Origin of the sequence: Marinibaculum pumilum (assembly GCF_042646425.1) — a bacterium.
Taxonomy (GTDB): Bacteria; Pseudomonadota; Alphaproteobacteria; order Ferrovibrionales; family Ferrovibrionaceae; genus Marinibaculum; species Marinibaculum pumilum.
Window position 1 is genome coordinate 282,678 of the sequence record NZ_JBHRTR010000028.1, and the last position, 55,486, is coordinate 338,163.

Here is a 55,486-nt window from a genome sequence, read left to right on the forward strand (position 1 = left end):
CGAGTTCGCCGCCCGCTGGCCCAACACCTTCTGGACCCTGGGCACCTCCACCGCCTTCGCATCCTCGGTCGCCGACGTGCTGTCGCAGATGCGCGATGCGGGCACCATCGGCTCCAAGGTGGCACTGGTGAACGTTGCCGACGCCTTCGGTATCGAACTCGCCAATGCCGGCCGCGCGGCGCTGGAGGCGGCGAAGTTCGACATCGTCTATGACAGCTCCTACCCGCTGGGCACGCAGGACCTGGCGCCGGTGATCAACGGCGCCAAGGCGGCCGAGCCCGACGCCTTCGTCGCCTTCTCCTACCCGCCGGACACCTTCGCCCTGACCGAGCAGGCGCGGATCTCCGACTTTGCGCCGAAGGCCTTCTATGTCGGCGTGGCGACCGCCTTCCCTGCCTATGCCGGCAAGTTCGGCGCCGCGGCGGAAGGGGTGCTGGGCGCCGGCGGCGTGAATGCCGGCACCGATGCGATGAAGGCCTATCGCGCCCGCCACAAGGAGGTGACGGGGCAGGAGGCCGATTACTGGGCCAGCCCGGTGATGTATGCCAGCCTGCAGATCCTGGAACAGGCGATCGAGCGCGCCGGCACCCTGGACCGTGCCAAGGTGATCGAGCAGCTGAAGAACGGCAGCTTCGACACGGTGATGGGCACCATGACCTTCGACGGTAACGTCAACCGGAAGTTCTGGACCGTCGGCCAGTGGCGGGACGGTGTCTTCCACGGCGTCGCCTCCACCGGCATGGAGGGTGAGATGGCGCCGGTTGCCAAGGAAGGCTGGGAATAGACTGACCGCACCCCCCGGACCGGCACTCCAGGGGACCTGGCGGAGCGCCGGTCCGGCCCGATTCAGGGGGGTACGGCGCCCGCCCCGCCGCATCTGCGGCGGGGCGGGTTCTTTCCGCAGACGGCACAGGAGGCTGAGGCAGCCGCGCCATGGACATAATCGTCACCGGGGTCCTGCTGAGCGGCACCTATGCGCTGATCGCGATCGGCCTGACCCTGCAGTACGGCGTGGCGCGGATCATGAATCTCGCCAATGGCGAGACCCTGGTCGCCGCCTGCTTCGCCGCGTTCTGGCTGTTCGTCACCTTCCAGGTCAGCCCGATCCTGGGACTGGTGGTCATCGCGCCGGCGGCCTTCGCGCTGAACTGGCTGATCTATCGCCTGCTGCTGGCGCCGCTGGTCCGCCGGGCAAAGAGCCGCGGCGCACTGGAGGTCGACGCCATCCTGGCCACCTTCGGCCTGCTGTTCCTGCTGCAGGGACTGATGCTGCTGGGCTTCGGCGGCGAGTATTTCACCTACAGCTTCCTGGCGGAGCCGTTCCGGATCCTGGGCAATCCCTATGGCCTGAACCGGGTGGTCGCCTTCCTGGCGGCCGTCGTGATCGCAGGCGGGCTGTGGCTGTTCCTGGGCTTCACCCGCGCCGGCACTGCGGTGCGCGCGGTGGCGGTGGCGCCGGAGGCGGCCGGGCTGGTGGCGATCGACGTGCCGCGCTTCTCCGCCTTCGCCTTCGCGCTGGGCGGCGCGGTGACGGCGGCCGGCGGCACCCTGCTGTCGACCTTCTACACCTTCAACGCCTCGATGGGCGTGGTCTTCACCATGAAGGCGCTGATCATCGTCATCATGGGCGGGGTCGGCGATGTCCGCGGTGCGGTGCTGGCCGCCCTGATCCTGGGCCTGGCGGAGACCGCGGTGGCCAGCCTGATCGATCCCGGCCTGACCCTGGCGGCGACCTATGCGCTGTTCATCCTGACCCTGCTGTTCCGCCCGCAGGGCCTGTTCGGGCGGGCGCCGTCGTGAGCCCGGTTCCGTCATCCTCCGTCGTGAGCGCGGGCGCTGCCGCAACCTCCCTGCTTCCGTCATCCTCGGGCCTGACCCGAGGATCCCGATTCCGGCGTTGCCGGGGCACCGGCCGGCAGCATCGCGGTCCCGCCACGATCCTCGGGTCAGGCCCGAGGATGACGGATATGGCGGTGGGGGCCGCCCCATGACCGCCGTCGACGATACCCCGCCACCGGCCGCGACGGGCCTGAACGTCACGCCCCGCGAATGGCGCACCGGCGGCATCGCCGCCGCGATCTTCGCCGCCTGTGCCTGCCTGCCGCTGGTGGACCAGGGCTACTGGCTGTCGCTGGGGGTGAACCTGGCGATGTATGCCGCGCTCTGCACAGCCTGGACCCTGTTCTCCGGCCCCACGCACTATGTCTCGCTCGCCACCGCGGCCTTCTTCGGCCTGGGCACCTATGCGGTCGGCGCCGGCATCGAGATCCTGCCCTTCCCGCTGCTGCTGGCGATCGGCGCCGTGCTGGGGGCGGCGCTGGCGGCGCTGGTCGGGCTCGCCACCCTGCGGCTGTCGGGCATGTATTTCGTCATCTTCACCCTGGGCCTGGCGGAGCTCGTGCGGCAGGTGGTGACCTGGTACCAGACCAACTTCACCACCGGGGTCGGGCTATATGTTCTGACCGCCCTGACGGAAATGCATCTGTACTGGATGCTGCTGGCGGTGGCGGCTTCGGTCTACCTGACCGGCTGGCTGGTCAACCGCTCCCGCCTGGGCTTCGCGATGCGGATCATCGGCAATGACGAGCTGGTCGCCGCCCATGTCGGCATCGACACGGCGCGGGCGAAGGTGATCCTGTTCACCATCTCCGGCGCCTTCATCGGGCTGGTGGGCGCTGTCATGGCGCCGCGCTTCGCCTATATCGAGCCGCCCTCGGCCTTCAACCCGATGATCTCCTTCCTGGTGGTGATCATGGCGATGCTGGGCGGCACCAGGCGACTCTGGGGGCCGCTGGTCGGCGTGATCCCCTTCACCCTGCTGTGGGACGTGATCTCCGCGCGCTTTCCGAACCAGACCAGCCTGCTGCTGGGCATCGCCTTCCTGGCGATCGTCTACCTGCTGCCGCAGGGCGTGCTGGGACTTGTGCAGAAGGTGCTGCGGCGCCGGGACGGCGGCGTGTGACGGCGCCGGTGCTGCAGGCGGAAGGCGTGGTGAAGCGCTTCGGCGGCCTGACCGCGGTGAACGCGGTCAGCTTCACGGTGGCCGAACACGAGGTGCTGGGCCTGATCGGCCCGAACGGTTCCGGCAAGACCACGATGATCAACCTGATCTCCGGCGCCCTGACGCCCAGCGCCGGCACGATCCGCCTGCGCGGCCGGCCGCTCTCGGGCCTGCGGCCCGACCGCGTGGCGCAGGCCGGGGTCGGCCGCACCTTCCAGCTGGTGCGCGTCCTGCCCGGCCTGTCGGTGCTGGAGAACGTGATGGCCGGCGGCGTCTTCGGCCATCGTCGTGCCTGGGGCCCGGCGCTGGAGGCGGAGGCCCGCACCCTGCTGCAGCGGGTCGGCCTGGGCGGCCGCGAGGGCGAGGCGCCGGAGCAGCTGACCTATATCGACCAGAAGCGGCTGGAACTGGCGCGCGCGCTGGCCGGCGATCCGGCGCTGCTGCTGCTGGACGAATGGCTGGCCGGCCTGAACCCGACCGAGCTGCAGACCGGCATCGCGCTGATCGCCGGCCTGCGGGACGAGGGGCGCACCATCATCCTGGTGGAGCATGTCATGCACGCGATCCGCAGCCTCTGCGACCGCTGCGTGGTGATGAATTCCGGCAGCCGGATCGCCGAGGGCCCGCCGGCGCAGGTGCTGAGCGAGCCGGAGGTGGTGCGCGCCTACCTGGGGGAAGCAGAGGAGGAGGAAAGGGAAGCCGCCGGCTGACGGCGACCTCCGCCTCGACCCGTGCCGCCGGCGGCGAGGATGCCGCAGGGCCTGCGGAATGGATCCTCGCCTCAAGGGCGAGGATGACGCGGGAGGTGGTGGCCGGCCGCCATCCCCCCTTGCCCGTCGTTCCCGGGCCTGACCCGGGAACCCATTCCGCCAGCGGTGCGGTGCCGCGATGATGGCGGATCCGGCCGTCGGCCTGACCCTGCCGTCAGTTCCGGGCCGCGACCTCCGCCTGGTACTTGACGCCCATATCCTCCACCGCCTTCTGGTGGATCTCGGCCAGTTCGGGCCGCAGCTTCTGCGCCCGCGCCGCGGCGCCCATGGTGGCCGCGTGATGGCCCTGGAAATGCGGCATCACGTCGTTGGCGATCAGCTCGTAGCTGCGGCGGGTGGCCTCCGGGTTGGCCCAGTTGTGCGCCAGCATCAGGTAGGCGCCGAAGCCGCCGTTGGACTGCGCCTGCAGCCGCTCGATCTGCGCCACCACCATGTCCGGGGTGCCGATCGCGCCGAAGCCGGAGTCGTTCACGAAAGCGATCATCTCCTCCAGATTGTCGCCGGGCACCGCCATCTGCGGGAAGGCGGCGACCGCCTGGAAATAGTGGAACCACTGCTCCATGCCATAGGCGACGTCCTTGATCGCCTGCTCCTTGGTCTCCGCGCAATGGACCAGGCCGACGAGCCGCCATTTGGAGCGGTCGACCGTCTTGCCGTGCGCCTTCGCCTCCGCCTCCATCACGTCCCAGTGCAGGGCGAGCGCGTCGAAGCCGGCGGCGGTGGTGGCGCCGATGGAGAGCAGGCCGGTGCCGTGCCGGCCGCCCAGCCGCGGCCCGGCGGGGGAGGCGACGGCGGCGGTGCAGATGTCGAAAAGCGGCTCGGAATAGGGCCGCAGGTGCAGCCGCGCCTCGCGCAGGTCCCAGCGGTCGTTCTTGAAGGTGACCGGGTCCTCGCTGGTCAGCAGCTGCATGATCACGCCGAGGCTCTGCTCCAGCAGGTCGCGGGTCTGCGACTGCGACAGGCCGATCATCGCCGCGTCCGTCGGCAGGGCGCCGGGACCCACGCCGAGCATCGCGCGGCCGCGGGTCAGGTGGTCGAGCATGACGATCCGCTCCGCCACCCAGAGCGGGTTGTGGTAGCTGAGGCTGACCACCCCGGTGCCCAGACGGATGTTCTTCGTGTGCTGTGCCGCCGCGGCGATGAAGATCTCGGGCGAGGCGATCAGCTCCGAGCCGGCGGAATGATGCTCGCCGATCCATGCCTCGTCATAGCCGCAGCGGTCGAGCCACTGCATCAGCTCCAGGTCGCGCTGCATCGCCAGGGTGGGGTTGATTCCCGGCTTGTGGAACGGCGCCAGGAAGATCCCGAAGCGCATGCGCCCGGGCGGGTTCGGATTGGACATTGTTTCCTCCCAATGACTGTCGCACCGCCGGCGCGGGCCGGCCATGCAACCGGGAGTGTAGCCGCCATGGCGGCGGCAGCCAGGGGGGAATCGCCAGACCTGCCCTGCGTGCCGGGCGGGGCGGCTCAGCCGCCGCCGCCCAGCCGGCCCAGCTGGCGCAGGGCGCCGTTCAGCGCGACCGTATCGGCGTCGCCCAGGCAGGCGGCAAGTCGCGCCTCGTGGCCGTCATGGGCGCGGTCGGCGCGCGCCATGAGTTCGGTGCCGGCCGCGGTCAGTTCCAGGGCATAGCTGCGACGGTCCGCCGGGTTGCGCACCGTGGTCAGCAGCCCGCGGGCACGCAGATCGTCCACCAGTCGCACCATGTTGGGGCGCTGGATACCCAGCGCATCGCCGATCTCCTGCTGCTTGCAGCCCGGGCTGGCGCGGACGATGCGCAAGGCCGCGTATTGCGCAGGGCGCAGGTCGAAGGGCGCCAGGGTGGCGATCAGATCCTGCCAGACCGCAGCCTGCGCCTGGCGCAGCAGGAAGCCCAGCTGGCCGCCGATGCCGCTGTTCTCGATCGCGCTGGAACCGTGCATTTCGATATTGACCATAACAGTTATGCAATATAACAATATGCCTGTCATCGATCGGCATGGCAAGGAGCGAAAGCGATGGAAGGCCGGGTGCAGGAACAGGATCGGGCGACGGATGCGGTGCCGCTGGCGCTGGTCGAGGTGGCGGACGGCATCGCCTGGGTGTCGCTGAACCGGCCGGACAAGCGCAATGCGATGAACCCGGCGCTGAATGCCTACATGCACGAGGTGCTCGACGCGGTGGAGGCGGACGAGCGGGTCGGCGTGATGGTGCTGACCGGCGCGGGCGAGGCCTTCTCCGCCGGGATGGACCTGAAGGAATATTTCCGCGAAACCGAGGAGAAGGGGCATCTGGCCGTGCGCCGGGCGCAGCGCGACGCCTATGGCTGGTGGCGGCGCCTGCGCTGGCTGGAGAAGCCGACCATCGCGATGGTCAACGGCTGGTGCTTCGGCGGCGCCTTCTCGCCGCTCTTCGCCTGCGACCTGGCCTTCGCGGCGGAGGATGCGCAGTTCGGCCTGTCGGAGATCAACTGGGGCATCATCCCCGGCGGCAATGTGACCAAGGTGGTGGCCGATCTGCTGGGGCAGCGCGACGCGCTCTACTACATCATGACAGGTGAGACCTTCGACGGTCGCCGCGCCGCCGCTGTCGGCCTGGTGAACGAGTCGGTTCCGGCCGACGCCCTGCGCGGCCGGGTGGCCGAGGTGGCGAAGGTCCTGCTGGAAAAGAATCCCGCCACCCTGAAGGCGGCGAAGGACGCCTTCAAGCGGGTGGTGGAGATGCCCTTCGACACCGCCGAGGACTACCTGGTGGTGCGGCAGGAGAGCCTGGCCTTCCTCGACAAGACCGAGGGGCGCAAGGCGGGCATCCGCCAGTTCATCGACGACAAGAGCTACAAGCCGGGCCTGGCGAGCTACAGGCGCTGATCCCGCCCGGGCACCGGCCAGGCCGCAGGTGCCCGCGGCGGCACTTGGGCCGGCCGGCGAAGTGGCGTAAACCCTTGAGTTGACGGACCCGGCACCTGGATGGTTGCCGGACGCAACGGATTCGGGGCGCGGCCGGTGGTGGACCTGTTCACAGTCCTCGCGATGTGGAGCCTGGCGGCACTGACGATCGCCGGGATCCTTGTCGCCCTGTGGCTCCGCGACCGCAGCATGCCGGCCTATGTCTGGCTGGGGGCGGGGTTTCTCGCCGCCGCGGTCGGTGTGGGACTGATCGCGGCCCGCGGCGCGATCCCGGACTGGCTGTCCATCGGCGTCGGCAATCTGCTCACCGTCGCGGCCATGACCCTTTGGATCCTGGGAGTCTACCGGTTCAATGGCTGGGCCCTGCATCCGCGGGCGTTGCTGCCGATCGCGGTCTACCTGCCCGTTCTCTTCTTCCCGACGGTGCACGACACCCTCTGGCTGCGACAGGTCTTCATCCTGGGCAGCGGCGTTCCCGGGCATCTCATGCTCGCACATGCGTTCTGGCCGCGCGGACCCGAGGCGTCGCGCAGCCGGCGCCCGATGGCGATCATCTTCCTGGTGGTTGCGGCCTGGACGGCGTTGGCCACGGCCGGGGTGGCCTGGTACCGACCGCTCTCGCTCGACGCCTATCCGATCGCCTGGGCCAACGGCTTCATCTCGCTTGTCGTTCTGCTGGTGATGATGGTGTTCGGGGCGAAGATGATCCGCGAGCGCGACGAGGGCCGGTTGCAGCATCTGGCGACCATCGATCCGCTGACCGGCATCCTGAACCGGCGGGGGCTTTTCGCGGGCCTGCCGGCACTGCTGGCCGGAGCGGGCGCCGGCAAGGACCGGCTCGCACTGCTGATGTTCGATCTGGACCATTTCAAGGAGGTCAACGACCGCCACGGCCATCTCGCGGGCGACCGCGTTCTGGCCGCCTTCTGCGGCGTGGCCGAGGGGCAACTGGGGCCGCAGGACCTGTTCGGCCGGCTGGGCGGAGAGGAATTCCTCGCGGTCGCGGCGGTCGACGATCTGGACGCGGCGCAGGCGTTGGCCGACCGGATCCGTGCGGCGCTCGCCCGCACGCCGGTGGAGGCCGACGGCGCCGCGATCCCGGTGACGGTGAGCGTCGGCGTCGCGCTGCTGCCGCCGGCCGCCACCGATGTCACGCAGGCGCTGGCGGAAGCGGACCGGGCGCTCTATGCCGCGAAGGCCGCCGGCCGCGACCGGGTGGCGCTGGCGGCCCGGCCGCGCCCGGTGCTGGCCCGCACCGCGTAGGGCCCGCTCAGCCCTCCAGGATCGCCACCGCGCGGATCCACCCGGCGGAGGCGCCTTTGATCTTGGTCGGGAAGCAGCAGAAAGTGAAGCCGCTGGGCGGCAGCTGCTCCAGGCCGTGCAGCTTCTCGATCTGGTAGTAGGGCCGGACCCGGCCCGCCTTGTGCCCCTCCCAGATGATCGCCGGGTCCTTCGTCTCCGCGAAGCGTTTCGCCGTGAAGGAGAAGGGCGCGTCCCAGGACCAGGCGTCGGTGCCGACCACCTGCACGCCGCGCTCCGTCAGGTACAGGGTCGCCTCCGCCCCCATGCCGCAGCCGGTATTCACATAGTCGCGGTCGGGGTCGCCATAGACCGACCCGGCGGCGGTGTTAACCAGCACGATGTCCTTCGGCTGCAGGTCATGGCCGATGCGGTCCAGTTCGGCCGCCACGTCGGCGGCGGTGGCGACATAGCCGTCGGCGAAGCGCCGGAAGTCCAGCTTCACCCCGGGGCGCATGAACAGGTCCAGCGGCGCCTCGTCGATGCTCGGTGCGGGGCTGCGGCCCTCATCCGTGGTCGAGTGGTAATGCCAGGGCGCATCCATATGGGTGCCGTTGTGGGTCGACAGGGTCAGCCGCTCCACCGCCCAGGCCTCCCCGTCGGGCAGGTCGTCCTGCGCCAGGCCGGGGAAGAAGGGCGCCATCTGGGGAAAGGTCTCGCCATGGGCCATGTACTCGATCTGCGGCTTCAGGATCTCCGGGTCGGAGACGATGTCGGTGCAGATCGGGATCGACAGGTCGATGAACTGGCGGGTCATGCTGGCTTCCTCTCCCAGGATGCGGCTGCAGCAAAGGTGCGCCGCTTGCGGCGAGCATAGCGCCGGCGGGGCCGCGGCGCATTGACAAGCCGCCGCGCGGGCGGGACGATATCGTTGACCTGAACAACGAAAGGCCGTCTTGAAGAAGCGACGATCCGGGCAGCCGGCCGCAACCTCCGCCGCCGCGCCGCCGGCGCGGCATCCGCCCGTCGACGATATCCGGGACCTGCTGACCTTCCGCCTGGCGATGCTGGCGGCGACCGGCGACCGCCTGGGGGCGGACTGGCTGCTGAGGGAACACGGCCTGCGGCTGCAGGAATGGCGGGTGCTGGGGGTGGTGACGGCGATGGCGCCGGTGCGTTTCGGTGCGGTGGCGCGGGCGCTGCTGGTCGACAAGGGGCGCTTGAGCCGCGTGGTGAAGGGGCTGGCCGGGCGCGGCCTGCTGCAGGCGGAAGCCGACGCGGAGGATGGGCGGACCCTGCTGCTGCGGCCGAGCCCGGCGGGCCGCCTGTTGCACGACCGGGTGCTGCAGGGGGCGCTGGAGCGGAACCAGCGGGTGCTGGCGGCGCTGAGCCCGGCAGAGGCGCGCACCCTGTTCGCCCTGCTGGACCGGCTGCAGCCGTTCATGGCGAACCGTGCCGATACGGAGATCGACGGCGCGGGGGAAGACTGACGGCGGCGACCGTCGGCGGAATGCGGGCCGCTTATGCCCGCGCACAAGGGGAGAGAAAGCATGTTCCGGAAAGTCCTGCACCTGGCCTTGGCGGCGCTCTGCGTCGTGGCCTTCGCCACCCTGGCGGCCGGCCCGGCCGCGGCCGAATGGCCGGAAAAGCCGATCCAGATCCTGATCCCCTGGCCGGCGCCGAACGATCCTTCCACCCTGGTCGCCACCGCCATCGCGCCGGTGATGTCGGAGAAGCTGGGCGTGCCGGTCAAGGTGGTGAACAAGCCCGGCGGCGGCGCCGTGCTGGGCGCGGCGGAACTCGCCAATGCCCGCCCCGACGGCTACACCATCGGCCTGATCTCCATCGGCCCGATGATCACCCAGGTGCTGCGCGGCAAGACGCCCTACCAGAACCAGGACCTGCAGCCGCTGGGCCTGGTCTGGTCCAGCCCCTTCACCCTGGCCGCCCGCGCCGACGCGCCCTATTCCAACCTCCAGGAGCTGGCCGAATACGGCAAGGAGCATGACCTGCGCCTGGCCCATTGGGGCCTGGGCGCGGTGCCGACCCTGATCGCCATGAAGGTGGCGCAGCAGGGCGGCTTCGAATGGAAGGAGACCGCCTACCAGAAGCTGAACCCCCTGCTGGTGGTGCAGGGCGATGCCGATGTCATCACCTTCTCCACCCCCGGCCTCACCGACTATGTGGAATCCGGCAAGATGAAGATCCTGGCGGCGATGCTGCCGGGCCGGCTGCCGAAATATCCCGACGTGCCCACGGTCGAGGAGCAGGGCTTCGGCGATGCCTATTCGATCTGGTTCGGCGCCTTCGTGCCGAAGGACACCGACAAGGCGATCGTCGACAAGCTGTCGGCCGCCTTCTTCTCCGCCATGGAGGATCCGAAGGTGCAGGAGGTGATCGCCAATACCGGGGTCGTCGCCCATCCCACCGGCCCGGAGGAGGCGCGTGCGCGCATGGACCGGGAACTGGGGGAGTTCGGCGCCGTGATGAAGGATCTCGGCATCACGAAATAACGGCCGCGGCCGGCAGTCGATGACCGAGCCTTCGCAGGCGGCGGCGCCGGACCCGCAGGCACGGGCCGGCGCCGCGGCTCACGACCCGATGCCCCATGACCTTGTGGCGGTGCTGCTGGGCGCCGTGGCCCTGGCCCTGCTGGCGGCGGCGCCCTGGCTGGTGGATACCGAAGGTCCCGACCCGTTCTACAAGGGCCCGCTGATCTTCCCGCTGATCGCGCTCGGCATCACGGCGGCGGGCGCGGTGCCGGCCGCCTGGCGGCTAGGCCGGCTGATGCTCGCCGGCAGCGGTGCTGCGGACATCTGGCGCATCGACGGTCATGGCTTTCCCTGGCGGGCCGCCGGGTTGTTCGGGGTGATGTGCGCCTTCCCGCTGGCGATCCTGGCGATCGGCCTGCAGGCCGCCACCTTCCTGGCCCTGCTGGCCGGCTTCCGGGTCGCCGGCTGGCGCCGGCCGATCGCCGCGCCGCTGGTCGCGGCCGCCCTGACCCTGCTGCTCCACCTGGCGTTCCGCAGCTTCCTGGACATCTGGTTCCCCGCCACCCTGGTCGGCGACTGGCTGGCCGATCTGTCGCCGGGAAACTGAGCCGATGGACTTCCTGTTCGACGGCTTCGCCGCGGCCTTCGCCGCGCCGAACCTTCTGGCCCTGCTGATCGGCACGATCGTCGGCCTGGTGGTCGGCGTGCTGCCCGGCCTGGGGCCGATGGTCGGCATGGTGGTGCTGCTGCCCTTCACCTTCTCGCTGGAGGCGTCGGTCGCGCTTTCCCTGCTGCTGGGGGTGTTCTGCGGCGGCTATTTCGGCGGCGCGGTGCCGGCGATCCTGCTGCGCACCCCCGGCGTGCCCTCCTCCATCGTCACCAGCTTCGACGGCTTCCCCCTGACCGAGCGGGGGGAGGCGCAGACCGCGCTCTCCGCCGCGCTGGTCGGCAGCCTGGGCGGCGGGCTGATCAGCATCGTCATCCTGGTGGCGATGGCGCCGCTCTTGTCGGGCATCGCCGCCAGCTTCGGGCCGCCGGAATACCTGGCCGCCGCGGTGCTGGGCGTGCTGCTGGTGGTGGTCGCCTTCCGCGACCGGCTGGGCCAGGGGATCCTGCTGCTAGGCCTGGGCCTGTTCCTGTCCACGATCGGCATCGACGGGCCGACCCTCAGCCCGCGCTTCACCTTCGGGTTCTGGGACATGCAGAACGGGCTGGACCTGGTGGCCCTCGTGCTGGGCCTGTTCGGCATCGGCCAGTCGCTGCTGCTGCTGGAGCAGGGCATCCTGAAGACCGACCGGTTGAGTCTCAGCCGCTCCAGCCTCGACTTCTCGAAGATCGCCGGTACCTTCCGCTACTGGAAGACCCTGCTGCGCTCCGGCGTGATCGGCACCTTCATCGGCCTGCTGCCCGGGCCGGGCTCGGTGCTCGCCTCCTTCGTCGCCTATGACGTGGCGAAGCGGCGGTCGCGGCAGCCGGAGGATTTCGGCAAGGGTACGCCAGAAGGCTGCGTGGCGGCGGAGGCGGCGAACAATGCCGTCCCGGCCGGCGCGCTGATCCCGCTCCTGACCCTGGGCATCCCGGGGGAGGCGCTGAGCGCGGTGCTGCTGGGGATCTTCACCCTCAACGGGATCTATCCGGGGCCGCTGCTGCTGGTGAAGGAGCCGGCGCTGATCTCCACCCTCTACTGGTCGATGCTGCTGATCAACCTGGTGGCCTTTGCGGTGCTGGCGGTCTTCCTGCGCCCCTTCGCGCTGATCGTGAGGGTGCCGCCGCCGGTCCTGGCGGTGGCGGTGATCGCGGTCTCCCTGACCGGCATCTATGCGGTGAACACCCGGCTGTTCGACTGCGGCGTGGCACTTGCGGCCGGTGCGCTGGGCTACCTGCTGCTGCGGCTGAAATGGCCCCTGGTCTCGCTGGTGATGGGGATCGTGATGGGGCCGATCATCGAGGACCGGCTGCGCCAGACCCTGAGCCTGGGGGAAGGCAGCCCGCTGATCATGCTGGAAAGGCCGCTGACCCTGGCGATCGTCGCGGTGGCAGTGCTGATCGCCGCTTTGCCCTGGCTGCGCGGGCGGCTGGCGCGCAGACGCGGCGGGGATACCACCGGACGAATGATCGGCTAGACTCCCGACGGGGTTTGAGGAAGCCGATAGGGGGGAGCCGATGTCCGCGCGCCGTCTTGCCGCGACGCTGGTCGTGGCGATCGCCTGCGGCGCCTGCCAGCAGGGCAGTGCGCTGCCGGAGGGACCGTCCGGCTTTGCCGCGCAGCGCAGCCTGGCGCAGCAGCTGGGCGTGGTGCGGATGGCCGGGGTCGGCGACGAACTGGTCACCCTGAGCCGGGAAAGCGGCGAGTCCGACGACGATGGCGACATCATGGGCCGCAGCGGCCGCGGCGGCATGACCGTCCTGACCTATGAAGGCCTGCAGGACGGGGCGGCGGTGCTGCAGCGTCGCGACGTGGTGATCTATGCGCCGGAGGGTCAGCCCCGGACCTTCCTGGACGGCGGCAGCAGCGAGCTGCGCTTCGATCCCGCAGCTTTGCCGCAGACCCTGGTGGTCGACGGCGTCTATGTCCGCCTGATCGAGGCGGACCGCTTCATCCTTCGCTTCCTCCTCAGCCGCAACCGGCTGTAGGGGGGCTCCAGCGGTCCCGTCATCCTCGGCCGCCCTGCCACTCCTGCTTCCCCCGCACTCCTGCTTCGCCGTCATCCTCGGCCTCCGAGCCGAGGATCGCGACGGACCGTTGACGCTGCCGGGCCGCGCGGCGTCGACGCTGGCGCTGGGGTTCTCGGGTCTAGCCCGGGAACGACTGGAGGGGCTGGTGGTGAACGCTGCAAAAAAAGCCGGCCCGCCGCGGGGATCTTGCGGCGGGCCGGCTGCAGTGAAGGCTCGCGATGCGGTAGCTACTCGGCCGCCGCCTCGAACTGGTTCATGGTGTTGTGGGCGCCGCCCGCCTTCAGGGCGCGGTCGCCGGCCACCATCTCCTTGAACGTATCGCCCAGGTCGCTTCCGACCTCGTGCTGGTGCTTCACCGCGCTGACGCCGCGGCGGATCTCCTCGCGCTGGATCGTGTTCACGTAGGCCAGCATCCGGTCCTCGCCGAAATAGCCGCGCGACAGCTCGTCGGTGCCCTTCGCCGTCAGGTGGAAGGTCGGCAGGGTGATCAGGTTGTGGAACACACCGGCCCGGGTGGCGATGTCCGCCTGGAAGCGGCGCAGCCGGTCGTCCGCCTCGCGGCCCAGGTCGGTCGCGTCATAATCGGCCGACATCAGCGCGGCGCCGTCCGGATAATCGCCCTCGGCGATGCGGCCCTCGGCGATCCAGTCGCGGCGCACCTGCTTGCGCAGGTTCAGGGTCCAGTTGAAGGACGGCGAGTTGTTGTAGGTCAGCTTGGCGTTCGGCACGACCTTGCGGATCTCCGCCACCATGCCCGCGATCTCGTCCACGTCCGGGGTCGCGGTCTCGATCCACAGGAGGTCGGCGCCGCCGATGGTCAGGCTCGCAATGCAATCCTCGATCACCCGCTGCCGGCCGGTATCGTCCTGGAAGGCGAACAGGCCGTTGGGCAGGCGCACCGGGCGGACGAAACGGCCGTCGCGCCAGATCGCCATCTCGCCCTCTTCCATCGGCCGGGTGGTGTCGATCTCCTCCACCTTCAGCCACTTGATATAGTCGGCGGCCAGGTCGCCGGGGGCCTGGCTGACCGGGATCTTCTGGGTCAGGCCGGCGCCCAGGCTGTCGGTGCGGGCGACGATCACGCCGTCGTCGACCCCCAGTTCCTCGAACGCCAGGCGGCAGGCGCGCAGCTTCTCGATGAAATCCTCGCGCGGCACGGTGACCTTGCCGTCCTGGTGGCCGCACTGCTTGGCATCGGAGACCTGGTTCTCGATCTGCAGGCAGCAGGCGCCGGCGCGGATCAGCTCCTTCGCCAGCAGGTAGGTCGCATGCTCGTTGCCGAAGCCGGCGTCGATATCGGCGATGATCGGCACCACATGCGTCTCGAAGCCGTCGATGCGGGCGACGATCTCCGCGATCGTCGCCTCGGAGGCGCCGCCGGCGCGCGCCGCCTTCAGTTCCTGGAACAGGTCGTTCAGCGCCACCTCGTCGGCCTGCCGCAGGGAGGTGTAGATCTCCTGGATCAGGTCGGCGACGGCGGTCTTCTCATGCATGCTCTGGTCGGGCAGGTGGCCGAAGCGGTTGCGCAGGCCCGCCACCATCCAGCCGGAGAGGTAGACATAGGCGCCCTTGGTGGTGCCGCGCAGGCGCTTCACCGACTTGATCATCTGCTGCGCGTGGAAGCCCGACCAGCAGCCCAGGGACTGGGTGAAGCGCGACGGGTCCAGGTCGTAGGCCGCCATGTCGGCCCGCATCACGCCGGCCATTTCGCGCGCGATCTCCAGGTGGCTGGCATAGCCGCCCTGGATCTTCAGCTGCACGATATGGTCGATATCCACCCCGCCGGGGGCATGGCCCTGGGGGTAGCGCGCCAGCAGTTCGGCGCGGATCTCGGCATAGCTCTTTCGGGTACGGTCGGTCATCGCTTGGCTCCTCTCGGTCCGCCGGCATCCGCTGCGGGGCGGCGCTGGAATAACGACAACCTTTACAAAATCGACAGACCGGGCAAGGCTGCTTCCGCAGGAAAAAGGTCCTTTTGTCAATGAATTAACCGGATATCACAGCAACAGGTAAATTTTGTAATGCCGCAAGCCGCCGCCAATCGGAAGATCTTCGCCGGCCCCCGGGTGCGCCGCCTGCGCCAGGGCCTGGGCCTCACCCAGGCGGCGATGGCCGGCGACCTGGGCATTTCCGCCAGCTACCTGAACCTGGTGGAGCGCAACCAGCGGCCGCTGACCGCGCAGCTGGTGCTGAAGTTGGCGGAGGCCTACAGCCTCGACCTGCGCGACCTGTCGGGGGAGGGCGAGGCGCGGCTGGCTGCGGAACTGACGGAGGCGCTCGCCGATCCGGTGTTCGGCGGCCATGTCCCGGCGCCGGCGGAGATCATGGAGGCCGCCGCCAGCGTGCCGGCCCTGTCGCAGGCCTTCCTGACCTTGTACCGCGCCTGGCTCCGCGACGCCCGCGGGCCCACCGCCGCTGCGGCGCCGCCCGGCGGCGGGTCGCGCCTGCCGCCGGGGGAGGAGGACGGCTTCCCGATCGACGAGGTGCGCGACTATTTCCACGCCCAGGGCAATTTCATCGCCGAACTGGATGCCGAGGCCGAGGCCCTGCATGCCGCGCTGGAGCCGCCCGACGACCTGGCGGCGGGGCTGCGGGCGCATCTGCGGGACCGCCACGGCCTGCGGGTCAGCGTGCTGCCGGTCCACGCCATGCCCGACGCGCAGCGCCGCTTCGACCGGCACAACCGGCGGCTGTTCCTGTCGGAACTGCTGCCGCAGCCCAGCCGGGTGTTCCAGATGGCGGTCCAGGTGGCGCTGGAGGAGCAGGCGGAGCGGCTGGACCGGCTGATCGCCGAGGCCGGCTTCGCCACCGAGGAGGCCCGCCGGCTGTACCGCATCGGCCTGGCGAACTATTTTGCCGGCGCGGCGATGATGCCCTATGGCGCCTTTCTGACCGCGGCGGAGCGGCTGCGCTACGACATCACCCTGCTGGCGGGCCGCTTCGGCGCCAGCATCGAGCAGGTCGCCCACCGGCTGACCACCCTGCAGCGCGGCGACCGGCGCGGCGTGCCGTTCTTCCTGCTGCGGCTGGACAATGCCGGCAACATCTCCAAGCGCTTCGCTGCCGGCGGCTTCCCCTTCGCCCGCTATGGCGGCACCTGCCCGCGCTGGCGGGTGCATGACGCCTTCGCCATGCCGGGCCAGACCATCGTGCAGCCGGTGGAGATGCCGGACGGGTCGAGCTACCTGACGATCTCCCGCACCGTCGACACGATCCCGGGGCCGCATCCGGAGCCGCCGCGCAAGCTGGCGATCAGCCTGGGCTGCGAGATCAGCCATGCCGCCCGCGTGGTCTATGGCGACGGGCTGGACCTCGACAATCCCTCCGCCGTCACCCCGATCGGCGTCACCTGCCGGATGTGCGAGCGCCCGAACTGCGCCGCCCGCGCTTTCCCGCCGATGACCCGCAAGCTGTCGATCGATGCCAGCCGCAAGAACCTGTCGGCCTTCGAGTTCGGCTGAGCCCGAGGGCCGGGATCAGGCCAGGCTGCCCCCCTGGATCACGGTGCCCTTAAGGATCATGTCGACATGGTGCCCGTCCGACGCCAGCGGCAGGTCGACGCTCTCGAACGGCAGATAGTCCTTGATCACATGCTTCAGCTGACCGGTGGTGGAGACGGGGGCTCGGCTGCGGATGCATTGCGTATAGGTTTCCAGGATCATCGGTATCAGATCCGCGGGATAGACCTCGTCCAGCATCCGTCCGGTGGAATCGCGGCCCAGGGTCTGGGTGACATGCGTGCCGATCAGGCGATAGCGCAGCCGCAGCGGCTCGTGATCGACGGTCAGCAGGCTTATGATCCCCTGAAACGCCATCAGCTCCCGGGCGCCGAAAGCGGCGCGGCCGGGCAGTTCGCCACCGGGGCCGAGCCGCTGCCGCCACAAGGCCATCAGGTCGCGCAGCAGCGGCGATTGCACCGCCTCGGCACCGCCGGTCCGCCGCCATTCGCGACCGGCCGGATCGGCTCCAGCGATTGTCAGTCCGGAGCCGTCCTGCAGCCCGCTCACAGGGCGATGTCCGGGGGCTGGGAAAGCATCACACCATCACCTCGATCACCTTCGGCCCCTCGCTCTCCATCGCTGCCGTGAACGCCTTGGCGAAGCCCTCCAGGTCATCGACCCGGCTGCCGGGCACGCCCAGCGACTGCGCCAGGCCCACCATGTCGATGTCGGGGCGGCCGATCTCGAAGATGTCGCGGGCGCGCTGGCCGGGTGCGCCGGCACCGACGGCGGCGAACTCGCCCAGCAGGATATTGTAGCTGCGGTTGGCGAAGATCACGGTTGTCACGTCGCAATTCTCCCGCGCCTGGGTCCACAGGCTCTGCGCGGTGTACATGAAGCTGCCATCGCCCTCCAGGCAGATCACCTTGCGGTCCGGCGCGGCGATCGCGGCCCCTGTGCCGACCGGGGTGCCGAAGCCGATCGAGCCGCCCAGGTTCGCCAGCCAGTGGTGCGGCCGCGCGGTGCGGGTGGCGGGATAGAAGCCGCGGCCGGTGGTCACCGCCTCGTCGACGACGATGGCGTTTTCCGGCAGCAGCGCCGCCAGCGCGCGGCCCAGCCCCTCCGGCGTGATCGGGCCGGACGGCGCATCCACCGCCTCGTAGGGCTGCAGCACCGCGTCCTCCGCCCTTGCGCCCAGCCGCTCGGCCAGCCGCTGCAGCGCGTCGACGATGTCGAAATCGGCTTCCGCGAACGGCACGATCTCGCAGCCCTCGGGCTGCAGCTGGCTGGGGCTGTCCGGATAGCCGAAGAAGGAGACCGGCGGCTTCGCGCCGACCAGCAGGATGCGGCTGTAGGGGGCGAGCTGCGGCAGCGCCTGTGCCACCACATAGGGCAGGCGGAAGGCACCGACCCGGCCGGCGCCGCGCGGCATGCAGCGCATGAAGGTGGTGGTCATCAGCTTGGCGCCGGTCTTCGCCGCGATCGCGCCGGCCCAGGTCAGCGCCGGGTCTTCCAGCGCCGGCCCGCCCAGCAGCAGCAGGCTGTCCCCGGCGCTCCCCAGCGCGGCGGCGGCGGTTTCGATGGCCGCGTCGTCCAGCTTCGGCGCCGGCGCCACCGGCAGCGCGCGGGCAGCCGCCTGCGCCGGCCCCCAGGAGGCATCGGCCGGCAGGATCAGGGTGGCGATCTGCCCCGGCGCCGTGCGCGCGGCGGCCACCGCCTCCGCGCCATCGGCGGCGACCTGCTCCGGGCCTGCGCTGGTGCGCACCCAGTGGGAGACCGGGCGGGCGATCCCCTCGATGTCGGAGGTCAGCGGCGCATCGTACTGCAGGTGGAAGCTGGCATGCTCGCCGACGATGTTGACGATCGGGCTGCCGGCGCGCCGCGCGTTGTGCAGGTTCGCCAGGCCGTTGCCCAGGCCGGGGCCCAGATGCAGCAGGGTGGCGGCCGGCCGGCCGGCGATGCGGGAATAGCCGTCGGCGGCGCCGGTCACCACACCTTCGAACAGCCCCAGAACGCAGCCCATGCCCGGCAGCTTGTCCAGCGCGGCGCAGAAATGCATCTCCGAGGTGCCGGGATTGGTGAAGCAGGTGTCGATCCCGGAATCGACAAGGGTCGTTACCAGGCTTTCCGCCCCGGTCATCGTGTTCATGCGACTGCTCCTCCCGTTGCACAGGCGCGCATCATGCCTGCGCAAGGGGACGGCGTCAGCCCGCCGCCGACGGCCCGGCGCCGGGCGCCACGAAGCGGACGCTCACACGAAGCGGAAGACGAAGGCCCACCAGGCCAGGCAGATCGCCAGCGCGATCCACAGCGGCGGGCCCAGCAGGGCGAGCCAGATCAGCAGGAGGAAGGCGGAGCCCAGCAGCGAAATGAACAGCCGGTCGCCTCGGGTGGTGTCCAGGCCCAGAAGGCCGCGCCGCGGTCCCCCGCCGGGCATTGCCCATTCCCACGCGGTCATCGCCACCAGGCAGGCGGCGATGAAGAGGAAGAAGGCCGCGGTCGGCCAGGTCCAGGCCATCCAGTCCAGTCCCATGGCGTACCCCCTTTCCGCTGCGTGCCTCAGACCCGGCCGAGGGCGAAGCCCTTGGCGATGTAGTTGCGCACGAAATAGATCACGAAGGCGCCGGGCACGATGGTCAGCACCCCGGCCGCGGCCAGCAGGCCCAGCTCGTAGCCGGAGGTGGAGGCGGTGCGGGTCATCACCGCCGCGATCGGCTTCGCCTCCACCGCCGTCAGGGTCTTCGCCAGCAAGAGTTCCACCCACGAGAACATGAAGCAGAAGAAGGCGGCGACCCCGATGCCCGATGAGATCGTCGGCACGAAAATCTTCAAAAAGAAGCCCCAGAAGGAATGGCCGTCGACATAGGCGGTCTCGTCCAGCTCCTTCGGCACCCCCGACATGAAGCCTTCCAGGATCCAGACCGCCAGCGGAATGTTGAACAGGGTATGGGCCAGCGCCACGGCGAAATAGGTGTCGAACAGCCCGACCGCGGAATAGAGCTGGAAGAAGGGCAGGGCGAAGACCGCCGCCGGCGCCATGCGGTTGGTCAGCAGCCAGAAGAACAGATGCTTGTCGCCCAGGAAGCGGTAGCGGGAAAAGGCATAGGCCGCCGGCAGGGCCACCGCGACCGACAGCACGGTGTTCATCAGCACATAGGCGAGCGAATTGACATAGCCCATGTACCAGGTCGGGTCGGAGAAGATCACCGCATAATTCTCGAAGGTGAACTCCGCCGGCCAGAGCGAGAAACCGCCCAGGATCTCGTTCGTGGTCTTGAACGACATGTTCAGCAGCCAGTAGATCGGCAGCATCAGGAACAGGATGTAGAGCATCGGCACCAGGCGTGCGGCATGGAAGCCGCCCCCGGCCCTGCTGGCGGCCGCGCTCATGTCTGCCCTCCCTCGCTGCGCATCATCAGGGTGTAGAAGATCCAGCTCAGCAGCAGGATGATCAGGAAATAGATCAGCGACATCGCCGCCGCCGGCCCCAGGTCGAACTGTCCCAGCGCGATCTTCACCAGGTCGATCGAGAGCAGGGTGGTGGAATTGCCCGGGCCGCCGCCGGTCAGCACGAAGGGCTCGGTATAGATGTTGAAGCTGTCCATGAAGCGCAGCAGGACCGCGATGGTCAGCACCCGCCGCATCTTCGGCAGCTGGATGTGGCGGAAGATCGCCCAGGCGCCCGCCCCGTCGATCTTCGCCGCCTGGTAGTAGGCGTCGGGGATCGAGACCAGCCCGGCATAGGCCAGCAGCACCACCAGCGAGGTCCAGTGCCAGACATCCATCAGCACCAGGGTGAACCAGGCGGAGAAGGGCTGGCGGGTGAAGTTGTAGTCGAAGCCGAGCTCGTTCAGCCCGCGGCCCAGCAGGCCGATATCGGGCAGGGCGAAGATGTTCCACATCGCCCCCACCACGTTGAACGGGATCAGCAGCGGCAGCGCCATGGTCACCAGGCAGACGGAGACCCAGGGTCCCTTGCGCGGCATCGCCAGCGCGATGGCGACCCCCAGCGGCACCTCGATGACCAGGATCAGGCCGGTGAACAGCAGCTGCCGTCCCAGCGCGTCGTGGAAGCGCTCCGAATTCAGCACATCCTCGAACCACAGCAGGCCCGACCAGAAGAAGGCATTGTCGCCGAAGGTCTCCTGCACCGAATAGTTCACCACGGTCATCAGCGGGATGATCGCGTTGAAGGCCACCAGCAGCAGCACCGGCAGGACGAAGAACCAGGCGGCCTGGTTCGCGGTCTTGGTCATTTCCCGTCCTTCCTGTTCATGGCTCCAGCAGCCAGCCGTCGCGGTAGAGCAGGGTATGGGCGGGGTCGAAGCGCAGGCGCGCCGGGCCGGCGGCGACCGGCTGTTCCTCCGGTGCCAGCAGCTTGATCGCAGGTGCGTTCGCGTCGTCGAGGCGCAGCTCCACGATCCGGAAGCGCCCGGCATCGTCGACCTTGGTGACCGTTGCCGGGATTGCGTCGCCGTCTCCCTGCTCGCCCAGGCTGACGAATTCGGGGCGGATGCCGATTTCGACCGGGCCGTCGGCGGCGCCCGCCCCGGCGTCATGGGCGGTGGCGATCGGCCGGCCGGCGAAATGCGCGCGGCCGTCGCGCAGCTCGCCCGGCAGCAGGTTCATGCCGGGGGAGCCGATGAAATGGCCGACGAAGGTGTGGGTCGGCCGCTCGAACAGCTCCACCGGCGTGCCGACCTGCACCACCTCGCCCGCGTTCATCACCACCACCTGGTCGGCGAAGGTCAGCGCCTCGGTCTGGTCGTGGGTGACGTAGATCATGGTCAGCCGCACCCGCTGGTGCAGCTCCTTCAGGTTCGACCGCAGCTGCCATTTCAGGTGCGGGTCGATCACCGTCAGCGGCTCGTCGAACAGGATCGCGTTGACGTCGGTGCGCACCAGCCCGCGCCCCAGGGAGATCTTCTGCTTGCCGTCGGCGGTCAGGCCCGCGGCACGCTTCTTCAGCCGGTCGGTCAGGTGGATCATCTCCGCGATCTCGCGGACCCGGGCGTCGATCTCCGCCGGCGCCACGCCGCGGTTGCGCAAGGGGAAGGCCAGATTGTCGTAGACGGTCATGGTGTCGTAGACGACCGGGAACTGGAACACCTGCGCAATATGGCGGCGGTCCGGCGGCAGCGCGGTGACATCGGCATCGTCGAACAGGATGCGGCCCTCGCTGGGGCGCAGCAGGCCGGAGATGATGTTCAGCAGGGTGGTCTTGCCGCAGCCCGACGGGCCGAGCAGCGCATAGGCGCCGCCATCCTGCCACTCCAGGTCCAGCCGCTTCAGCGCCCAGTCGGCATCCTCCTTCGGCGCGGCCAGGTAGCTGTGGCCCAGGCCCTGCAGGCTGATCCGCGCCATCAGCGGGGGCTCCGGCGGGTCGGACTCGAGGAACCTCCAACTGCAGCCGTCATCCTCGGGCCTGACCCGAGGATCCCAACGCCGGCGCGGCGGCTGCGCCGGCCAGCCACTGCGCCGTCTTGCCACGATCCTCGGGTCAGGCCCGAGGATGACGGGAACAGGGAGGGTGGGGCAAAGGCCCTGCCACTGCGGATGCCGAACCTGCTCCTCATGCCGCCACCCGCGTACCGTCGGGGGCGAACAGGAGCGCGCGCGACATGTCGGCGTGCAGCTGCGCGACCTGGCCGACCTCGAAGGGGTGGATGCCGTGGCTTTGCGAGATCCAGGTATCGTCGCCCAGGCGGAAATGGACCAGGCTTTCCGATCCCGACAGCTCGGTGACCAGCACCGGCCCGGCGACCGGCACCGGCGTGCCGCCGGCGGGCGCCGGGGTGACATGATGGGGGCGCAGTCCCAGCCGGTAGGGGCCGTCGGGCAGGCCGGCCTGGCCCGGCGGCGCGCCCCAGTCCGTCTGCCCGAAGCGGAAGCGGTCGCCGCTCTTGTCCACCGCGATCACATTGATCGGCGGTTCGGAGAAGACCTGCGCGCTGACCAGATCGCGGGGCTGGCGGTAGACCTCGCCCGTCGGGCCGAACTGGGTCACCCGCCCCTCGAACAGGGTGGCGGTATGGCCGCCGAACAGCAGCGCCTCCACCGGCTCGGTGGTGGCATAGACGACGACGCAGTCGCGGTCGGCGAACAGCCGCGGCAGCTCGTCGCGCAGCTCCTCGCGCAGCTTGAAGTCCAGGTTGGCGAGCGGCTCGTCCAGCAGCACCAGGTCGCTGTCCTTGACCAGGGCGCGGGCGATCGCGGTCCGCTGCTGCTGCCCGCCGGACAGTTCCGCCGGCCGGCGCTGCAGCATCGGGGTCAGGCGCAGGAGTTCCGCCATGCGGCCGACCCGGGCAGCGATCTCCGCCTCCGGCAGGCGCGCGACCTTGAGCGGCGAGGCGATATTCTCCCACACCGTGAAATTCGGGTAGTTGATGAACTGCTGGTAGACCATGGAGACGTTGCGGTCCCTGACCTTGGCACCCGTCACGTCGCGGCCGTCGAACCAGACCCTGCCCTCGCTGGGCCGCTCCAGTCCCGCCATCAGCTGCATCAGGCTGGTCTTTCCGGCCAGGGTGGTGCCCAGCAGGATGTTGAAGCTGCCGCGCTCCAGGCGCAGGTCGGTGGGATGAATATGCGTCTCCGCGCCCACCCGCTTCGAGACGTTCTTCAGTTCCAGGGTCATGGCCGCCTTATGGCTGCCGGTCCTTCCCGGTCCGATCGCGCGGGCCGGAGCCCATGGCCTGCGGCCAGATGGGCGCTCCCGGCGGGCGGGGAAAGGAGGGCAGTCCAGGATCTCGGGGAAGGGGAGGGCGGGACCGCGACTGCAGCCCCGCCCCCTGTCCTGTCGGAGCGCCTTCGGGCTGCTACTCCGTCTTCTGCCAGCTCTTCACCAGTTCTTCGTAGCTGACAGTCTCGCCCTGCGGCTTCTCGTTCTCAAGCTTGGGCTTCGGCGCGCCCGGCTGGCTGAGCCAGTAGGACGCCTCCTTCTCCTCGTTGAGGCGCGGGCCGCAGCCGCCATAGGTGTTGTTGGCCTCGTCCGCGCGCTGCATCCGGGCCATCACCTGGTCCATCTCCCCGGCCAGGCGGTCCATCGCCTCCTGCGGGGTGAAGGCGCCGGAATTGACGTCGCCGATCTGCTGCCACCACAGCTGTGCCAGCTTCGGATAGTCGGGGACGTTGATGCCGGTCGGGGTCCACAGCACCCGCGACGGCGAGCGGTAGAACTCGACCAGGCCGCCCAGCTTCGGCGCCCGCTCGGTGAAGGAGGGGTCGTTGATGTCGGAGTTCCGGATGATGGTCAGGCCGACATGGCTCTTCTTCAGCGAGACGGTCTTGGCGGTGACGAACTGGGCATAGAGCCAGGCCGCCTTGCGGCGTTCCGCCGGGGTGGACTTGAACATGGTCCAGGAGCCGGCGTCCTGGTAGCCGAGCTTCTGGCCTTCCTCCCAGTAGGGCCCGTGCGGCGACGGCGCCATCCGCCACAGCGGGTTGCCCTCGTCGTCGACGGTGTTGTTGCCCTCGCTCTTCGGCGCCACCATGGTCGCGGTGAAGGCGGTGTACCAGAAGATCTGCTGCGCGACATTGCCCTGCGCCAGCGCCGGCAGCGACTGGTAGAAGTCATAGTCCGCGGCACCCGGCGGGGCATATTTGCGCAGCCATTCGTCCCACTTGCGGATGGCGTAGACGGCGGCGGGAGCGTTCGTCGCACCGCCGCGGGTCACCGAGGCGCCGACCGGGTTGCAGGACTCCAGCGGCATGCGGATGCCCCATTCGTCCACCGGGCGGCCGTTCGGCAGGCCCGTGTCGCCGGCGCCGGCCATCGACAGCCAGGCGTCGGTCATGCGCCAGCCCAGGTCGGGCGCGCGCTTGCCATAGTCCATATGGCCGTAGACCCGGACCCCGTCGATCTCCTTCACGTCCTCGGTGAAGAACTCGGCGATATCCTCATAGGCCGACCAGTTCACCGGCACGCCCAGGTCGTAGCCGTACTTGTCCTTGAACCGCTTCTGGAGGTCCGGCCGGTCGAACCAGTCCTTGCGGTACCAGTACAGGTTGGCGAACTGCTGGTCGGGCAGCTGCCAGACCTTGCCGTCGGGCCCGGTGACGAAGGGCAGGCCGATGAAGTCCTCCAGGTCCAGGGTGGGGGAGGTGACGTCCTTGCCTTCGCCCGCCATCCAGTCCGACAGGTTCACCGCGCTCTGCAGGCGGGAATGGGTGCCGATCAGGTCGGAATCGTTGATATAGGCGTCATACAGGTTGCGGTTGGTCTGCATCTGGGTCTGCACCGCCTGCACCACCTCGCCCTCGCCCAGGAGCTGGTGGTTGACCTTGATGCCGGTGATCTCCTCGAATGCCTTGGTCAGGGTCTCGGATTCGTAGGTGTGGGTGGGGATCGTCTCGGAAAGGACGTTGATCTCCATGCCCTTGAACGGTTCGGCGGCCTTGATGAACCATTCCATTTCCTTCATCTGCTCGTCCTTGGAGAGCGTCGAAGGCTGGAACTCCTGATCAATCCACTTCTTGGCCTCGTCCATGCCGGCATGGCCGGGTCCGGCCCATGCAAGCAGTGCTGCAGCGGCGACTGCAGCCGTCAATGTGCGCATCCTCGGCTTCCTCCCTAGGTGTTTCTTGTAGCCGTCCTGAAACTATCGAACGAACCCAAACGAACGTCAATACGAAAGCATTGATTGCCAGATCGGCGAGCAGCGGCAAGAATGTTGCCGGATTCGCACCCTGGGCAGGTGCATTCGAAAGCAAAGGAAAGCAGTACGATGGAGCCTGTTTCGCCGCGCCAGTCGGAGATCGTCGCGCGTGCCCGGCGTGACGGCCGCGTGGCGGTGGACGACCTGGCGGTGCAGTTCGACGTGACGCCGCAGACGATCCGAAAGGACCTGAACGAGCTCTGCGACCGCCGCATCCTGCAGCGGGTGCATGGCGGTGCCGTCTATCCGTCCAGCGTCACCAATGTCGCCTACGATTCCCGCCGCATGCTGGCGGCCGAGGGCAAGCGGCGGATCGGGCTGGCCACCGCGGGCCTGATCCCGGACAACACCTCGCTGATCCTCAACATCGGCACCACGACGGAGCAGGTGGCTGCGGCGCTGCGCCGGCATCGCGGCATCATGGTGATCACCAACAATCTGAACGCGGCGCATATCCTGCGGGAGGCGCCGGCGGTGGAGGTGGTGATCGCCGGCGGCGTCGTGCGGCGCTCCGACGGCGGCGTGGTGGGCGAGGCGACGGTGGATTTCGTGCGCCAGTTCCGGGTCGACTTCGCGGTGATCGGCGTGTCGGCCATCGACGAGGGCGGGGAGCTGCTGGACTACGACTATCGCGAGGTGCGGGTGGCGCAGGAGATCATCCGCCATGCCCGGCAGACGATCCTGGTCGCCGACGCGATGAAGTTCGAACGCCGCGCGCCGGTGCGCATCGCGCATCTGTCCGATATCGACATCTTCGTCACCGACCGGCCGCCGCCGGCGGCGACCGCCGCGCTCTGTGCCGACCAGGGGGTGCAGCTGGTGGTCGCCGACGGCGATGGCGATGACGCGCCCGCGGACGACCCGGACCGCATGACGGCAAACCGGACCGAACCGGCCGCCGAAGGAGCCGTGTGACCGTGTCGGCGGAGATCTTCGACATCTGCGTGATCGGCGGCGGCATCAACGGCTGCGGCATCGCCCGCGACGCCGTAGGCCGCGGCTATTCCGTCTGCCTGGCGGAGATGAACGACCTGGCCAGCGGCACCTCCTCCTGGTCGACGAAGCTGATCCATGGCGGCCTGCGCTACCTGGAGCATTACGAGTTCCGCCTGGTGCGGGAGGCGCTGCGCGAACGCGAGCTGCTCTGGGCGAACGCGCCGCACATCATCCGCCCGCTGCGCTTCGTGCTGCCGCACCATGCCGGGCTGCGGCCGGCCTGGATGCTGCGCCTGGGCCTGTTCCTGTACGACCATCTGGGCGGCCGGAAGCTGCTGCCGCCGGCACGCAGCCTGGACCTGCACCAGGACCCGGCGGGCAAGCCGCTGAAGGCGGACTATGTCCGGGCCTTCGAATATTCCGACTGCTGGGTCGACGATGCCCGTCTGGTGGTGCTGAACGCCCGCGACGCCGCCGACCGCGGCGCAGCGATCCACACCCGCACCGCGGTCACGGCCGCCCGTCGCGACGGCGATTGCTGGCGGATCACCCTGCAGGAAAAGGATACCGGGCGCGAGAGCGAGATCGCCGCCCGGCTGCTGGTCAATGCCGGCGGCCCCTGGGCGGACAGGGTCCTTTCTCTCAGCGACCAGGAAGGGGGCGAGGGCGAGGAAGGCCACCGCATCCGCCTGGTCCAGGGCAGCCATATCGTGGTGCCGCGGCTGTTCGCGCACGACCGCTGCTACATCTTCCAGAACACTGACGGCCGCATCGTCTTCGCCATCCCCTATGAGGGCGACTTCACCCTGATCGGCACCACCGACCGCGACTATGAGGGCGACCCGGGCGATGCCGCGATCACGCCGGAGGAGACCGCCTATCTCTGCGCCGCGGTGAACGACTATTTCCGCACCCCCGTGACCGCCGACCAGATCGTCTGGAGCTATGCCGGCGTGCGCCCGCTCTACGACGACGGCGCCAGCGCGGCGCAAGAGGCAACCCGCGACTATGTCCTGCGCCGCGACGGCGGCGATGGCGGGACCCCCGCGCTGGTCAACATCTTCGGCGGCAAGCTCACCACCTACCGCCGCCTGGGAGAGGCGGTGCTGGACCATGTGGAAGATGTGCTGGGTGCCCGCGGCCCCGCCTGGACCCGGCGCGCGGCCCTGCCCGGCGGCGATTTCCCGGTCACCGGCTTCGACGACCTGGTCGCCCGCCTGTCCGCCGACCACCCCTACCTGGTGCCGACCCATGCCCGCCGTCTGGCCCGCCTCTACGGCACCGCCGCCTGGGACCTGCTGGAAGGCGGCGAGGCTGCCCTGGGCCAGCACTTCGGCGCCGACCTCTACGCGGCGGAGCTGCGCCATCTGGTCGCCCGCGAATGGGCGGCGACAGGCGAGGACGTGCTCTGGCGCCGCACCAAGCTGGGGCTGCGGCTGAGCGAGGCAGAGCAGAATGCGGTGGCGGACGCCGTGGCGGAACTGCGGGCGGCGCTGCCGAACCGGCCCTGAGGGACACTGCCGGGAACCTGACAAGGCAATGTGAAAGCGCTGCCGACGCGAAGGGAAAGTGCTAGCGTAGGCGTGCCGCGACCGGACCGGCATAGCAGCCGGCAAGAGTCGAACGAAAGGAAGGAAGCGCAGCATGCTCCTCACGCAAGATCATTACCGTGCCATAGAAGCCGGAATGCTCGCTGTGCTCAAGAAGGGTGGCGTCGAGGCCGGGTACTTCCCCGACAACGCAAAGCAGCTCTGGTCGATCTTCGACGCGGCTGCGAAGCAGAAGCACTTTTCCTTGAGCGAGATCAACGCCAAGTACGAGAACGCCGTCATCGAGAGCGCCATGCGCCGGATGGCGGCCGTCTGGCGCGGCGAACGGCGCAATCCGTTCCCTGACGGCTGAGCGCAGGCGCCTGTCCCGGCGGCGCCGGATCGCTGTTGCAAGGGCGGCGCGTTGCAGGGGGGCTTCGTTTTTTCTGCGGCAATAGATTCGGTAGGCCGCGCAGCGACGCGCCCGGCCCGATGACCCGCAGTGAAAGGCCTCAGCCCCCGGCAGCGGCCTCCCAGGGGTTCAGCAATGCCAGATCGAAGCGCTGGAAATCCCTGACGTTCCGGGTGACGAGAACCAGGCCGCGCTCAATCGCGACCGCAGCAATCTGGGCATCTGCTGCCGACGGTGTCTGTCCCATGCGATCGCCGTCGCCCATCAGCCGGCCCCAGATCCGTGCGGCCGCCTGGTCGAAGGGCAGGATGCGGCCCTCAAACTGCCGGCCGAGATCGTCCTCGATCCAGGTCATGAAGCGCTCGCGTCGCACCTGCTCCCTGACCCTGGCGGCACCGCGCACCAGTTCGCCAATCGTCTGCGATGCCAGGTACAGCTCTGACGGCGCCTGGCGTTCCAGCCACCCGAGGAGCCGGGGTTCGGGCCTTGCCCTGACCGTCTCGCTGATGACGTTGGTATCGAGCAGATAGGGCATCAGCCGAGATCGGCGGATCGGCCGGTCGAGCCATCACGTTCGGTCTCCAGGTCGGCGCCCACCAGCGGCGAGCGGCGGAAGAAGGCGACCAGTTCCGATCCAGTCACCGCCTTGGCCGCTGACACGATCGGCCCAAGCGCATCCCTGATCCGCTCGGCATCCTTGCCACCGGCGCGCAGGGCGCCGGCGACCGCCTTCAGGAGCCTTGCATCGCCGCTCGGAACGGTGACCTCGACCCGCTTCGACCCGCCTGCCGCAACCCGGGTGCGATGACGGGCCACACGGCCCTTTGGTGGGTTGGTCGATCCAGCCTGAGCCACGGCACCCTCCAAATCCGGAAACGTATCCGGACAATGGCGATGCCCGGCTGCCTCGTCAAGAAGCCTGTCCTGCCCCCGGATTGCAAAGGTTGTCTTGGCAATGATCTGCATGCCCTCGCGGTGGGGCGCTTGATGGACAACAAATGTTGTCGATGTGGCAGGCATGGGCTACCCTGCCAGGGCAGGTTCTGAGGAGTTTGTCATGCCCCGGCTTTCGATCGACATCAGCCCACAGCAACACCAGCAGTTGAAGGCGATGGCCGCACTGAAGGGCCAGAGCATCAAGGACTATGTGCTGGGCCGTGCGCTGGTCGACATGCCGGACCCGGCGACGATGACCGACGCCGAGGCGCTGCAGGCGCTCAAGGAACTGCTGGCCCCGCGCCTTGCCGAAGTCGAAGCCGGTCAGGTGGTTGCCGCCACGGCGGACGACATCAAGCGCACGGCGCGGTCGCGCCGGGGGAGCAGGTGACGGGGTATCGCTTCACGCGATCCGCGCAGGAAGACCTGATCGACATCTGGCTCTACACGCAGGAGAGGTGGGGCGAAGTCCAGGCCGACAGCTACCAGGACGCGCTCCATCTCTGCTGCCAGAGGATCGCGGCCGGAGAAGCGCAGTCGAAACCCATTGCCGGTCTGGAGTGGGTCCGGTCCCATCGTTGCGAGCATCACTACCTGTTCTTCGTCGCGCAGGGCTCGACCGTGATCGTCCTCGCCGTCCTGCATGAGCGGATGAACCTGATGGAGCGCCTGCGCGACAGGCTGTGACGGCGGCCATTGCCGTCGTCTGCCATCCCTCACCTGGCGAGCGACGGCCGCTACCCCTTCCCGTACCGGGTCGGCGGCGGCGCCCAGTCCTCCAGGCCGAGCCAGGTCCGGCGATAGGCGCGGCGGTGGGCGATGGCGATCTCGCGATAGGCGGCGTAGCTGAGGATCTCGCCGTCCAGGGTCGGGGTCAGCAGGTCGTAGAGGGCGTCGAGGCTGGTGCCGTCCGCCAGGGCGGGGGCGATGCGGTCGCCCAGATGTTCCAGGATCTCGATGCCGGCATCGCCATAGTCGAACAGGTCCATCAGGGCGCAGAGGCGCAGCAGCTTCGCCGCCGGCCAGGCGTCGAGCGGGTCGCCGGCGATGGCGGCGGCTACGGGATCGCGGAAATAGAGCGCGTCGCCGGTGAAGGCCTGGCCATAGTCGAAATGGCGGTAGCCCAGCCGGGCCTTCGCCTCCGGATTGTCGAACTGGCCGGTCAGGCGGCCGCTGGGGATGGTGGCACGCGGATAGTAGTGCGGCTTGATGTCGAAGAAGCGGAAGCCGTGACCGCGGAGATAGATGTCGATCTCCGCGAAGGAGGCGGCATAGTCGCGCTTCACCGGCGGGTCCCACCAGAATTCCGTCTTCACGCCCAGCACATGGCGGTCGGCCAGGGTCTGGTGCGCGCCCTTCAGGATGTCGAGCTCCGCGCCCTCCACGTCGATCTTGATGAAGTCGATGCGGTCATAGCCTTCCGTCCGGCAGACGGAATCCAGGCTGCGGGTCGGCAGCATCACCTCGCGGACCGTGTCCTGCTCGGTGACGGGGAAGCGGCCGATCCAGTCGGGGTTGGCGGCATAGAAGCTGGAGCATTGGCCGAAGCGGGCGATGCGGAACAGCCGTTCGCCGTCGCTGTCGCTGAGCGCAAAGGGCAGGTGGCGGATGGCGCTGCCGCCTTCGGTTTCCGCGCTCTCGACGTTCAGCCGCGCGGCCTCGTCCGGGTCGGCCTCGAAACCGACGAAGCTGGCGGCCGCGCCCAGCGGCGTCCAGATCTTCTCGATGCCGTTGCGGGAGCCGATATCGACGATGCGGCAGCCCTCTTCCGGCGGCAGCAGCGTGGCGAGCGCAGCGGCGAAGCGGGGGGTCGGGTTGGGGCGCTGCAGGGTCACCGTGCGGTCCCGCTCAATCTCCGGAAAGCCAGGGAAGGCCGATAGCAAAAGCGCAGCCGCTTGTCGACGCGGCTGCGGCGCGTTTCAGGCGGCCGGCCGGCCGGGATGCGACAGCGGGTGCCAGCAGGCGGCCGGCGGGCTGCCCTCCAGCACGGGCCGCTTCCGCCGGCACAGTTCCGAGGCGCGCGGGCAGCGCGGCGCGAAGGCGCAGCCGGGCGGCAGGTCATAGGGGTCCGGCGGTTCGCCCACCTCTTCCGCCGCCGGCAGCAGCGGGCGACCGCTGCCGGGATCGAGCCGCGGCGCGGCCTGCCGCAGCAGGTCGGTATAGGGGTGGCGCGGCGCGCGCAGCACCCTGTCAGCCGGGCCCTGTTCCACGATGCGGCCGGCATACATCACCGCCACCCGGTCGGCGATCGCCTCCACCACCGCCAGGTCGTGGCTGATGAACAGGTAGGTCAGGCCGTGCCGGTCCTTCAGGCCCGCCAGCAGGGCCAGCACCTGCGCCTGCACCGACAGGTCCAGGGCGGAGACCGGCTCGTCCAGCACCAGCACCTCCGGCTCCGCCGCCAGGGCGCGGGCGATGCCGACCCGCTGCGCCTGGCCGCCGGACAGTTCGTGCGGGTAGCGGTCCAGCAGATCCGGTACCAGGCCGACGGCGTCCGCCAGCGCCGCCATCCGCCGGCGGCGCGCGGCGCGGCCCATCCGCCGCAGCCGGCGCAGCGGTGCGGCGATGGCGCGGCCGACCGGGTGCCGTGGGTTCAGGGCGGCGACCGGATCCTGGAAGACGTACTGCACCCGGTGTCGCATCCGGCCGATATGGACCTCCTGCCCTTCGAGGCGGATCCGGCCGCCGCTGGGCCGGTCCAGACCGACCAGCAGCCGCGCCAGGGTCGACTTGCCGCAGCCGGATTCGCCGACTAGGCCCAGGGTCTCTCCGCGCCGCAGCACCAGGTCGACCTGCCGGACGGCCATCAGGGGCTGCCGGCCGGAGAGGCGCGCCAGCGGGCCTTCGCCGCCGAAGCGGCGGGACAGGCCCTCGGCCTGCAGGATCGAGGCGGCGGGGTTCATCGCCGGTCTCCGGCCAGTGGGAACAGGCAGCGTGCGGCACGGTCGGGCGCGAGCCGGTCAAGCGCCACGGGACCCTCGCTGCAGGGTGGCTGAACGTGGGGACAACGCGGTGCGAAGGCGCAGCCGGGCGGCAGGTTGTCCGGCGCCGGCGGCAGGCCGGCGATCGGGTCGGCGCCGCCACCGCGCCGCGGCAGGCAGTCCAGCAGCTTCGCGGTGTAGGGATGCGCCGGGGCGGCGAGGAGAGCTGCGGCCGGGCCCTCCTCCACCACCTGCCCGGCATAGAGCACGGCGATGCGGTCGCAGAGCGCGCCGACCAGGGCCAGGTCGTGGCTGATGAACAGCAGCGCCGTGCCGCGATCCTCCGTCAGCCGGTGCAGCAGCGCCAGGACCTGCGCCTGCACGGTGACGTCCAGCGCGGTGGTCGCCTCGTCGGCCACCAGCACCGCCGGGTCGTTCGCCAGGGCGATGGCGATCGCCACCCGCTGGCGCATGCCGCCGGACAGTTCGTGCGGCCAGGCATCCAGCCGCCGTTCCGCCGCCGGAATGCGGACCCGGGCCAGGAGGTCGGCGGCGCGGCGCCGCGCCTCCCGGCGGCCGATCGGGGCGTGGGCGCGCAGCGCCTCCGCCACCTGGTCGCCGATCCGGTGCATCGGGTGCAGGCTGCTCATCGGGTCCTGGAACACCATCGCCAGCCGGCCGCCGCGCAGGGCGCGCAGTTCCTCCCGCCCCATCGCCAGCACGTCGCGGCCCTGCATCCGGACCTGCCCGGCGGTGATGCAGCCCGGCGGGCTGGGCACCAGGCGCAGCAGCGAGAGCGCGGTCGCCGACTTGCCGGAGCCGGATTCCCCCACCAGGCCGAGCCGGGCGCCGGGCGGCAGGGCCAGGTCGACCCCCGCCACCGCCGGCAGGCTGCGGCGGCCCAGGCGGAACTCGGTGCGCAGGCCGGTGACCTGCAGCGGCAGGTCCGGATCGGCAGCAGAAGACATTGCGGCCGGGTCGCGCCGCACCTCGGTCGCGGCCGCCGGCCGCGCCGGCACGCCGCTGCGCAGGCGCGGGTCCAGCGCGTCGCGCAGGCCGTCGCCGGCCAGGTTGATCGCCATCACGATGACGAAGACCATCACCCCGGGCACCAGGGAGACATGGGGCGCAATGAACATCACCTTGCGCGCCTCCCCCAGCATGGCGCCCAGGTCGGCCAGCGGCGGCTGCGCGCCCAGGCCCAGGAAGGACAGGCCCGCCGTCTCCAGGATCATCCAGCCGAAGCTGGTGGAGGCGGTGACCACGATCACCGGCAGCACGTTGGGCAGGATCTCGGTCGCCAGCAGGGCGAGCGGGCCGGCGCCGCCCAGCCGCGCGGCATCGACGAAGTCGCGCCGCGCCAGGCCCAGGGTGGCGCCGCGCACGGTGCGGGCGAAGAACGGCACGTTGACCGCGGCGATCGCCAGCAGGGCGTGGAACAGGCCGGGGCCCAGCACCGCGACGATCGCCAGCGCCAGCAGGATGTAGGGAAAGGCCATTAAGAGGTCGACGAACCGCATCAGCCCGCCATCGACCGCCCCGCCGGCAAAGCCCGCGACCAGGCCGGTCAGGCTGCCCAACAGGGCCGCTGCCAGGGTCGCGGCAAGCGCCACCGCCAGCGACAGGCGGGTGCCCCAGACCAGGCGGGACAGCAGGTCGCGGCCCAGCGCGTCGGTACCCAGCGGATGGCCGGGGCTGAGCGGCGGCAGCAGGCGCTGGCCCAGCGCGGTGGCGGCCGGGTCCGGCAGCGGCAGCAGCGGCGCGGCCAGCGCGACGAGCGCCACCAGCGCCAGCACGGCGAGGCCGGCGGCGGCGAGCGGGTTGGCCAGCAGCAGGCGCAGGGTGCCGGGGCGGCCGTCGCGGTGGCCCGGAACCTGGCTCATCGCGCGATCCGGGGGTCCAAGGCGGCCTGCACCAGGTCGGCCAGCAGGTTCACCGCGACGAAGGCGGTTGCCAGGACCAGCACGCCGCCCTGCACCAGCAGGATGTCGCGGGCGGCGATCGCCTCCACCAGCATGCGGCCCAGGCCGGGCCACTGGAACACCGTCTCCACATAGACCGCGCCGCCCAGGACGAAGCCGGCCTGGGTGGCGACCACCGGGATCACGGTGACGATCGCGGCGCGGAAGGCATGGCGGCGGACGATGCGGCCCTCCGCCACCCCCTTGGCGCGGGCGGTGCGGATATAGTCCTGGCGCAGCACCTCCAGCATCGCGGTGCGGGTCAGGCGGGCGATCACCCCGGTCGCCACCACCGCCAGGGTGACAGCCGGCAGGGCCAGGTGCGCGGCCAGGTCGAGCAGGCCGCCGCCGCCATAGACGGCCAGCATGCCGCTGGCCGGCAGCCAGCGCAGGGTGACCGCGAACAGCGCGACCAGCAGCAGGCCCAGCCAGAAGGCCGGCATCGACAGGCCGACCTGCACCGCCAGGGTGACCAGCCGGTCCGCCCAGCCGAACTGCCGCACCGCCGCCCAGGCCCCCAGCACCATGCCGAGGATGCTGGCCAGCAGCAGCGCGGTGCCGGCCAGCAGGGCGGTCGGGCCCAGCCGGCCGAACACCTCTGCCGCCACCGGCCGCTCCAGGCTGACCGAGCGGCCCAGATCGCCATCGGCCAGGTTGCCCAGCCAGACCAGGTATTGCGTGACCAGCGGCCGGTCCAGGCCGAGCTCCCGGTTCAGCCGCGCCACATTCTCCGGCGTCGCATAGGCGCCCAGGATCGCGGTCGCCGGGTCGCCCGGGATCAGCGCCATCATCAGGAACACCAGCACGGTCAGCCCGGCGAGGATCGGCAGGAGCGCCAGCAGGCGGCGCAGGGTCAGCGTGAGCACGGCTCTGCCGCGGCGGAAAGGGTCATCGCTTCACCACGTCCTTCAGGCGCAGCAGGAAGGAAGGTTCCAGCGCGAAGCCCTCCACCCGGTCGGTGGTGACCGCGTTCTGCTTCCAGCTGGCGACCGGCGCCCAGGGCATGTCTTTGCGCAGCTGCCGCTGCAGCTGCCGGTACAGGGCGGCGCGTTCCTCCCGGTCGGCTGTGCGCCGTGCCGCCGCGATCAGGCGGTCGGCTTCGGCGCTGTCGTAGTAGCCGGAGTTGAAGCCGCCCTGGTCCGGCACCGCATCGCTGCGCAGGGCCAGGAAGGGCAGGGTGTCGGGGTCGTTGGTCATCCAGGCCATCTCCGCCATGTCGGCCTGGCCCGCCAGCCCGGCATTGACCCGCGCCAGATAGGCGTTCCATTCGAAGCTCTCGATCCTCACCTGCAGGCCGATCGCCGCCAGGTCCGCCTGGATCGCCGCCGCCATCGCCACCGGCGACAGCATCCCCGACCCGCCCCTGGTGACGTAGAAGGTCAGTTCCGCGCCGACCGCGCCGGCTTCTTCCAGCAGGCGGCGTGCCGCCGCCGGGTCGTGCGGCCAGGGCGGCAGGTCGGGATCATGGGCCCAGGCAAAGGCCGCCGGCACCGCGCCGGTCGCCACCTCCGCCGTGCCCTGCAGCACGTCGCGCACCAGTGCCTGGCGGTCGATGGCCAGGTTCACCGCACGCCGGACCCGCGGATCGGCCAGCGGCCCCTCCCGCAGGTTCAGGATCAGGAACCACAGATGCGGCCCGGCGGCCTGGTACAGCCGGTAGTCGGGATCCGCAGCAAAGGTGGCGACCGCGTCCGGCGGCACCTCCACCATCAGGTCGACCCCGCCCGACAGCATCTCCGCCACCCGCGTCGCGGTGTCGGTCACCGGCCGGAACACCACCTTGTCCAGGCCCGGCGGCCCGTCCCAATAGTCGGGATCGGCTTCCAGCATGACCCGCCGGTTGGGCTGCCAGTCGGCGAAGCGGAACGGCCCGCTGCCGACCGGATGGCGGCCGAAGTCGCGGCCCCGCGCACGCACCGCGGCGGGGGAGACGATCAGCGCCGTCGGATAGGCCAGGTTCGACAGGAAGGGCGCGAAAGGCTCCGACAGGGTGAAGCGCACGGTGCGCGGGTCCAGAGCGTCGACCGCCGCCAACTTGTCGAAGAAGAAGGCGAGCGGAAAGGGACCGGTATCGGCGTGCGGATGGTCCGGGTCCAGCATCCGCTCGAAGGTGAAGACCACCGCCGCCGCGTCCACCGGGGTGCCGTCGTGGAAGCGGACATTCTCCCGCAGGGTGAAGGTGTAGGTCAGGCCGTCGTCGGAGATCGTCCAGGCCTCCGCCAGGGCGGGCGCGATCTCCAGGCTGCCGGGGCGGTAGCGCACCAGCCCGTCGTAGATGTTCACCAGGATGCGGAAATCGTTCAGCGCGGTGACCACCTGCGGGTCCAGCGACTTCGGCTCCGCGATCTGCGCCGCGATCAGCACGCCGGGCGGCGCCTGCGCCGGGGCCGGCGAGGGTGCCGCGATCGCCGCCAGCAGGCCCAGCAGCAGGGCCAGCATGGCGCCGGCCATGGCGCCGCCGAAGCTACCGGATGACCGGGTCACGGTGCCGCCTTCCTGCCTGCTGCCTGGCTGTTCATACCCCCAGTCTAACCGCCCGCCCCGGCGGGGGATCAAACCGCCGGTCCGGTCGCAGCCGTCCGGTGGCGGTCGCCGTCCGTTTGGCCCGCGCCGTCCGGCGGTGCGGGCGGCTGACTGTCGCGGCGCAGGTGGCGGCGGATGACCGGCAGCTGGCTCCAGCCGAAGACGAGGTTGCAGGCGGTCAGCACGAAGACCTTGAACAGCACCCAATGCTCGGTTTCCAGGGTCCGCCAGGCGAATTCGTTGGCGATGGCGAGGCCGGCCAGATAGAGGCCGGCGGCGATGGTGACCTGCCGCTCTCCGGCCCGGTCGAGCGCCGCGTCCGGCCCCAGGACCCGCGCCACCAGGCGATAGCCGGCGAGCCAGCCGCCCAGCAGAAGACTGCCGTAAAAGCCGTTGATCACGGTGGGCTTGATCTTGATGAAGGTCGCATCGTCCAGCGCCAGGGTCAGGCCGGCGAGCACGAATACCAGCAGCGCAGTGATCGCCGGCAGCACGGGCAGCCGGCCATGCAATTGCCATGCGGCGGCGAAAGCCAAAGCCGCGGCCAGCGCGTAGGCTGCCGTCGCCCAGAGCAGCCCGGCGGCCAGGAAGGCCAGGAAGAAGACGGCCAGCGGCCCCAGTTCGGTCGCAAGCTGGCGTAGCAGCCGGCGCCGGAAGCAGTCCGGGAAGGGTCCGGGCGACGGCCCGCCGTCATCTGTCTGATCTGCAGCCATGACGCCACAATGCCCGGCGGCGGGCGCGGGTTCCGCTTCCCGGCGGTGACTGCCCGGAGGGAACTTCCAGGCCGTTCGGCCCTTCCCTGCCCGGGCCCCGCCCGGTCGTCCCGACCGCCTGGATGCCAGCGGGCCCGCGCCTGTAGGATGCCCGCGCCTGTAGGATGCCCGCGCCTGTAGGATGAATGTCGCAACGACCAGCGACCCGACGCAGCTTGCGATCTGGAGTGAGAACGGAAAGGCAGCCAGGACCATGACCCGCATGGCAAGAAGCTATGCACTCGCACGGCTGGCATTGCGGCTGGCGCGGGGCGCGCTGTCGTCGCGCCGGCCGCGCGACCTGCGCCAGCGACTCGCCGCCTTCCCGACGGCCGGGCTGCCGCTGCGGGAGCCGGTGCGGATCCGCTGGGACGACCGGCAGATCCCCTTCGTCGAGGCGAACGACGATCGCGACGCCGCCGTCGCGCTGGGCCTGGTGCATGCCCATCTGCGGCTGGCGCAGATGGAGATCATGCGCCGCATCGCGCAGGGCCGCCTGTCGGAGGTGGTGGGCGCAGTCGCGGTCGACCTGGACCATACCCTGCGGATCCTGGACTTCACCGCCGCAGTGCCCGACAGCCTGGCGATGATGCCGCCGGCCTCCCGCGCCTGGTGCGCCGGCTTCGTCGACGGCATCAACGCGGCGATCGCGCAGGACGGGCCGGACGCGCCGGCGCAGGCGGAGGAATTCCGCCTGTTCGGCATCCGCCCCGAACCCTGGCGGGTGGAGGATGTGCTGGCCGTCGGCCGCCTGGCGGCGGCCGACTTCTCGTGGCGGGTCTGGCACCGGCTGTTCGCCTTCCGCGACCGGCCGGACTGGTCGGACCTGTGGCGGCGGATCCTGGAGGCGGACCTGGCGCCGGCGCCGGTGCCGCATTTCGCCGGCGCCGCGCAGGACGGGGCCGATGCCATGATGCACCGGTTCTGGGCCTCCCTGGGCCGCGGCGGCAGCAATGCGGCGGCGATCGCCGGGCATCGCAGCGCCAGCGGCCATGCCCTGCTGAGCAGCGACCCGCATCTGCCGATCATGACCCCCAGCAACTGGCTGGCTGTGGGCCTCTCCTCACCCGGGCACCGCATCGTCGGTCTGATGATCCCCGGCCTGCCGGTGGTCACCCTGGGCCGCACCCCGGCGATCGCCTGGAGCGGCACCAACCTGCATGCCGCCTCCAGCGACCTGTTCGACGTCACCGACCTGCCGGCGGCGGAGGTCGAGAGCCGGACGGAACGGATCGCGGTCCGCTGGGGGCGCCCGCGCGAAGTGCGGGTGCGGCGCACCGCGCATGGCCCGGTGATCTCCGATTCCCCACTGTTGCGCGGCACGGGCGGGCGCGACCTCGCAATGGCCTGGATCGGCCACCGGCCCAGCGACGAGTTGACGGCGATGCTGGGCATCATGCGCGCCCGCGACTGGGACGAATTCACCGCCGCGGCCGATGGCTTCGCCGCGCCGGCACAGAACTTCGTCTATGCCGATGCCGCCGGCCGGGTGGGCCAGTGCATGGCCGCGCACCTGCCGGAGCGTCCGGCCGACCTGCCGGCGGACATGGTCCTGCCGCCGGAGGCGCTGAGCCAATGGGACCGCATCGTCAGCACGAGGGACCTGCCGATGCAGGCCGACCCGGAGGAAGGCTTTGCCGCCTCCGCCAACGACCGGCCGGCCGGGCCGATGACGGTGCCGGTCGGCTTCTTCTTCTCCCCCGACGAACGGGTCGGGCGGCTGCGCACGGTGCTGGGCGGCGACGGCCTGGTTGACCTGGAGCGGCTGAAGGCGCTGCACGAGGATGTGGCCATGCCCTCGTCGCCCCGCATGCGCGACCTGCTGCTGGCGGCGCATGGCGCGGCGGCCGACGACGGTGTCGCGCCGCTGCTGAACGCATTGCGGGACTGGGACGGCGAGCATCGCGCCGATTCCGCCGGCGCCCTGGCCTTCGAACTGCTGCTCGCGCACCTGGTGCACCAGCTGCACGGCACGGCCGACGGCGCGCTGTACCGGGCGATGCACCAGCCCTGGACCCTGCTGCAGGAGGATTTCGCCCGGCTGCCGCCGGACCGGGTCGCCGCCGCGGTGCGGGCGGCGGCGCGGGCGGCGGCGCCGGCCTTCGCCACCCATCGCCATTGGGGCGCCATCCACCGGATCCGGGTGGCGCATCCGCTGGCGGCGCTGCCGGTGATCGGCGGTCGCTACCGGGTGGCGGAGTTCGGCGCCGGCGGCAGCAACGAGACCCTGATGAAGACGGCGCATGGCTTCTCCGAGGGGCCGCACAGCGTGACATTCGGTGCCAATGCCCGCTTCCTGGCGGATATGGGCGACGAGGATGCCACCTGGCTGGTGCTGCTGGGCGGGCAGGACGGCTGGCCGGGCAGCAGCACCTTCGCCGACCAGGTCGACCTGTGGCGGCGCCGCGACTATTGCCGCATCCCCCTGCGGCCGGAGACGGTGGCGGCGGAATTTCCCCACCTGACCGTCCTGCAGCCCGCCCGGGTGGCGGCGGAACAGGCCGCCATCGATCGCGGCGCGCCAGGCGCGGCCGCCACGCCGGGAGGCGGGCAATGAACGGCCCGGCGGAGGCGGCGCTGCCGGGCATGCCCGCGGAGCGCTCGGTGATCCTGGAAGGGACGGAGGTGCGGCCGCGACGGGTGCTCTTTCCCAGCAGCGACCCGTTCCTGCTGAAGGATGTCGCGGCGGCGGCGGACAGCCCGCGACAGACGGTGGGGCACCTGTTCCTGCCGGACGGCGAGCTGCGCAACCGGCCCGCGGTGGTGGTCGTGCAGGGGCTGGGCGGCCAGAAGCCGGAGCGGGAGCTGACCTACGGCGCCAAGCTGGCGCGGGCCGGCTATCTGGCGCTGGTGCTCGACAGCTTCGGCGCCCGCGACCGGGAGGATCAGCGCGACATCCTGAAGGCGCTGACCACGACGACCTGGGCGATCCTGGCGGACCTGTTCGGGGCGCTGCGCTTCCTGGCGGCGGAGCCGGCGGTGAACCCGTCGGCGATCGGCACGATGGGCTTTTCCTGGGGCGGCATGGCCAGCGTGCTGGCCGCCTACGACCAGATCCGGCGCACCTATCTGGAAGCCGACGGGCTGCGCTTCGCGTCGCATGTCTCCTATTATGGCTGCAGCCTGCCGCGGCTGGAGGATCCGGCCGCCGGCGGCGCCGACCTGCTGGTGCTGGCGGGCGCGGCGGATGCCAATGTCTCGGTGGAGCGCACCCGCCGGATCTGCCAGGACCTGGAGCGCGGCGGCGCCCGGGTGACCCTGGAGGTGCTGGACGCCTTCCACCAATGGGACGGCAAGGATGTGGAGCGGCGGCATGTCTTCGGCGCCCTGTCCGACATCGGCATCACCGTGACCCGGGACAACCGGCTGCTCTCGGAAGGCTGGAACGCGGAGATCACCGACTGGCTCAGCCGCACCCTGTTCGCCGTGCTGGACCTGGGCTGGGCAGGCTACGAAATCCAGCGCGACCCGGACCTGCACAGGCGCACCGACGGGATGATGCTGGCGCATTTCCAGCGCATGGCGCTGCGCGGCGGGGCGCAGCCGCCGGACCCGGCGCGGGTGCCGGCGGGTGCATTGGGTACCGCGCCGGACTGACCGGCCCGCGGGCCGGGCCGATGGGGGAGGGGGAGAGGATGGTCACGACGGACGAATGTGCCGCGATGCTGCCGGACGATGCCGCGGATGCGCTGCTGGTGGGCCGGCTCTGGTGCGACGGGGCGCAAGCCGGACCGGCCGTGGTGGCGGTGCGCGACCGCCGTCTGCACGACCTGACGGCGCACTTTCCCACCGTGACCGACATCCTGCGGGACCCGGCGCCCGCCTCTGCCGTCCGGCAGGCGCTGGCGGATGCACCGCCGGTGGCCGACCTGGCAGCGGTGGCGGCCGCGATGGCGCCGATGACCCTGCCGGCGCCGGTCCCTCGCCTGCTGGCACCGGTCGACCTGCAGGCGGTGAAGGCCTGCGGCGTCACCTTCGTGCGCTCGATGTTGGAGCGGGTGATCGAGGAACGGGCGAAGGGCGATCCGGCCGCGGCCGAGGTGCTGCGCGGCGAGATCGTGGCGGAGATCGGCAGCGACCTGATGCAGGTGGTGCCCGGTTCGCCGCGGGCGGCGGAACTGAAGGCCGCGCTGCAGAGGCGCGGGATCTGGTCGCAATACCTGGAGGTCGGCATCGGCCCCGATGCGGAAGTGTTCACCAAGGCGCAGCCGCTGTCCGCCATCGGCACCCTCAGCGGCGTCGGCATCCACCCCGCCTCCGCCTGGAACAATCCGGAGCCGGAACTGGTGGTGATCGCCGCGCCGTCCGGCGCGATCGTCGGCGCCACCCTGGGCAACGACGTGAACCTGCGCGACGTCGAGGGCCGCTCCGCCCTGCTTCTGGGCAAGGCGAAGGACAACAATGCCTCCTGCGCCATCGGACCCTTCATCCGGCTGTTCGACGACCGCTTCGGCCTGGACGACCTGCGCGACGCGGTGCTCGACATCGTCGTGGAGGGCCCGGACGGCTGGCGGCTGGAGGCGCAGAGCCGGCTGACGGAGATCAGCCGCGCCCCCGCCGACCTGGTGGCGCAGGCGATGGGTGCCCACCACCAGTATCCCGACGGCCTGGCCCTGTTCACCGGCACCGGATTCGCACCCGTGGCCGACCGCGACCGACCGGGCCAGGGCTTCACCCACCGGATCGGCGATATCGTCCGTATCCGCGAACGGCATCTGGGCGCGCTGGCCAACCGGGTCGACCATACCGACGCCCTGCCGCCCTGGAGCTTCGGCCTGCGCGACCTGATGGCCAGCCTCGCCGCCCGCGGCGCGGCGCTGTAAGAGGGGGGGCGGCACGACCGGCCGCCATGCAATCGGTGGGACGGCGGCGGAACGAACCCGGGGGGAAGGCTATGGCGACCTGTGCGAAGGCGGCGAAGGCGGGTCTCCTGTCGGCAGGGCTGCTGGCGGCGGGACTGCCGGTCCTGCTCGCCGCCGACCGCCCGGCGGCGGCCCAGAGCTTCGACTGCGGGAAGGCGCGGACGGCGACCGAGAAGGCGATCTGCGACTCGCCGCCGCTGGGCTTCCTGGATTCCGACATGGCCCGCACCTATGAGGAAGCGCGCCACCGGGCGGGCCCTGCGGGCGAGCGCCATGTCCTGGACAGCCAGCGGGCCTGGCTGAAGAGTCGCGACCGCTGCGGCGGCAAGGCGGACTGCCTGATCGGGTCCTATCGCGCGCGGCTGCGCCAGATCGGGCAGATGGAGAAGATCTTCCCGGGCTGGGGCGGCAAGTACGAGACCTGGAGCGGCCTCGACATCACCATCACCCCGCGCGGGGCGGACTATCATGTCCAGCTGGACGGCGCCGGGGCGACCTACACCTGCGGCAGCCAGGGCAGCGGCAAGGCGGACAGTGCCGGGACGCTGGACGTGACCGTTGGGGCTACGACAGTGACCTTCGCCGCCATGGGCAGCGGCATCCTGCTGCCGGACGACCTGGACCAGCCCTCCGACTTCGCTGCCTGCGGGGCGCAGGCGCCCGGGGTGGGCGGCTACTACCGACGGCTGGAATAGCGGCGCGGCTCAGCCGGCTGCAGGGGCCGCCGGAGTCCCGCGACCGCGGGCCGGCCAGGGCACCTCCCAGCGGCCCAGCAGGCCGGCGGGGCGCAGGGTCAGGATCAGCAGCATGACGCCGGCCAGGGCCAGCTGCTGCACGCCGTTGGGCAGCGCGACCTCCAGCCCGCCGACCGCGACGCCGTTCTCCAGCTGGCGGAAGACCTCCACCACGATGGTGACCACGGCCACCCCGGCGACGGCGCCGGCCAGGCTGTTGCGGCCGCCGACCACCAGCATCGCCAGGGTCATCAGGGTGATGTTCAGGAAGTAGTTGTCGATCTGAATGGTGCCCAGATAGTGGGCGTGCAGCACCCCGGCGATGCCGGTGACGAAGGCCGACAGCACGAAGGCGATCAGGCGCTGCAGGTAGACATTGGTGCCGCAGGCGCGCGCCGCGACCTCGTTCTCGCGGGAGGCGCGCAGCACCAGCCCGAAGCGGGAGCGCTGGTAGATCCAGGCGATGGCGATCGCCGCCGCCGCCCAGGACAGCGCCACCCAGGGCTCGACATAGGTCGGCAGACCGACCAGGGAGCCCTTGCCGCGGGTCAGGCTCTCCCAGTTCGAATAGGTGACATGGACGATGAACAGCAGCGCCAGGGTGGCGATGGTCGCCGCCACGCCGTTGAGCCGCATCAGGATCAGCCCGGTGATCGCGGCGAACAGGGCGGCCAGCAGGCCCGCGCCCAGCGCGGCGGTGAAGACGTCGTAGGTGTTGTCCAGCAGGAACGGCGGCAGGCCGTTCATGGTGAACTTCTTCAGCGCCGGGCAGCAGGTCGCCCAGGCGGAGGCATAGGCGCCCACCGCCATGAAGGCGGTATGGCCGAAGGAGAGGATCCCGGAATTGCCGATGAAGATGTAGATGCCGACCACCGCCACGGCCATGATCAGCCCTTCGGTGATGGTGCGGTTCAGCCCGGTATCGCCGATCGCCAGGCCGGCCAGGACGGTGAAGCCCAGGATCAGGACCAGGGACAAGGCGGGCCAGGCCCAGCGCAGCGCCCTCATACCCGTTCCCGCCCGGCCTTGCCGACCACCAGGCCCTGCGGCCGCCAGAGCAGCAGCAGGATCACGATGCCGAACAGGAAGGCGTCGCGGTAGGGCCGCAGGTCGTCGGGCAGGAAGGCCTGCAGGACCACGCTCAGCCCGCCCACGACATAGCCGCCGACCGCCGCGCCGACGAGGGAGTTCATGCCGCCCAGCACGGTCGCGAAGAAGGCATAGACCGCCAGGAAGACGCCCATGCGGAAATCCAGCACCCCGGTCTGCGCGACCAGCAGGACGGCGACCGTGCCGGCAAGCGCGCCGGCCAGGGCGAAGGCCAGCATGATCACCCGGTTGGAGCGCACGCCCAGCAGGCGCGCCATGGTGAAATCCTCCGCCACCGCGCGCATCTCCGTGCCCGTCCGGGTGCGCTTCAGGAAGAAGGCCAGGCCGGCCAACAGCACGATCGCGACGGCGGAGGTGACCAGCTGGATGCCGGGCACGGTCAGCCCCTCCGCCAGGGTCACCGACTGCGACAGGCCGGGGAAGATGCCCGCCGCCTTCGGGCGGCCGGTATAGACCAGCAGGATCAGGTTCTGGATGAAGAAGCTGACCGCGAAGGAGGTGATCAGCAGGGTGGCGGGGTCGGCATCGCGGATCGGGCGGAAGGCGATCCGCTCGGTCAGCAGCGCCGCCGCGACGCAGATCGCCACGATCGCCGGCACCATCGCCACCCAGGGCCAGTCGCCGATGAACAGCTCCGCCACCATCTGCGACGACGGCACGATCAGCGCATAGCCGCCGATCGTGATCAGGTCGCCCTGCGCGAAGTTGATCAGCCGCATGATTCCGAACACCAGGCCGATCGCCAGCGCCGACAGGGCATAGAGGCTGCCCAGCGCGAAGGCGTCGATCAGGACCTGGAGGATGGAGGTCATGGGTAGTCGGTCATGAGCGGACCGTCATGCGGCAAGGATCCATTGGCGACGCCACCTCCGGCTTCGCCGTCATCCTCGGCCCCCGAGCCGAGGATCGCGACGGAACGTTGAAACTGTCCGGTCCAACCTTTTCGCCGTCGTACCACGATCCTCGGCTCGGGGGCCGAGGATGACGGACAGGGAGGTGCGGCGTCGAGACTGCGGAGCGCCGATAGGGTCAGCTTGTCATCGAAAGCCGGCGGGGCCCGCTGGGGACGGTGCGCGGGCCCCGCCGGCAGTTGGGGAGGGCGCCGGTCAGCGGCCCACCCGGAACAGCAGCGGCATGTCCGGCACGTAGGCATTGGTCCACAGCTTCAGCGCGCTGTGCTTGCCGTCGACGATCTGCTCGATCAGCAGGGGGCGCTGCACCTGGATGTGCAGGTCGCCGGAATAGCTGGTCGGGCCCAGGATGATCGGCTCGCCGTCGAACGTCTCCAGCTCCGCCACCACGGCCTTGGCGTCGGTGGTGCCGGCGCGCTCCACCGCCTTGGCCCATTGCTCGATCACCGCATAGCCGAAGATCGCATAGGCCTGCGGCACCGGCTCGCCATACTCCGCCTCATAGGCCGTGGCGAAGGCCTGCACCTCGGCGCGCGGGTCGTCGCCGAAGATCGACATCGGCGTCGGGTTCCAGAAGTCGGTCAGGTCGGGCACGGCATCGAGCCAGAAATTGCCGGTCATGCCGACATTGGCCAGGATCGGCAGGTCGATGCCGGCGGCGCGGATCTGGCGCACCGCCGAGGCGCCGCCCGGCGGCAGCGAGCAGAGGTAGATCACCTCCGCGCCGGAGCCCTTGATGCGGGCGATCTGGGAGGCGATCGACGGGTCCTGGTTCATGAACACATCCTGGTCGGCGATCGTGCCGCCCAGATCCGTCCAGGCCGCCTCGAAGCCGGCGCAGCCCGACTTGTTGTATTCCAGCAGCTGGTCCTCCAGGACGAAGGCCTTCTTCCAGCCCTTCTCCTTGAAGCCGAACTCCGCCATCACGATGCCTTCCAGCTGGGCGGCGCCGTTGCCGGTGAAGGTCTGCCAGCCGACCCCCTGCACGCCCATCTTCGGGTCTGCCGCGCCGGTGGCGAAGGCCAGGATGCCCGCCTCCTTCGCGGCCAGGGCGGCCGGCGCGCCCAGGTCGTAGTCGGAATCGGTGACGATCAGGTCGACGCCCATATCCGCCAGTTCGGCGCCGGTCTTGGCCGACAGGGCGGCGTCGGTCTTCATATCCAGCACCACGGTCTCGATCGGCCGGCCCAGCAGGCCGCCGCCGGCATTGATCATCCCGATCTTCAGCAGCGCGCCGTTCAGCGCCGGCAGGTCATAGGCGGCCATGTAGCCGGACTTTGCGATCGAGAAGCCGACCTTGATCGGCTCCGCGGCCCGCGCCTCGTTCGCCGTTCCCGGCAGCGGCCCGGCGATGCCGAGCCCGGCGAGCGCGAGGGCCCCGGCCCCGGTCGCGATTGTCCGCAGGATGGTCCGTCGCAGCATCGTCTTGCTCCCTCGTCTGGCGGGGGCGGCGCGCCCGGATCCGGCGACCGGCCCCTTGCCCGGTTCAAGCTTCCCCCTGAATTGACGATTGCTCAACTGAATTGCGTCAGATTCAGAAATCGTGCCTTGTCTTTCTCAGGGTGCAAGTCATATGCCATGCCATGGGAGAGGCTTGGCCGGCCCGCGCGTACGGCGTAAAGATCATCGGCCATGCAACCTGCAGACGGACCATCGAGCATGTCGAACGCTGCCGCCAAAATCCCAGGCGACGATCCCGGAACCGATCCGGAAGAGGATCCCGAAATCCGCATCGGGCGGCAGATCCGCCATCTGCGCCTGGTGAAGGGGCTGCGGCTGCGCGACATGGCGGAGGCGACCGGCCTGTCGGAGAGCCTTCTGTCGAAGATCGAGAACGACAAGTCGACGCCGTCACTGGGCGGGCTGCACCGCATCGCCAAGGCGCTGGACACCAACGTTTCCCACTTCTTCGCGGCGGCGGAGCGCAGTCCCGGCGTGGTCGCCAGGGCCGGCGACAGGGTGGTGATCCGTACCGGCGCGGAAAGCTCGGAAGACCTGTCGCCGGACAGCGAGCCCCACCTGATGCAGTCGATGATCGTCTCCGTCGATCCCGGCGGCGAGAGCCAGGGGACCCGCCAGCACCAGGGCGAGGAGACCGGCTATCTGCTGTCGGGCGAACTGGAACTGGTGATCGACGGGCAGAGCTACCATCTGCGCGCCGGCGACAGCTTCATGTTCCGGTCCGACCTGCCGCACGCCTATCGCAATCCGGGCAACGAGACCGTCCGGGTGGTCTGGACCAACACCCCGGCCTCACTCTGAGCTGCCTGATCTTTGGTCAGGAGCTGCCTTCGGATTCGGCAGGGCGGGCGGCATTGATCGTCGCCCGGCAGCGGGTTAGAGTGACTTGCACGAAATGAAAGTCGGTTTCCGCTCTGGCGTTCCGGGGCGGACCGCCGATCCAGCAAGCTCCCGCAGCCGGTCCGGCGTGCGGGGCGGTGCCGCAGCGGAGGCAGGCGATGATCAAGACCGGAGCCGAATACTTGGAGGGCCTGCGCGACGGGCGGGTGATCTATATCGGCGGCGAGAAGGTCGAGGATGTCACCACCCATCCCGGGTTCCGCAATGCCGCGCGCTCCTACGCGCGGATCTACGACGCCCGCTTCGAGGATGCGACCCGCGACGCGCTGACCTACGAGGAGGATGGCGAACGTTTTGCCGCCTACTACCTGAAGCCGCGCAGCCGCGCGGACCTGGAGCACCGCACCCGCTGTTCGACAATCATCGCGGACCTGACCTACGGCATGATGGGACGCTCGCCCGACTTCATCGGCGGCTATATCACCGGCGTGGCGATGCAGCCGGAGATCTTCGACACGGACAGCTTCAAGTTCGCGAAGAATGTCGAGGCCTACTGGGATTTCGCCCGGCGCAACGACCTGTTCGTCAGCCATGCGGTGACCCCGCCGCCGGGGTCGCGCGATGCCAAGTATGGCGGCGGCCGCACGATGCAGCCCGCGCTGCAGGTCGTGGGGGAGGACGATGCCGGGCTCTACGTCTCCGGCATGAAGATGCTGGCGACCTCGGCCGCCTTCTCCGACGAGGTCTGGATCGGCAATATCCAGCCGCTGGCGGAAGGCCATGAGGCGGAGGCGATCACCGCCTGCATTCCCTGCAACGCGCCCGGCCTGTCGCTCTGGTCGCGCAAGCCGTTCGAGCGCTATGCGGTGTCGGAGTTCGACAACCCGCTGGCCTACCGCTACGACGAGAGCGACTGCATCGTGGTGGCGGAGCGGGTGCATATCCCCTGGGAACGGGTGTTCGTGCACAACGACAGCCATCTGAGCCGCGAGATCTATTTCCGCACCCCCGCCCATACCCTGTCGAACCACCAGTCGAGCGTGCGCTACCGCGCCAAGATCCGGCTGCTGATCGCGCTGGCGCGGCGCATCACCAACCTGGCCGGCACCGACAAGATCCCGGCGGTGCAGGACGAGCTGGGCCACCTGGCCGCCCTCTACGGCCAGGTCTCCGCCATGGTCGACGGCCAGATCCAGGGCCATGAGGAACTGCCCGGCGGGCTGGTCAACTACAACCGTCACTACATGTACGCGGCAATCTATTTCGCCACCCAGCAGTACGACCATATCTGCGCCAAGGTGCGCGAGCTGCTGGGCGGCGGCGTGCTGCAGATGCCGGCCGATGTCTCGGTGATGGACAATCCGGAGACGCGGGCGACCTTCGAAGAGCTGTGGGACATGTCCTCGGCCACCGCCCTGGACCGCTACAAGGTGATGAAGCTGGCCTGGGACATCCTGGGCACCGACTTCGCCGGCCGGCACACGCAGTACGAACGCTTCTACATGGGCCCGGCCTTCGTGGTGCGGATCCACAACGGCCGCGAATGCCCGTGGGGCGAGTTCGATGCCACCCTGGACGGGCTGCTGGGCAGCTACGACACCGGCGAGGTGCTGAACCGCGGGCAGGAGATGGACAAGCTGGCGGCGACGCCGAAGGCCGCGGAGTAGGGCGGGCCGCAGCGCGGGAGGCCGGCCGTTGGACCTCGCGCCGCCTGAGCCGCGCCGCCTGCGCGACGCCCTGGGCAGCTTCGCCACTGGCGTCACCGTGGTCAGCTGCCGCGACCCTTCGGGCGACCGGCTCGGCATCACCGCAAATTCCTTCAATTCCGTCTCCCTGGAGCCGCCGCTGGTCCTGGTCTCCCTCGACCGGCGGCTGCAGAGCCTGCCGGGCTTCCTGGCGGCCTCCCATTTCGGCATCAACATTCTCGCTGCCGAACAGCGCGACCTTTCCGACCGCTTCGCGCGCCGCGGCGCCGCGAAATGGCAGGGCGCCCGCGTGGTCGAGGGGTCCGGCGGTACGCCGCTGCTGGCGGAGGCGATGGCGGTCTTCGATTGCGCCCGCTGGGCGGTCTATGACGGCGGCGACCATGTCATCCTGGTGGGCCGGGTGCTTGGGCTGGCGGAACGGCCGGGCGCGGCACCCCTGGTCTTCTTCGGCGGCAGCTACCGGGAACTTGCTGTTCCGCACTGACGGCGGTCATGCCGCCTTGCAGGTTCCACCGCCTTCGCTACACTGACTTTCACGCTATGAAAGTCACTTTCCGGCATGTCCGGCATCTGCTGGCCCGGCCGGCGCAGCACGGAGGCGGCGGCCGATGATCAAGACCGGCAAGGAATATCTGGAGGGCCTGCGCGACGGGCGGGTGATCTATATCGGCGGCGAGCGGGTCGACGATGTCACCACCCATCCCGGGTTCCGCAACGGCGCACGCTCCTATGCCCGGATCTATGACGCGCGCTTCGAGCCGGAGACCCGCGACGCGCTGACCTACGAGGAGGATGGCGAACGCTTCGCCGCCTACTACCTGCGGCCGCGCAGCCGCGCGGACCTGGAGCACCGGACCCGCTGCGCCACCGCCATCGCCGACCTGACCTACGGCATGATGGGGCGGTCGCCCGACTTCATCGGCGGCTATATCACCGGCATCGGCATGCAGCCGGAAATCTTCGACAGCGGGGCCTGCAAGTTCGCCGACAATGTCCGGGCCTATTACGAGCATGCCCGGCGCGCCGACCTGTTCGTCAGCCATGCGGTGACCCCGCCGCCGGGATCGCGCGACGCCCGCTATGGCGGCGGCCGCACCACCCGGCAACCCGCCCTGACCGTCGTCGACGAGACCGATTCCGGGTTGGTGATCTCCGGCATGAAGATGCTGGCGACCTCCGCCGCCTATTCCGACGAGGTCTGGATCGGCAACCTGCTGCCGCTGGCGCCAGGCCATGAGGGGGAGGCGATCACCGCCTGCATCCCCTGCAACGCGCCCGGCCTGTCGCTCTGGTCGCGCAAGCCGTTCGAACGCTATTCGGTGTCGGAGTTCGACAACCCGCTGGCCTATCGCTACGACGAGAGCGACTGCATCGTGGTCTGCGACCGGGTGCATGTGCCGTGGGAGCGGGTCTTCGTCCACAACGAGGGCGAGCTGAGCCGCGAGATCTACCTGAAGACCCCCGCCCATACCCTGTCGAACCACCAGTCGAGCGTGCGCTACCGCGCCAAGATCCGGCTGCTGATCGCGCTCGCCCGACGCATCACCAAACTGGCCGGCACCGACAGGATTCCGGCGGTACAGGACGAACTGGGCCACCTCGCGGCGCTCTACGGCCAGGTCTCTGCCATGGTCGACGGCCAGATCCAGGGCCATGAGGAACTGCCCGGCGGCTGGGTCAACTACAACCGCCACTACATGTACGCGGCGATCTATTTCGCCACCCAGCAGTACGACCATATCTGCGCCAAGGTGCGCGAGCTGCTCGGCGGCGGCGTGCTGCAGATGCCGGCCGATGTCTCGGTGATGGACAATCCGGACACCCGCGCGACCTTCGAGGAACTGTGGGACATGTCCTCCGCCTCCGCCCTGGACCGCTACAAGGTGATGAAGCTGGCGTGGGACATCCTGGGCACCGACTTCGCCGGCCGGCACACCCAGTACGAACGCTTCTACATGGGCCCGGCCTTCGTGGTGCGCATCCACAATGCCCGCGAATGTCGCTGGGCGCAGTTCGACGAGACCCTGGACGGGCTGCTGGACAGCTACGACACCGGCGAGGTGCTGAACCGCGGACAGGAGATGGACAAGCTGGCGGCACCTGCGGCGGCGGAGTAGGGAGCCTCATCCTCCGTCATGGCCGGCCCCCGAGCCGGCCATCCATTCCGCATACGGTTTTGGCTTCCCTGGGTTGAGCAGCAATGTGCACCGGCACGGCTGGCGGAATGGGTGCCCGGCTCAAGGCCTGGGACGACGGCGCCGATGGGCGGGCGTCGCGGTACCGCCGCAACGGGCCCAGCGGCCTGCACCCCGCGTTTCCGTCGTCCTCGGGCCTGACCCGAGGATCGTGGCAGGGCGGCGCGGCGGCTGGGCCGCGCAGCGTCACCGTCGCGTCGCGATCCCAGGCTCAAGGCCTGGGATGACGGCGACGAAGGAGCGGGCGTGGCGGTTGCGTTGCAACGGGCCCTGCGGCCTGCACCCTGCTTTCCGTCGTCCTCGGGCCTGACCCGAGGATCGTGGCAGGGCGGTGCGGCGGCTCGGCCGCGCAGCGTCACCGTCGCGTCGCGATCCCAGGCTCTGGGCCGGGCACGACGTAGGAGGCGGTAAGGCCCGCGTCACCCCTGCGCCGGATGCACCGTCATCCAGTGCCGCGCGATCTCCTCGCCGGTGGCGAACCAGACGCCGTCATGGCCCTGCATGTGGTCCAGCAGGCGGGCGAAGCCGACGGCCCGGCCCGGACGGCCGATCAGCCGGTCGTGCAGGCCCAGCGAGAGCATGCGCGGTTCCTCCGCGCCCTCGGCATAGAGCAGGTCGAAGGCGTCGCGCATGTACTGGAAATAATCGTCGGCGGTGTTGAAGCCGGCATTGCCGTCGAACCGGTTGTCGTTGGTCTCGTAGGAATAGGGGATCACCAGGTGCGGCCGGCCCGCGGCTTCCACCCAGTAGGGCAGTTCGTCGTTCAGAGCGTCGCGGTCGTACAGGAAGCCGCCCTCCTCCGCCACCAGGCGGCGGGTGTTCGGGCCCGGCCGGCCGGTCATCCAGCCAACGGGACGGCGGCCGGTCAGCGCCTCCAGGCTCTGCACCGCCAGGCCGATATGCTCGCGCTCAACCGCTTTCGGCACATCCTGATAGTCGATCCAGCGCCAGCCATGGCTGACCACCTCGTGCCCGTCCTCGACCAGGGCGGCGGCCAGGTCCGGCACCCGCTGCATCGCCATGGCGACGCAGAGCATGGAGCCGCGGATGCCGCGTTCGCGCATCATCCGCAGCAGCCGCCAGGCGCCGCGGCGGGGCCCGTATTCGAAGGCGCTCTCCGCCAGCATCGACCGCGCGGCGGGGATCGAGGGCCAGCCGATATCGGTAAGCAGGCCTTCGGAGGCGCCGTCGCCATGCAGGATGCTGGATTCCCCGCCGGCCTCCAGGTTCAGGCAGATGTTCACCGCGATCCGCGCGCCGCCCGGCCATTGCGGGTCAGGCAGGCGGCGGCCATAGCCGGCCAGGTCGCGGGGATAGTCGGCGGTGGCGGTCATATCCGCATCCTCAGCACTGACCATTGGGCCAGTCGATGCCGACCCCGTCGCCCTCGCCGGCCAGGGCGCGGAACACGCGCTCCGGGGTCATCGGCGACCGGCGCAGGCGCTTGCCGGTGGCGTCGTGGATGGCGCTGGAGACGGCCGGCGCGATGCCGATGATCGGCGGTTCGCCGACCCCCTTGGCGCCGAACGGATGGGTCGGCTCCGCCTTTTCCAGCACGATGGCGTGGATGCCGTAGGGCACGTCCATCGTGCCGGGGATCTTGTAGTCCATGAAGCTGGGGTTCGCGAGGCGGCCGTCGGCCCAGACCATTTCCTCGGTCAGGGCATAGCCCAGCGCCTGCACCACGCCGCCCTGGATCTGCCCGTCGACGGCGCCGGGATTGACCGCCCGGCCGACATCGTGCGCCGACCAGACCTCCAGCACCTCGACCTGGCCGGTCACCTCGTCGACCTCCAGCTCCACCGCCTGCGCGGCGAAGGTATAGGCGCCGGCGCCGTTGAACGACATGAAGCCCTTGGTCAGCGCCACCTTCGGGTCGACCTCGCCCGCCTCGTAGACGAAGCTGCCGGTGCCCATGATCGGCCCGCCGGTCGCCCAGTGCGCGCGGATCGAGACCTCCTGGAAGCTGATCGTCTTGCCCGGCACCCCCTTGATCGCGACCCTGCCGCCGGGCAGCAGCTCCAGGTCGCCGGTATGCGCCTCCAGCATCTCGCCGGCATGCTCCAGGATCTTGCTGCGGACCACGTCGGCGGCCTCGCCGATGGCGCGGCCGACCATGTAGGTGACCCGGCTGGCATTGGTGCCGGAATTGTAGGGCGCGGTGTCGGTATCGGCGTCGACGCAGCGCACCTGGTCCGGCGACAGGCCCAGGGCCGCGGCGCAGATCTGGGTCAGGGCGGTGTTGGAGCCCTGGCCGATATCGACCGCGCCGGTGTTCAGCGCGACGCTGCCATCCTCCAGCAGGCGCACGAAGGCGCTGGTCGCCATGAAGCCGCAGAGATGCGCGACCGCGGCGATGCCGATGCCGCGGCGCCGGCCGGGCCGGGCAGCGGCCGCAGCCTTCGCCCTGCGGGCCGGCCAGTCCATGCCGTCGCGCAGCGCCTCAAGGCAGTCGGTGATCGTGCAGCTGTCGATGGCATGGCCGTCGATCCAGCGGTCGCCGGGCTGCAGAGCGTTCTTCAGCCGCAGCTCGAACGGGTCGATGCCCAATGCCCCGGCGATCTCGTCCAGCTGCGCCTCGGTGGCGAAGGTCGCCTGCGGATTGCCGAAGCCGCGGAAGGCGCCGGCGCGCAGCTTGTTGGTATAGACGGCGCGGCCGCCCAGCCGGTAGTTCGGGATCCGGTAGGGCCCGGTGCCGAAATAGGCCGCCAGCATCATCACCGCCGGGCTGTCGTCGGCATAGGCGCCGCCATCCATCAGGATGTCGAGGTGGCGGGCGACGATGGTGCCGTCGTTCATCACCCCGGTGCGGCAGGTCACCCGCGCCGGATGGCGGGACCGCATCGCGGTCATGTCCTCGTCCCGCGACAGGGCGATGCGCACCGGCCGGCCGGCCTTCTGTGCCAGCAGCACGGCGACCGGCTGCACCGTCGCCTCCGACTTGCCGCCGAAACCGCCGCCGATGCGCGGGCTGATGCAGCGGATCTTCGCCATCGGGATGCCCAGGCTCTCGGCAATGTTGGCCTGGGTGCGGAACACGCTCTGGGTGGAGGACCAGACGGTCACCCTGCCATCCGGATCGACCTGCGCCAGCGCCACCCCGGGCTCCATATAGGCATGGTACTGGGCCGACAGCTCGTAGACATTCTCGAACACCCTGTCGGCCTTCGCCATCGCCGCATCCGGGTCGCCGCCGACGATCTCCGCCTTCGACAGCATGTTGCCGTCGTGGACGGCGTCGAAGATCTTGAAATAGCTGCCGTAGTCCTCGTGCAGCAGCGGCGCGCCCGGCGCCATTGCCTCCTCCGGCGTGAACACCGCCGGCAGTTCCTCATAGTCGACCTCGATCAGGTGCACGGCCGCGCGCGCGGTTTCCGCATCCACGGCGGCCACCGCGGCGACCGGCTCGCCGATATAGCGCACCTTGTCCTTGGCCAGCGCCGTCTCGTCCTTCACCACCAGGCCCATATAGCGGGTCTCGAAATCGTCGCCGGTGACCACCGCCTTCACCCCCGGCAGGGCCAGGGCGGCGGAGATGTCGTAGCCGCGGATCCGGGCATGGGGATGCGGGCTGGTCAGCAGGGCGCCGTGCAGCATGCCCGGCAGCACCAGGTCCTCGGTAAAGCGCGCCTGGCCCAGCGCCTTCTCCACCGCCTCCAGCCGCGGCAGGCTCAGACCGATCGCGCCTTCCAGCGGGTTGCCTTCGAGTGGCTTGTTCATGCCGTCTGTCCCTCCCGCCGGTAGCGTGCCGCCAGCTGCACCGCCTCGATCACCTTCACATAGCCGGAGCAGCGGCAGAGATTGCCCGACAGCCCCTCGCGGATCGCGTCGATATCGGGGTCCGGGTTCTCCGCCAGCAGCGCGGTGGCGGAGACGATCATGCCGGTCATGCAGAAACCGCACTGGATCGCCCCGGAATCGACGAAGGCCTGCTGCACCGGCGACAGGCGGTTGCCTGTCATCAGCCCCTCGACCGTTGTCACCGGCCGCTCGCCGACGGTCACGGCCAGGCAGAGGCAGGCGCGCGCCGGCTCGCCGTCCAGCAGCACGGTGCAGGCACCGCAGATGCCGGCATTGCAGGCCTTCTTCGCGCCGGTCAGTCCGACCTGGTCGCGCAGCAGGTCCAGCAGGGTGCGCTCCGGCGGCGCCAGGACCTCCTGCGTCTCGCCGTTCACGGTGAGGGTGAGGTGAAGCTTCTCGGACATCGCAGGGCTTCCCTATTGCAGGTCGAGCGCGGCGCGGGCGCGGCCGATCGCGCGCGCCACCAGCCCCGGGATCAGGCGGCGGCGATAGTCGGCGCTGCCGCGGGTGTCGGTCTGGGGATCGGCGGCCTCCGCCAGCAGGCGGCCGGCCTCCGCCACCGCCGCATCGTCCAGGCTGCCGCCCAGCAACGCGGCCTCCGCCGCGGTGCTGCGCACCGGGCGCACGTCGCAGGAGCCGAGCGCGATGCCGGCGCTGCTGCAGGCCGTGCCGTCCATGCCGATGGTGCAGGCGACGGAGACGGTCGCATAGTCGCCGTCCACCCGGGTGAACTTCTCG

At 70.1% G+C, this 55,486-nt stretch carries 52 protein-coding genes (2 of these 52 only partly in view); 25 read left to right on the forward strand and 27 right to left on the reverse strand.

Annotation, left to right across the window (positions count from 1 at the left end; genetic code table 11):
* The 4 genes from ACFOGJ_RS14055 to ACFOGJ_RS14070 form a co-directional block, all read left to right on the forward strand.
* Nucleotides 1-784: the 3' portion of an amino acid ABC transporter substrate-binding protein gene (locus ACFOGJ_RS14055; RefSeq protein ID WP_379901401.1), read on the forward strand. It extends 440 nt beyond the left edge of the window; the window shows 784 of its 1,224 coding nt (coding positions 441-1,224); the start codon falls outside the window, past its left edge; its stop codon occupies nt 782-784.
* 149 nt (nt 785-933) lie between these two features.
* Nucleotides 934-1,800 carry a branched-chain amino acid ABC transporter permease gene (locus ACFOGJ_RS14060; protein ID WP_379901403.1) on the forward strand — a complete coding sequence of 289 codons (867 nt, stop codon included), beginning with the start codon at nt 934-936 and terminating at the stop codon, nt 1,798-1,800.
* Nucleotides 1,801-1,987: 187 nt separating this feature from the next.
* Complete coding sequence (locus tag ACFOGJ_RS14065) at nt 1,988-2,962, forward strand: branched-chain amino acid ABC transporter permease (protein WP_379901405.1); 975 nt, start codon at nt 1,988-1,990, stop codon at nt 2,960-2,962.
* Entirely contained in the window at nt 2,959-3,711 is a 753-nt protein-coding gene (locus ACFOGJ_RS14070) for an ABC transporter ATP-binding protein (protein WP_379901407.1), read from the forward strand. The genes ACFOGJ_RS14065 and ACFOGJ_RS14070 overlap by 4 nt, the downstream gene beginning before the upstream one ends.
* Before the next feature lie 214 nt (nt 3,712-3,925).
* Here ACFOGJ_RS14070 and ACFOGJ_RS14075 read toward each other — a convergent pair whose 3' ends face one another.
* Nucleotides 3,926-5,113 carry an LLM class flavin-dependent oxidoreductase gene (locus ACFOGJ_RS14075; protein WP_379901409.1) on the reverse strand — a complete coding sequence of 396 codons (1,188 nt, stop codon included), beginning with the start codon at nt 5,111-5,113 and terminating at the stop codon, nt 3,926-3,928.
* 125 nt (nt 5,114-5,238) lie between these two features.
* The gene (locus ACFOGJ_RS14080) at nt 5,239-5,706 is read right to left on the reverse strand and encodes a MarR family winged helix-turn-helix transcriptional regulator (RefSeq protein ID WP_379901410.1); all 468 of its coding nucleotides are present in this window, start codon (nt 5,704-5,706) and stop codon (nt 5,239-5,241) included.
* A 72-nt stretch (nt 5,707-5,778) separates the two neighbouring features.
* Between ACFOGJ_RS14080 and ACFOGJ_RS14085 the strand changes: the two genes are divergently transcribed.
* Both ACFOGJ_RS14085 and ACFOGJ_RS14090 read left to right on the forward strand, forming a co-directional pair.
* A complete protein-coding gene (locus ACFOGJ_RS14085) occupies nt 5,779-6,615 on the forward strand; it encodes a p-hydroxycinnamoyl CoA hydratase/lyase (RefSeq protein WP_379901412.1) in 837 nt (278 codons plus the stop codon).
* 138 nt (nt 6,616-6,753) lie between these two features.
* Nucleotides 6,754-7,917 (forward strand): GGDEF domain-containing protein, encoded by a 1,164-nt coding sequence (locus ACFOGJ_RS14090; RefSeq protein ID WP_379901414.1) that lies wholly within the window; start codon nt 6,754-6,756, stop codon nt 7,915-7,917.
* 7 nt (nt 7,918-7,924) lie between these two features.
* Here ACFOGJ_RS14090 and ACFOGJ_RS14095 read toward each other — a convergent pair whose 3' ends face one another.
* Nucleotides 7,925-8,710, reverse strand: coding sequence for a cyclase family protein (locus ACFOGJ_RS14095; RefSeq protein WP_379901415.1), 786 nt, complete (start codon nt 8,708-8,710; stop codon nt 7,925-7,927).
* Between the two features lie 139 nt (nt 8,711-8,849).
* On the opposite strand from ACFOGJ_RS14095, the gene ACFOGJ_RS14100 reads away from it, so the two are divergent.
* From ACFOGJ_RS14100 to ACFOGJ_RS14120, 5 genes are read left to right on the forward strand one after another with little or no spacing between them, the layout of a single operon-like run.
* Nucleotides 8,850-9,383, forward strand: a complete 534-nt coding sequence (locus tag ACFOGJ_RS14100) for a MarR family winged helix-turn-helix transcriptional regulator (protein WP_379901417.1) — start codon at nt 8,850-8,852, stop codon at nt 9,381-9,383.
* 60 nt (nt 9,384-9,443) lie between these two features.
* The gene (locus ACFOGJ_RS14105; protein WP_379901419.1) at nt 9,444-10,406 is read left to right on the forward strand and encodes a Bug family tripartite tricarboxylate transporter substrate binding protein; all 963 of its coding nucleotides are present in this window, start codon (nt 9,444-9,446) and stop codon (nt 10,404-10,406) included.
* Between the two features lie 19 nt (nt 10,407-10,425).
* On the forward strand, nt 10,426-10,992 hold the full coding sequence (locus ACFOGJ_RS14110) for a tripartite tricarboxylate transporter TctB family protein (protein WP_379901421.1): 567 nt from the start codon (nt 10,426-10,428) through the stop codon (nt 10,990-10,992).
* Nucleotides 10,993-10,996: 4 nt separating this feature from the next.
* Nucleotides 10,997-12,508, forward strand: a complete 1,512-nt coding sequence (locus ACFOGJ_RS14115; protein WP_379901423.1) for a tripartite tricarboxylate transporter permease — start codon at nt 10,997-10,999, stop codon at nt 12,506-12,508.
* Between the two features lie 40 nt (nt 12,509-12,548).
* Nucleotides 12,549-13,019, forward strand: a complete 471-nt coding sequence (locus ACFOGJ_RS14120) for a hypothetical protein (RefSeq protein WP_379901425.1) — start codon at nt 12,549-12,551, stop codon at nt 13,017-13,019.
* Nucleotides 13,020-13,288: 269 nt separating this feature from the next.
* Here ACFOGJ_RS14120 and ACFOGJ_RS14125 read toward each other — a convergent pair whose 3' ends face one another.
* The gene (locus ACFOGJ_RS14125) at nt 13,289-14,923 is read right to left on the reverse strand and encodes an isocitrate lyase (RefSeq protein ID WP_379901427.1); all 1,635 of its coding nucleotides are present in this window, start codon (nt 14,921-14,923) and stop codon (nt 13,289-13,291) included.
* Between the two features lie 159 nt (nt 14,924-15,082).
* Between ACFOGJ_RS14125 and ACFOGJ_RS14130 the strand changes: the two genes are divergently transcribed.
* Nucleotides 15,083-16,522 (forward strand): helix-turn-helix domain-containing protein, encoded by a 1,440-nt coding sequence (locus ACFOGJ_RS14130; RefSeq protein WP_379901429.1) that lies wholly within the window; start codon nt 15,083-15,085, stop codon nt 16,520-16,522.
* A gap of 15 nt (nt 16,523-16,537) precedes the next feature.
* On the opposite strand, the gene ACFOGJ_RS14135 is transcribed toward ACFOGJ_RS14130, so the two are convergent.
* The 8 genes from ACFOGJ_RS14135 to ACFOGJ_RS14170 all read right to left on the reverse strand — a co-directional run bounded on the left by ACFOGJ_RS14135 (nt 16,538) and on the right by ACFOGJ_RS14170 (nt 25,059).
* Entirely contained in the window at nt 16,538-17,068 is a 531-nt protein-coding gene (locus ACFOGJ_RS14135) for a PAS domain-containing protein (protein ID WP_379901431.1), read from the reverse strand.
* A gap of 28 nt (nt 17,069-17,096) precedes the next feature.
* Nucleotides 17,097-18,650, reverse strand: a complete 1,554-nt coding sequence (locus ACFOGJ_RS14140; RefSeq protein WP_379901433.1) for an acetolactate synthase large subunit — start codon at nt 18,648-18,650, stop codon at nt 17,097-17,099.
* Between the two features lie 102 nt (nt 18,651-18,752).
* Nucleotides 18,753-19,034, reverse strand: a complete 282-nt coding sequence (locus ACFOGJ_RS14145; RefSeq protein WP_379901435.1) for a DUF2160 domain-containing protein — start codon at nt 19,032-19,034, stop codon at nt 18,753-18,755.
* A 26-nt stretch (nt 19,035-19,060) separates the two neighbouring features.
* Entirely contained in the window at nt 19,061-19,891 is an 831-nt protein-coding gene (locus ACFOGJ_RS14150) for a carbohydrate ABC transporter permease (RefSeq protein ID WP_379901437.1), read from the reverse strand.
* Nucleotides 19,888-20,757, reverse strand: a complete 870-nt coding sequence (locus ACFOGJ_RS14155) for a carbohydrate ABC transporter permease (RefSeq protein WP_379901439.1) — start codon at nt 20,755-20,757, stop codon at nt 19,888-19,890. The genes ACFOGJ_RS14150 and ACFOGJ_RS14155 overlap by 4 nt, the downstream gene beginning before the upstream one ends.
* A gap of 16 nt (nt 20,758-20,773) precedes the next feature.
* The gene (locus ACFOGJ_RS14160) at nt 20,774-21,865 is read right to left on the reverse strand and encodes an ABC transporter ATP-binding protein (protein WP_379901441.1); all 1,092 of its coding nucleotides are present in this window, start codon (nt 21,863-21,865) and stop codon (nt 20,774-20,776) included.
* A gap of 208 nt (nt 21,866-22,073) precedes the next feature.
* Nucleotides 22,074-23,138 (reverse strand): ABC transporter ATP-binding protein, encoded by a 1,065-nt coding sequence (locus tag ACFOGJ_RS14165; protein ID WP_379901443.1) that lies wholly within the window; start codon nt 23,136-23,138, stop codon nt 22,074-22,076.
* 181 nt (nt 23,139-23,319) lie between these two features.
* On the reverse strand, nt 23,320-25,059 hold the full coding sequence (locus tag ACFOGJ_RS14170; RefSeq protein ID WP_379901445.1) for an extracellular solute-binding protein: 1,740 nt from the start codon (nt 25,057-25,059) through the stop codon (nt 23,320-23,322).
* A gap of 168 nt (nt 25,060-25,227) precedes the next feature.
* Between ACFOGJ_RS14170 and ACFOGJ_RS14175 the strand changes: the two genes are divergently transcribed.
* From ACFOGJ_RS14175 to ACFOGJ_RS14185, 3 genes are all read left to right on the forward strand, one after another.
* Entirely contained in the window at nt 25,228-26,073 is an 846-nt protein-coding gene (locus tag ACFOGJ_RS14175) for a DeoR/GlpR family DNA-binding transcription regulator (protein ID WP_379901447.1), read from the forward strand.
* A 2-nt stretch (nt 26,074-26,075) separates the two neighbouring features.
* On the forward strand, nt 26,076-27,605 hold the full coding sequence (gene glpD / locus ACFOGJ_RS14180) for a glycerol-3-phosphate dehydrogenase (RefSeq protein WP_379901449.1): 1,530 nt from the start codon (nt 26,076-26,078) through the stop codon (nt 27,603-27,605).
* Nucleotides 27,606-27,738: 133 nt separating this feature from the next.
* A complete protein-coding gene (locus tag ACFOGJ_RS14185) occupies nt 27,739-27,996 on the forward strand; it encodes a hypothetical protein (RefSeq protein ID WP_379901451.1) in 258 nt (85 codons plus the stop codon).
* A 139-nt stretch (nt 27,997-28,135) separates the two neighbouring features.
* On the opposite strand, the gene ACFOGJ_RS14190 is transcribed toward ACFOGJ_RS14185, so the two are convergent.
* Together ACFOGJ_RS14190 and ACFOGJ_RS14195 are read right to left on the reverse strand one after the other, a co-directional pair.
* Nucleotides 28,136-28,570, reverse strand: a complete 435-nt coding sequence (locus ACFOGJ_RS14190) for a type II toxin-antitoxin system VapC family toxin (protein WP_379901452.1) — start codon at nt 28,568-28,570, stop codon at nt 28,136-28,138.
* Nucleotides 28,570-29,001: a hypothetical protein gene (locus tag ACFOGJ_RS14195; RefSeq protein ID WP_379901454.1), complete on the reverse strand. Its 432-nt coding sequence runs from the start codon at nt 28,999-29,001 to the stop codon at nt 28,570-28,572. The genes ACFOGJ_RS14190 and ACFOGJ_RS14195 overlap by 1 nt, the downstream gene beginning before the upstream one ends.
* Nucleotides 29,002-29,092: 91 nt before the next feature.
* Between ACFOGJ_RS14195 and ACFOGJ_RS14200 the strand changes: the two genes are divergently transcribed.
* Together ACFOGJ_RS14200 and ACFOGJ_RS14205 are read left to right on the forward strand one after the other, a co-directional pair.
* Nucleotides 29,093-29,362 (forward strand): antitoxin, encoded by a 270-nt coding sequence (locus tag ACFOGJ_RS14200; protein ID WP_379901456.1) that lies wholly within the window; start codon nt 29,093-29,095, stop codon nt 29,360-29,362.
* The gene (locus ACFOGJ_RS14205; protein ID WP_379901458.1) at nt 29,359-29,658 is read left to right on the forward strand and encodes a type II toxin-antitoxin system RelE/ParE family toxin; all 300 of its coding nucleotides are present in this window, start codon (nt 29,359-29,361) and stop codon (nt 29,656-29,658) included. Before ACFOGJ_RS14200 ends, ACFOGJ_RS14205 begins: the two co-directional genes overlap by 4 nt.
* Nucleotides 29,659-29,708: 50 nt before the next feature.
* On the opposite strand, the gene ACFOGJ_RS14210 is transcribed toward ACFOGJ_RS14205, so the two are convergent.
* From ACFOGJ_RS14210 to ACFOGJ_RS14235, 6 genes are all read right to left on the reverse strand, one after another.
* Nucleotides 29,709-30,806: an FkbM family methyltransferase gene (locus tag ACFOGJ_RS14210; protein ID WP_379901460.1), complete on the reverse strand. Its 1,098-nt coding sequence runs from the start codon at nt 30,804-30,806 to the stop codon at nt 29,709-29,711.
* A gap of 84 nt (nt 30,807-30,890) precedes the next feature.
* Entirely contained in the window at nt 30,891-31,874 is a 984-nt protein-coding gene (locus tag ACFOGJ_RS14215) for an oligopeptide/dipeptide ABC transporter ATP-binding protein (RefSeq protein WP_379901462.1), read from the reverse strand.
* The gene (locus ACFOGJ_RS14220; RefSeq protein WP_379901464.1) at nt 31,871-33,775 is read right to left on the reverse strand and encodes a dipeptide/oligopeptide/nickel ABC transporter permease/ATP-binding protein; all 1,905 of its coding nucleotides are present in this window, start codon (nt 33,773-33,775) and stop codon (nt 31,871-31,873) included. Before ACFOGJ_RS14220 ends, ACFOGJ_RS14215 begins: the two co-directional genes overlap by 4 nt.
* Nucleotides 33,772-34,719, reverse strand: coding sequence for an ABC transporter permease (locus tag ACFOGJ_RS14225; protein WP_379901466.1), 948 nt, complete (start codon nt 34,717-34,719; stop codon nt 33,772-33,774). Before ACFOGJ_RS14225 ends, ACFOGJ_RS14220 begins: the two co-directional genes overlap by 4 nt.
* Before the next feature lie 22 nt (nt 34,720-34,741).
* Nucleotides 34,742-36,337 carry an ABC transporter substrate-binding protein gene (locus tag ACFOGJ_RS14230; protein ID WP_379901469.1) on the reverse strand — a complete coding sequence of 532 codons (1,596 nt, stop codon included), beginning with the start codon at nt 36,335-36,337 and terminating at the stop codon, nt 34,742-34,744.
* 68 nt (nt 36,338-36,405) lie between these two features.
* Nucleotides 36,406-37,089: an inner membrane-spanning protein YciB gene (locus ACFOGJ_RS14235; protein ID WP_379901471.1), complete on the reverse strand. Its 684-nt coding sequence runs from the start codon at nt 37,087-37,089 to the stop codon at nt 36,406-36,408.
* Nucleotides 37,090-37,351: 262 nt separating this feature from the next.
* Here ACFOGJ_RS14235 and ACFOGJ_RS14240 point away from each other — a divergent pair, with 262 nt between their 5' ends.
* The 4 genes from ACFOGJ_RS14240 to ACFOGJ_RS14255 all read left to right on the forward strand — a co-directional run bounded on the left by ACFOGJ_RS14240 (nt 37,352) and on the right by ACFOGJ_RS14255 (nt 42,685).
* Nucleotides 37,352-39,685 carry a penicillin acylase family protein gene (locus tag ACFOGJ_RS14240; RefSeq protein WP_379901473.1) on the forward strand — a complete coding sequence of 778 codons (2,334 nt, stop codon included), beginning with the start codon at nt 37,352-37,354 and terminating at the stop codon, nt 39,683-39,685.
* Nucleotides 39,682-40,725, forward strand: coding sequence for a dienelactone hydrolase family protein (locus ACFOGJ_RS14245; RefSeq protein ID WP_379901475.1), 1,044 nt, complete (start codon nt 39,682-39,684; stop codon nt 40,723-40,725). Before ACFOGJ_RS14240 ends, ACFOGJ_RS14245 begins: the two co-directional genes overlap by 4 nt.
* A 38-nt stretch (nt 40,726-40,763) precedes the next feature.
* Nucleotides 40,764-41,951, forward strand: a complete 1,188-nt coding sequence (locus tag ACFOGJ_RS14250; protein ID WP_379901477.1) for a fumarylacetoacetate hydrolase family protein — start codon at nt 40,764-40,766, stop codon at nt 41,949-41,951.
* A 71-nt stretch (nt 41,952-42,022) separates the two neighbouring features.
* Entirely contained in the window at nt 42,023-42,685 is a 663-nt protein-coding gene (locus ACFOGJ_RS14255) for a lysozyme inhibitor LprI family protein (RefSeq protein WP_379901479.1), read from the forward strand.
* Nucleotides 42,686-42,694: 9 nt separating this feature from the next.
* Here ACFOGJ_RS14255 and ACFOGJ_RS14260 read toward each other — a convergent pair whose 3' ends face one another.
* From ACFOGJ_RS14260 to ACFOGJ_RS14270, 3 genes are all read right to left on the reverse strand, one after another.
* Nucleotides 42,695-43,732, reverse strand: a complete 1,038-nt coding sequence (locus tag ACFOGJ_RS14260; protein ID WP_379901481.1) for a branched-chain amino acid ABC transporter permease — start codon at nt 43,730-43,732, stop codon at nt 42,695-42,697.
* Nucleotides 43,729-44,646, reverse strand: a complete 918-nt coding sequence (locus ACFOGJ_RS14265; RefSeq protein WP_379901483.1) for a branched-chain amino acid ABC transporter permease — start codon at nt 44,644-44,646, stop codon at nt 43,729-43,731. Before ACFOGJ_RS14265 ends, ACFOGJ_RS14260 begins: the two co-directional genes overlap by 4 nt.
* 294 nt (nt 44,647-44,940) lie before the next feature.
* On the reverse strand, nt 44,941-46,167 hold the full coding sequence (locus ACFOGJ_RS14270) for an ABC transporter substrate-binding protein (protein ID WP_379901485.1): 1,227 nt from the start codon (nt 46,165-46,167) through the stop codon (nt 44,941-44,943).
* A 237-nt stretch (nt 46,168-46,404) separates the two neighbouring features.
* Here ACFOGJ_RS14270 and ACFOGJ_RS14275 point away from each other — a divergent pair, with 237 nt between their 5' ends.
* The 4 genes from ACFOGJ_RS14275 (at nt 46,405) to ACFOGJ_RS14290 (ending at nt 50,869) form a co-directional block, all read left to right on the forward strand.
* A complete protein-coding gene (locus tag ACFOGJ_RS14275) occupies nt 46,405-47,007 on the forward strand; it encodes a cupin domain-containing protein (protein WP_379901487.1) in 603 nt (200 codons plus the stop codon).
* Nucleotides 47,008-47,204: 197 nt separating this feature from the next.
* The gene (locus ACFOGJ_RS14280; RefSeq protein ID WP_379901489.1) at nt 47,205-48,713 is read left to right on the forward strand and encodes a 4-hydroxyphenylacetate 3-hydroxylase family protein; all 1,509 of its coding nucleotides are present in this window, start codon (nt 47,205-47,207) and stop codon (nt 48,711-48,713) included.
* Between the two features lie 28 nt (nt 48,714-48,741).
* The gene (locus ACFOGJ_RS14285; protein WP_379901491.1) at nt 48,742-49,236 is read left to right on the forward strand and encodes a flavin reductase family protein; all 495 of its coding nucleotides are present in this window, start codon (nt 48,742-48,744) and stop codon (nt 49,234-49,236) included.
* 124 nt (nt 49,237-49,360) lie between these two features.
* Nucleotides 49,361-50,869, forward strand: coding sequence for a 4-hydroxyphenylacetate 3-hydroxylase family protein (locus ACFOGJ_RS14290; protein ID WP_379901493.1), 1,509 nt, complete (start codon nt 49,361-49,363; stop codon nt 50,867-50,869).
* 497 nt (nt 50,870-51,366) lie between these two features.
* Here ACFOGJ_RS14290 and ACFOGJ_RS14295 read toward each other — a convergent pair whose 3' ends face one another.
* The 4 genes in view from ACFOGJ_RS14295 to ACFOGJ_RS14310 are tightly spaced (at most 12 nt apart) and all read right to left on the reverse strand, a layout consistent with a single transcriptional unit that may run on beyond the window.
* Nucleotides 51,367-52,281 (reverse strand): polysaccharide deacetylase family protein, encoded by a 915-nt coding sequence (locus tag ACFOGJ_RS14295; protein WP_379901495.1) that lies wholly within the window; start codon nt 52,279-52,281, stop codon nt 51,367-51,369.
* A gap of 10 nt (nt 52,282-52,291) precedes the next feature.
* Nucleotides 52,292-54,667 carry a xanthine dehydrogenase family protein molybdopterin-binding subunit gene (locus tag ACFOGJ_RS14300; RefSeq protein ID WP_379901496.1) on the reverse strand — a complete coding sequence of 792 codons (2,376 nt, stop codon included), beginning with the start codon at nt 54,665-54,667 and terminating at the stop codon, nt 52,292-52,294.
* Nucleotides 54,664-55,152, reverse strand: coding sequence for a (2Fe-2S)-binding protein (locus tag ACFOGJ_RS14305; RefSeq protein ID WP_379901497.1), 489 nt, complete (start codon nt 55,150-55,152; stop codon nt 54,664-54,666). Before ACFOGJ_RS14305 ends, ACFOGJ_RS14300 begins: the two co-directional genes overlap by 4 nt.
* A gap of 12 nt (nt 55,153-55,164) precedes the next feature.
* A protein-coding gene (locus ACFOGJ_RS14310) for an FAD binding domain-containing protein (protein WP_379901499.1) crosses the window boundary here: on the reverse strand, nt 55,165-55,486 show its 3' end. The gene runs 626 nt beyond the window's last position; the window shows 322 of its 948 coding nt (coding positions 627-948); the start codon falls outside the window, past its right edge; it ends in the stop codon at nt 55,165-55,167.

Bases quoted from the DNA above. Each gene is read 5' to 3' on its own strand.
- ACFOGJ_RS14060 (WP_379901403.1), top strand. From the start codon at position 934: ATGGACATAATCGTCACCGGGGTCCTGCTGAGCGGCACCTATGCGCTG.
- ACFOGJ_RS14065 (WP_379901405.1), top strand. From the start codon at position 1,988: ATGACCGCCGTCGACGATACCCCGCCACCGGCCGCGACGGGCCTGAAC.
- ACFOGJ_RS14075 (WP_379901409.1), bottom strand. From the start codon at position 5,113: ATGTCCAATCCGAACCCGCCCGGGCGCATGCGCTTCGGGATCTTCCTG.
- ACFOGJ_RS14080 (WP_379901410.1), bottom strand. From the start codon at position 5,706: ATGGTCAATATCGAAATGCACGGTTCCAGCGCGATCGAGAACAGCGGC.
- ACFOGJ_RS14095 (WP_379901415.1), bottom strand. From the start codon at position 8,710: ATGACCCGCCAGTTCATCGACCTGTCGATCCCGATCTGCACCGACATC.
- ACFOGJ_RS14105 (WP_379901419.1), top strand. From the start codon at position 9,444: ATGTTCCGGAAAGTCCTGCACCTGGCCTTGGCGGCGCTCTGCGTCGTG.
- ACFOGJ_RS14110 (WP_379901421.1), top strand. From the start codon at position 10,426: ATGACCGAGCCTTCGCAGGCGGCGGCGCCGGACCCGCAGGCACGGGCC.
- ACFOGJ_RS14115 (WP_379901423.1), top strand. From the start codon at position 10,997: ATGGACTTCCTGTTCGACGGCTTCGCCGCGGCCTTCGCCGCGCCGAAC.
- ACFOGJ_RS14120 (WP_379901425.1), top strand. From the start codon at position 12,549: ATGTCCGCGCGCCGTCTTGCCGCGACGCTGGTCGTGGCGATCGCCTGC.
- ACFOGJ_RS14125 (WP_379901427.1), bottom strand. From the start codon at position 14,923: ATGACCGACCGTACCCGAAAGAGCTATGCCGAGATCCGCGCCGAACTG.
- ACFOGJ_RS14130 (WP_379901429.1), top strand. From the start codon at position 15,083: ATGCCGCAAGCCGCCGCCAATCGGAAGATCTTCGCCGGCCCCCGGGTG.
- ACFOGJ_RS14140 (WP_379901433.1), bottom strand. From the start codon at position 18,650: ATGAACACGATGACCGGGGCGGAAAGCCTGGTAACGACCCTTGTCGAT.
- ACFOGJ_RS14145 (WP_379901435.1), bottom strand. From the start codon at position 19,034: ATGGGACTGGACTGGATGGCCTGGACCTGGCCGACCGCGGCCTTCTTC.
- ACFOGJ_RS14150 (WP_379901437.1), bottom strand. From the start codon at position 19,891: ATGAGCGCGGCCGCCAGCAGGGCCGGGGGCGGCTTCCATGCCGCACGC.
- ACFOGJ_RS14155 (WP_379901439.1), bottom strand. From the start codon at position 20,757: ATGACCAAGACCGCGAACCAGGCCGCCTGGTTCTTCGTCCTGCCGGTG.
- ACFOGJ_RS14160 (WP_379901441.1), bottom strand. From the start codon at position 21,865: ATGGCGCGGATCAGCCTGCAGGGCCTGGGCCACAGCTACCTGGCCGCG.
- ACFOGJ_RS14165 (WP_379901443.1), bottom strand. From the start codon at position 23,138: ATGACCCTGGAACTGAAGAACGTCTCGAAGCGGGTGGGCGCGGAGACG.
- ACFOGJ_RS14170 (WP_379901445.1), bottom strand. From the start codon at position 25,059: ATGCGCACATTGACGGCTGCAGTCGCCGCTGCAGCACTGCTTGCATGG.
- ACFOGJ_RS14175 (WP_379901447.1), top strand. From the start codon at position 25,228: ATGGAGCCTGTTTCGCCGCGCCAGTCGGAGATCGTCGCGCGTGCCCGG.
- ACFOGJ_RS14185 (WP_379901451.1), top strand. From the start codon at position 27,739: ATGCTCCTCACGCAAGATCATTACCGTGCCATAGAAGCCGGAATGCTC.
- ACFOGJ_RS14190 (WP_379901452.1), bottom strand. From the start codon at position 28,570: ATGCCCTATCTGCTCGATACCAACGTCATCAGCGAGACGGTCAGGGCA.
- ACFOGJ_RS14195 (WP_379901454.1), bottom strand. From the start codon at position 29,001: ATGCAGATCATTGCCAAGACAACCTTTGCAATCCGGGGGCAGGACAGG.
- ACFOGJ_RS14200 (WP_379901456.1), top strand. From the start codon at position 29,093: ATGCCCCGGCTTTCGATCGACATCAGCCCACAGCAACACCAGCAGTTG.
- ACFOGJ_RS14215 (WP_379901462.1), bottom strand. From the start codon at position 31,874: ATGAACCCCGCCGCCTCGATCCTGCAGGCCGAGGGCCTGTCCCGCCGC.
- ACFOGJ_RS14220 (WP_379901464.1), bottom strand. From the start codon at position 33,775: ATGAGCCAGGTTCCGGGCCACCGCGACGGCCGCCCCGGCACCCTGCGC.
- ACFOGJ_RS14235 (WP_379901471.1), bottom strand. From the start codon at position 37,089: ATGGCTGCAGATCAGACAGATGACGGCGGGCCGTCGCCCGGACCCTTC.
- ACFOGJ_RS14240 (WP_379901473.1), top strand. From the start codon at position 37,352: ATGGCAAGAAGCTATGCACTCGCACGGCTGGCATTGCGGCTGGCGCGG.
- ACFOGJ_RS14245 (WP_379901475.1), top strand. From the start codon at position 39,682: ATGAACGGCCCGGCGGAGGCGGCGCTGCCGGGCATGCCCGCGGAGCGC.
- ACFOGJ_RS14250 (WP_379901477.1), top strand. From the start codon at position 40,764: ATGGTCACGACGGACGAATGTGCCGCGATGCTGCCGGACGATGCCGCG.
- ACFOGJ_RS14255 (WP_379901479.1), top strand. From the start codon at position 42,023: ATGGCGACCTGTGCGAAGGCGGCGAAGGCGGGTCTCCTGTCGGCAGGG.
- ACFOGJ_RS14260 (WP_379901481.1), bottom strand. From the start codon at position 43,732: ATGAGGGCGCTGCGCTGGGCCTGGCCCGCCTTGTCCCTGGTCCTGATC.
- ACFOGJ_RS14265 (WP_379901483.1), bottom strand. From the start codon at position 44,646: ATGACCTCCATCCTCCAGGTCCTGATCGACGCCTTCGCGCTGGGCAGC.
- ACFOGJ_RS14270 (WP_379901485.1), bottom strand. From the start codon at position 46,167: ATGCTGCGACGGACCATCCTGCGGACAATCGCGACCGGGGCCGGGGCC.
- ACFOGJ_RS14275 (WP_379901487.1), top strand. From the start codon at position 46,405: ATGTCGAACGCTGCCGCCAAAATCCCAGGCGACGATCCCGGAACCGAT.
- ACFOGJ_RS14280 (WP_379901489.1), top strand. From the start codon at position 47,205: ATGATCAAGACCGGAGCCGAATACTTGGAGGGCCTGCGCGACGGGCGG.
- ACFOGJ_RS14290 (WP_379901493.1), top strand. From the start codon at position 49,361: ATGATCAAGACCGGCAAGGAATATCTGGAGGGCCTGCGCGACGGGCGG.
- ACFOGJ_RS14295 (WP_379901495.1), bottom strand. From the start codon at position 52,281: ATGACCGCCACCGCCGACTATCCCCGCGACCTGGCCGGCTATGGCCGC.
- ACFOGJ_RS14300 (WP_379901496.1), bottom strand. From the start codon at position 54,667: ATGAACAAGCCACTCGAAGGCAACCCGCTGGAAGGCGCGATCGGTCTG.
- ACFOGJ_RS14305 (WP_379901497.1), bottom strand. From the start codon at position 55,152: ATGTCCGAGAAGCTTCACCTCACCCTCACCGTGAACGGCGAGACGCAG.